General features: G+C 60.4%; 58 protein-coding genes and 1 tRNA gene (2 of these 59 only partly in view). 28 read left to right on the top strand and 31 right to left on the bottom strand.

The genetic code is table 11. The annotated features are described in order from the left end of the window. From plsX to AC1D35_RS03780, 4 genes are all read left to right on the top strand, one after another. Positions 1–18 carry the end of a phosphate acyltransferase PlsX gene (gene plsX / locus AC1D35_RS03795; protein WP_113295306.1) on the top strand. It extends 1,029 nt beyond the left edge of the window, so 18 of the gene's 1,047 nt are visible here — the last part of the coding sequence; its start codon lies beyond the left edge, outside the window; its stop codon occupies positions 16–18. 19 nt (positions 19–37) lie between these two features. Next, positions 38–1,009, top strand: a complete 972-nt coding sequence (locus AC1D35_RS03790) for a beta-ketoacyl-ACP synthase III (protein ID WP_113295307.1) — start codon at positions 38–40, stop codon at positions 1,007–1,009. A gap of 106 nt (positions 1,010–1,115) precedes the next feature. Continuing rightward, positions 1,116–1,454 (top strand): integration host factor subunit alpha, encoded by a 339-nt coding sequence (locus AC1D35_RS03785; protein ID WP_007819963.1) that lies wholly within the window; start codon positions 1,116–1,118, stop codon positions 1,452–1,454. A gap of 148 nt (positions 1,455–1,602) precedes the next feature. Then, entirely contained in the window at positions 1,603–2,145 is a 543-nt protein-coding gene (locus AC1D35_RS03780) for a MerR family transcriptional regulator (RefSeq protein WP_113295308.1), read from the top strand. Between the two features lie 43 nt (positions 2,146–2,188). Here AC1D35_RS03780 and AC1D35_RS03775 read toward each other — a convergent pair whose 3' ends face one another. Beyond that, entirely contained in the window at positions 2,189–2,530 is a 342-nt protein-coding gene (locus AC1D35_RS03775; protein ID WP_113295309.1) for a response regulator, read from the bottom strand. Positions 2,531–2,723: 193 nt separating this feature from the next. On the opposite strand from AC1D35_RS03775, the gene AC1D35_RS03770 reads away from it, so the two are divergent. Continuing rightward, entirely contained in the window at positions 2,724–4,361 is a 1,638-nt protein-coding gene (locus AC1D35_RS03770; protein ID WP_113308441.1) for a response regulator, read from the top strand. Between the two features lie 33 nt (positions 4,362–4,394). On the opposite strand, the gene AC1D35_RS03765 is transcribed toward AC1D35_RS03770, so the two are convergent. Beyond that, positions 4,395–4,715 (bottom strand): DUF1236 domain-containing protein, encoded by a 321-nt coding sequence (locus AC1D35_RS03765; protein WP_113308442.1) that lies wholly within the window; start codon positions 4,713–4,715, stop codon positions 4,395–4,397. A 286-nt stretch (positions 4,716–5,001) separates the two neighbouring features. On the opposite strand from AC1D35_RS03765, the gene bcsN reads away from it, so the two are divergent. The 6 genes from bcsN (at position 5,002) to AC1D35_RS03735 (ending at position 14,905) form a co-directional block, all read left to right on the top strand. Continuing rightward, the gene (bcsN, locus tag AC1D35_RS03760) at positions 5,002–5,985 is read left to right on the top strand and encodes a cellulose biosynthesis protein BcsN (protein WP_113308443.1); all 984 of its coding nucleotides are present in this window, start codon (positions 5,002–5,004) and stop codon (positions 5,983–5,985) included. 54 nt (positions 5,986–6,039) lie between these two features. Next, positions 6,040–8,238: a UDP-forming cellulose synthase catalytic subunit gene (bcsA, locus tag AC1D35_RS03755; protein WP_113295313.1), complete on the top strand. Its 2,199-nt coding sequence runs from the start codon at positions 6,040–6,042 to the stop codon at positions 8,236–8,238. Further along, positions 8,235–10,655, top strand: coding sequence for a cellulose biosynthesis cyclic di-GMP-binding regulatory protein BcsB (locus tag AC1D35_RS03750; RefSeq protein ID WP_113308444.1), 2,421 nt, complete (start codon positions 8,235–8,237; stop codon positions 10,653–10,655). Before bcsA ends, AC1D35_RS03750 begins: the two co-directional genes overlap by 4 nt. Further along, the gene (locus AC1D35_RS03745; protein ID WP_113308445.1) at positions 10,652–11,698 is read left to right on the top strand and encodes a glycosyl hydrolase family 8; all 1,047 of its coding nucleotides are present in this window, start codon (positions 10,652–10,654) and stop codon (positions 11,696–11,698) included. Before AC1D35_RS03750 ends, AC1D35_RS03745 begins: the two co-directional genes overlap by 4 nt. Further along, complete coding sequence (locus tag AC1D35_RS03740; protein ID WP_113308446.1) at positions 11,695–14,061, top strand: cellulose synthase; 2,367 nt, start codon at positions 11,695–11,697, stop codon at positions 14,059–14,061. Before AC1D35_RS03745 ends, AC1D35_RS03740 begins: the two co-directional genes overlap by 4 nt. Positions 14,062–14,236: 175 nt before the next feature. Then, a complete protein-coding gene (locus AC1D35_RS03735; protein ID WP_477832779.1) occupies positions 14,237–14,905 on the top strand; it encodes an HAD family hydrolase in 669 nt (222 codons plus the stop codon). A 35-nt stretch (positions 14,906–14,940) separates the two neighbouring features. On the opposite strand, the gene AC1D35_RS03730 is transcribed toward AC1D35_RS03735, so the two are convergent. Together AC1D35_RS03730 and AC1D35_RS03725 are read right to left on the bottom strand one after the other, a co-directional pair. Next, positions 14,941–15,573: an outer membrane protein gene (locus AC1D35_RS03730; RefSeq protein WP_113295317.1), complete on the bottom strand. Its 633-nt coding sequence runs from the start codon at positions 15,571–15,573 to the stop codon at positions 14,941–14,943. Between the two features lie 215 nt (positions 15,574–15,788). Further along, positions 15,789–16,100 (bottom strand): hypothetical protein, encoded by a 312-nt coding sequence (locus AC1D35_RS03725; protein WP_113295318.1) that lies wholly within the window; start codon positions 16,098–16,100, stop codon positions 15,789–15,791. Positions 16,101–16,146: 46 nt separating this feature from the next. Between AC1D35_RS03725 and AC1D35_RS03720 the strand changes: the two genes are divergently transcribed. Continuing rightward, the gene (locus AC1D35_RS03720) at positions 16,147–16,389 is read left to right on the top strand and encodes a hypothetical protein (protein WP_113295319.1); all 243 of its coding nucleotides are present in this window, start codon (positions 16,147–16,149) and stop codon (positions 16,387–16,389) included. Between the two features lie 162 nt (positions 16,390–16,551). Here the strand turns inward: AC1D35_RS03720 and AC1D35_RS03715 are convergent. Further along, positions 16,552–16,628, bottom strand: a tRNA-Pro gene (locus AC1D35_RS03715). 520 nt (positions 16,629–17,148) lie between these two features. On the opposite strand from AC1D35_RS03715, the gene AC1D35_RS03710 reads away from it, so the two are divergent. After that, on the top strand, positions 17,149–17,370 hold the full coding sequence (locus AC1D35_RS03710; protein ID WP_113308447.1) for a hypothetical protein: 222 nt from the start codon (positions 17,149–17,151) through the stop codon (positions 17,368–17,370). Positions 17,371–17,397: 27 nt separating this feature from the next. Here AC1D35_RS03710 and AC1D35_RS03705 read toward each other — a convergent pair whose 3' ends face one another. Next, positions 17,398–17,631, bottom strand: a complete 234-nt coding sequence (locus AC1D35_RS03705; protein ID WP_113308448.1) for a DUF982 domain-containing protein — start codon at positions 17,629–17,631, stop codon at positions 17,398–17,400. Between the two features lie 182 nt (positions 17,632–17,813). Between AC1D35_RS03705 and AC1D35_RS03700 the strand changes: the two genes are divergently transcribed. Beyond that, entirely contained in the window at positions 17,814–18,026 is a 213-nt protein-coding gene (locus tag AC1D35_RS03700) for a hypothetical protein (protein ID WP_113301191.1), read from the top strand. Positions 18,027–18,029: 3 nt separating this feature from the next. On the opposite strand, the gene AC1D35_RS03695 is transcribed toward AC1D35_RS03700, so the two are convergent. From AC1D35_RS03695 to AC1D35_RS03670, 6 genes are all read right to left on the bottom strand, one after another. Beyond that, positions 18,030–18,179 carry a hypothetical protein gene (locus tag AC1D35_RS03695; protein WP_477851808.1) on the bottom strand — a complete coding sequence of 50 codons (150 nt, stop codon included), beginning with the start codon at positions 18,177–18,179 and terminating at the stop codon, positions 18,030–18,032. 61 nt (positions 18,180–18,240) lie between these two features. Further along, complete coding sequence (locus tag AC1D35_RS03690; RefSeq protein ID WP_113301192.1) at positions 18,241–18,534, bottom strand: DNA-binding protein; 294 nt, start codon at positions 18,532–18,534, stop codon at positions 18,241–18,243. Then, positions 18,531–19,805 (bottom strand): O-antigen ligase family protein, encoded by a 1,275-nt coding sequence (locus AC1D35_RS03685; protein WP_113308449.1) that lies wholly within the window; start codon positions 19,803–19,805, stop codon positions 18,531–18,533. Before AC1D35_RS03685 ends, AC1D35_RS03690 begins: the two co-directional genes overlap by 4 nt. After that, positions 19,802–21,364, bottom strand: a complete 1,563-nt coding sequence (locus AC1D35_RS03680; RefSeq protein WP_113308450.1) for an undecaprenyl-phosphate glucose phosphotransferase — start codon at positions 21,362–21,364, stop codon at positions 19,802–19,804. The genes AC1D35_RS03685 and AC1D35_RS03680 overlap by 4 nt, the downstream gene beginning before the upstream one ends. A gap of 55 nt (positions 21,365–21,419) precedes the next feature. Continuing rightward, positions 21,420–22,589 (bottom strand): glycosyltransferase family 4 protein, encoded by a 1,170-nt coding sequence (locus tag AC1D35_RS03675; protein WP_113308451.1) that lies wholly within the window; start codon positions 22,587–22,589, stop codon positions 21,420–21,422. Positions 22,590–22,592: 3 nt separating this feature from the next. Continuing rightward, a complete protein-coding gene (locus tag AC1D35_RS03670; RefSeq protein WP_113308452.1) occupies positions 22,593–23,168 on the bottom strand; it encodes a polysaccharide biosynthesis/export family protein in 576 nt (191 codons plus the stop codon). Positions 23,169–23,355: 187 nt separating this feature from the next. Here AC1D35_RS03670 and AC1D35_RS03665 point away from each other — a divergent pair, with 187 nt between their 5' ends. After that, positions 23,356–25,533: a GumC family protein gene (locus tag AC1D35_RS03665; protein ID WP_477851807.1), complete on the top strand. Its 2,178-nt coding sequence runs from the start codon at positions 23,356–23,358 to the stop codon at positions 25,531–25,533. An 80-nt stretch (positions 25,534–25,613) separates the two neighbouring features. On the opposite strand, the gene AC1D35_RS03660 is transcribed toward AC1D35_RS03665, so the two are convergent. Further along, positions 25,614–26,849, bottom strand: coding sequence for a GNAT family N-acetyltransferase (locus tag AC1D35_RS03660; protein WP_113308454.1), 1,236 nt, complete (start codon positions 26,847–26,849; stop codon positions 25,614–25,616). 124 nt (positions 26,850–26,973) lie between these two features. Continuing rightward, positions 26,974–27,183 (bottom strand): DUF2842 domain-containing protein, encoded by a 210-nt coding sequence (locus AC1D35_RS03655; RefSeq protein WP_029616260.1) that lies wholly within the window; start codon positions 27,181–27,183, stop codon positions 26,974–26,976. A 115-nt stretch (positions 27,184–27,298) separates the two neighbouring features. On the opposite strand from AC1D35_RS03655, the gene AC1D35_RS03650 reads away from it, so the two are divergent. Next, positions 27,299–28,402 carry a COX15/CtaA family protein gene (locus AC1D35_RS03650; protein ID WP_113308455.1) on the top strand — a complete coding sequence of 368 codons (1,104 nt, stop codon included), beginning with the start codon at positions 27,299–27,301 and terminating at the stop codon, positions 28,400–28,402. A 324-nt stretch (positions 28,403–28,726) separates the two neighbouring features. On the opposite strand, the gene ubiA is transcribed toward AC1D35_RS03650, so the two are convergent. From ubiA to cml, 9 genes are all read right to left on the bottom strand, one after another. After that, positions 28,727–29,641: a 4-hydroxybenzoate octaprenyltransferase gene (gene ubiA, locus AC1D35_RS03645; RefSeq protein ID WP_113308456.1), complete on the bottom strand. Its 915-nt coding sequence runs from the start codon at positions 29,639–29,641 to the stop codon at positions 28,727–28,729. 111 nt (positions 29,642–29,752) lie between these two features. Next, positions 29,753–30,106 carry a VOC family protein gene (locus tag AC1D35_RS03640; RefSeq protein ID WP_113308457.1) on the bottom strand — a complete coding sequence of 118 codons (354 nt, stop codon included), beginning with the start codon at positions 30,104–30,106 and terminating at the stop codon, positions 29,753–29,755. A gap of 206 nt (positions 30,107–30,312) precedes the next feature. After that, positions 30,313–32,133: an ABC transporter ATP-binding protein gene (locus AC1D35_RS03635; protein WP_477938223.1), complete on the bottom strand. Its 1,821-nt coding sequence runs from the start codon at positions 32,131–32,133 to the stop codon at positions 30,313–30,315. A 221-nt stretch (positions 32,134–32,354) separates the two neighbouring features. Then, complete coding sequence (locus AC1D35_RS03630) at positions 32,355–33,119, bottom strand: bestrophin-like domain (protein WP_113308459.1); 765 nt, start codon at positions 33,117–33,119, stop codon at positions 32,355–32,357. A gap of 62 nt (positions 33,120–33,181) precedes the next feature. Next, positions 33,182–33,973 carry a sulfite exporter TauE/SafE family protein gene (locus AC1D35_RS03625; RefSeq protein WP_113308460.1) on the bottom strand — a complete coding sequence of 264 codons (792 nt, stop codon included), beginning with the start codon at positions 33,971–33,973 and terminating at the stop codon, positions 33,182–33,184. Positions 33,974–34,056: 83 nt separating this feature from the next. Further along, positions 34,057–34,980: an N-acetyl-gamma-glutamyl-phosphate reductase gene (gene argC / locus AC1D35_RS03620; protein WP_113308461.1), complete on the bottom strand. Its 924-nt coding sequence runs from the start codon at positions 34,978–34,980 to the stop codon at positions 34,057–34,059. An 80-nt stretch (positions 34,981–35,060) separates the two neighbouring features. Beyond that, positions 35,061–36,014 (bottom strand): agmatinase, encoded by a 954-nt coding sequence (gene speB, locus AC1D35_RS03615; RefSeq protein WP_113308462.1) that lies wholly within the window; start codon positions 36,012–36,014, stop codon positions 35,061–35,063. Then, positions 36,004–36,372, bottom strand: coding sequence for an antibiotic biosynthesis monooxygenase family protein (locus AC1D35_RS03610; protein WP_113301207.1), 369 nt, complete (start codon positions 36,370–36,372; stop codon positions 36,004–36,006). The genes speB and AC1D35_RS03610 overlap by 11 nt, the downstream gene beginning before the upstream one ends. Positions 36,373–36,478: 106 nt before the next feature. Beyond that, a complete protein-coding gene (gene cml, locus AC1D35_RS03605) occupies positions 36,479–37,666 on the bottom strand; it encodes a CmlA/FloR family chloramphenicol efflux MFS transporter (RefSeq protein WP_477851805.1) in 1,188 nt (395 codons plus the stop codon). 278 nt (positions 37,667–37,944) lie between these two features. On the opposite strand from cml, the gene AC1D35_RS03600 reads away from it, so the two are divergent. Then, the gene (locus tag AC1D35_RS03600; RefSeq protein ID WP_113301279.1) at positions 37,945–38,322 is read left to right on the top strand and encodes a VOC family protein; all 378 of its coding nucleotides are present in this window, start codon (positions 37,945–37,947) and stop codon (positions 38,320–38,322) included. Between the two features lie 55 nt (positions 38,323–38,377). Here AC1D35_RS03600 and rpsI read toward each other — a convergent pair whose 3' ends face one another. After that, the gene (gene rpsI, locus AC1D35_RS03595) at positions 38,378–38,851 is read right to left on the bottom strand and encodes a 30S ribosomal protein S9 (RefSeq protein WP_113308464.1); all 474 of its coding nucleotides are present in this window, start codon (positions 38,849–38,851) and stop codon (positions 38,378–38,380) included. A 2-nt stretch (positions 38,852–38,853) separates the two neighbouring features. Next, complete coding sequence (gene rplM, locus AC1D35_RS03590; RefSeq protein WP_113301210.1) at positions 38,854–39,318, bottom strand: 50S ribosomal protein L13; 465 nt, start codon at positions 39,316–39,318, stop codon at positions 38,854–38,856. Positions 39,319–39,668: 350 nt separating this feature from the next. Here rplM and AC1D35_RS03585 point away from each other — a divergent pair, with 350 nt between their 5' ends. Next, positions 39,669–40,502: an enoyl-CoA hydratase gene (locus tag AC1D35_RS03585; protein WP_477851803.1), complete on the top strand. Its 834-nt coding sequence runs from the start codon at positions 39,669–39,671 to the stop codon at positions 40,500–40,502. Here AC1D35_RS03585 and AC1D35_RS03580 read toward each other — a convergent pair whose 3' ends face one another. Continuing rightward, complete coding sequence (locus AC1D35_RS03580) at positions 40,503–41,339, bottom strand: EamA family transporter (RefSeq protein WP_477851802.1); 837 nt, start codon at positions 41,337–41,339, stop codon at positions 40,503–40,505. Positions 41,340–41,818: 479 nt separating this feature from the next. Continuing rightward, positions 41,819–42,142 (bottom strand): hypothetical protein, encoded by a 324-nt coding sequence (locus tag AC1D35_RS03575; RefSeq protein ID WP_113308466.1) that lies wholly within the window; start codon positions 42,140–42,142, stop codon positions 41,819–41,821. Between the two features lie 116 nt (positions 42,143–42,258). On the opposite strand from AC1D35_RS03575, the gene AC1D35_RS03570 reads away from it, so the two are divergent. After that, entirely contained in the window at positions 42,259–42,687 is a 429-nt protein-coding gene (locus AC1D35_RS03570) for a CoA-binding protein (protein WP_113510530.1), read from the top strand. Positions 42,688–42,804: 117 nt separating this feature from the next. Further along, positions 42,805–44,088 carry an O-acetylhomoserine aminocarboxypropyltransferase gene (locus AC1D35_RS03565; protein ID WP_113301215.1) on the top strand — a complete coding sequence of 428 codons (1,284 nt, stop codon included), beginning with the start codon at positions 42,805–42,807 and terminating at the stop codon, positions 44,086–44,088. A 43-nt stretch (positions 44,089–44,131) separates the two neighbouring features. Here AC1D35_RS03565 and AC1D35_RS03560 read toward each other — a convergent pair whose 3' ends face one another. Continuing rightward, positions 44,132–45,028 carry an alanine--tRNA ligase-related protein gene (locus tag AC1D35_RS03560; RefSeq protein WP_477851800.1) on the bottom strand — a complete coding sequence of 299 codons (897 nt, stop codon included), beginning with the start codon at positions 45,026–45,028 and terminating at the stop codon, positions 44,132–44,134. 487 nt (positions 45,029–45,515) lie between these two features. Between AC1D35_RS03560 and AC1D35_RS03555 the strand changes: the two genes are divergently transcribed. Together AC1D35_RS03555 and AC1D35_RS03550 are read left to right on the top strand one after the other, a co-directional pair. After that, positions 45,516–46,133 (top strand): LysE family transporter, encoded by a 618-nt coding sequence (locus tag AC1D35_RS03555; RefSeq protein ID WP_477851799.1) that lies wholly within the window; start codon positions 45,516–45,518, stop codon positions 46,131–46,133. Between the two features lie 2 nt (positions 46,134–46,135). Further along, on the top strand, positions 46,136–46,480 hold the full coding sequence (locus AC1D35_RS03550) for a cupin domain-containing protein (protein WP_477851797.1): 345 nt from the start codon (positions 46,136–46,138) through the stop codon (positions 46,478–46,480). A 9-nt stretch (positions 46,481–46,489) separates the two neighbouring features. Here the strand turns inward: AC1D35_RS03550 and AC1D35_RS03545 are convergent, their stop codons facing one another. Beyond that, a complete protein-coding gene (locus AC1D35_RS03545) occupies positions 46,490–46,966 on the bottom strand; it encodes a MarR family winged helix-turn-helix transcriptional regulator (protein ID WP_477938222.1) in 477 nt (158 codons plus the stop codon). 151 nt (positions 46,967–47,117) lie between these two features. Between AC1D35_RS03545 and AC1D35_RS03540 the strand changes: the two genes are divergently transcribed. The 5 genes from AC1D35_RS03540 to pstB all read left to right on the top strand — a co-directional run bounded on the left by AC1D35_RS03540 (position 47,118) and on the right by pstB (position 51,972). Further along, positions 47,118–47,921: an SDR family NAD(P)-dependent oxidoreductase gene (locus AC1D35_RS03540; RefSeq protein ID WP_477851795.1), complete on the top strand. Its 804-nt coding sequence runs from the start codon at positions 47,118–47,120 to the stop codon at positions 47,919–47,921. 293 nt (positions 47,922–48,214) lie between these two features. Further along, positions 48,215–49,237: a phosphate ABC transporter substrate-binding protein PstS gene (gene pstS, locus AC1D35_RS03535; protein WP_113301219.1), complete on the top strand. Its 1,023-nt coding sequence runs from the start codon at positions 48,215–48,217 to the stop codon at positions 49,235–49,237. 88 nt (positions 49,238–49,325) lie between these two features. After that, positions 49,326–50,303: a phosphate ABC transporter permease subunit PstC gene (gene pstC / locus AC1D35_RS03530; RefSeq protein ID WP_113308473.1), complete on the top strand. Its 978-nt coding sequence runs from the start codon at positions 49,326–49,328 to the stop codon at positions 50,301–50,303. 2 nt (positions 50,304–50,305) lie between these two features. Continuing rightward, positions 50,306–51,163 carry a phosphate ABC transporter permease PstA gene (gene pstA, locus AC1D35_RS03525; protein ID WP_477851793.1) on the top strand — a complete coding sequence of 286 codons (858 nt, stop codon included), beginning with the start codon at positions 50,306–50,308 and terminating at the stop codon, positions 51,161–51,163. Positions 51,164–51,213: 50 nt separating this feature from the next. Continuing rightward, positions 51,214–51,972, top strand: coding sequence for a phosphate ABC transporter ATP-binding protein PstB (gene pstB, locus AC1D35_RS03520; RefSeq protein ID WP_477851857.1), 759 nt, complete (start codon positions 51,214–51,216; stop codon positions 51,970–51,972). Between the two features lie 83 nt (positions 51,973–52,055). Here the strand turns inward: pstB and AC1D35_RS03515 are convergent, their stop codons facing one another. Next, positions 52,056–53,300: a cytochrome P450 gene (locus AC1D35_RS03515; RefSeq protein ID WP_477851791.1), complete on the bottom strand. Its 1,245-nt coding sequence runs from the start codon at positions 53,298–53,300 to the stop codon at positions 52,056–52,058. A 145-nt stretch (positions 53,301–53,445) separates the two neighbouring features. After that, a complete protein-coding gene (locus AC1D35_RS03510; RefSeq protein ID WP_113301222.1) occupies positions 53,446–54,699 on the bottom strand; it encodes a GGDEF domain-containing protein in 1,254 nt (417 codons plus the stop codon). A 382-nt stretch (positions 54,700–55,081) separates the two neighbouring features. Between AC1D35_RS03510 and clpP the strand changes: the two genes are divergently transcribed. Further along, a protein-coding gene (gene clpP / locus AC1D35_RS03505; RefSeq protein ID WP_113301223.1) for an ATP-dependent Clp endopeptidase proteolytic subunit ClpP crosses the window boundary here: on the top strand, positions 55,082–55,493 show its 5' portion. 218 nt of this gene lie beyond the right edge of the window; the window shows 412 of its 630 coding nt (coding positions 1–412); its start codon is at positions 55,082–55,084; its stop codon lies off the right edge, out of view.

Below are 55,493 nucleotides of genomic sequence, written 5' to 3'. Positions count from 1 at the left end.
GGGCCGGAAGCCGCGTGAGCGACGGGGTTCAAGCAATATGATCCGATCAGTGGTTCGTGGCTTCGGAGCTGCACTGCCGAAACGCGTGATGACCAATCGCGAAATGGAAGGTGTCGTCGACACGTCGGACGAATGGATCGTCCAGCGTACCGGCATCCGGCAGCGTTACATTGCCGGAGATGACGAAACGACGGCGTCGCTCGGCGAGGCGGCAGCGCGTGCCGCGCTCGCAAATGGCGGGCTGACGCCTGGTGATATCGATATGATCATCTGTGCCACCTCGACGCCTGATAACACCTTCCCGGCGACATCAGTCAACATCCAGAATCGTCTCGGCATGGCGCATGGCTTTGCCTTCGACGTTCAGGCCGTCTGCACGGGTTTCGTCTATGCGGTGACGACGGCCGACGCCTATATCCGTGGCGGTCTTGCCAAGCGCGTACTCGTCATCGGTGCTGAGACCTTCTCCCGCATCCTCGACTGGAATGACCGCACGACATGCGTGCTTTTCGGAGACGGCGCAGGCGCGATCGTGCTGGAAGCAGCCGAAGGCGAGGGGACGACGGCAGACCGCGGCGTGCTGACCGCGCATCTGCGCTCCGACGGTTCGCATAAGGAAAAACTCTACGTCGATGGCGGTCCTTCCTCGACGGGTACGGTCGGCAAGCTGCGCATGGAGGGCCGCGAGGTCTTCAAATATGCCGTGGGCATGATTACCGACGTCATCCAGGCGGCCTTCGATTCGACCGGAACGACCTCTGATGATCTCGACTGGCTGGTCCCCCACCAGGCCAATCGCCGCATCATCGACGGTTCGGCGAAGAAGCTGAACATTGCCCCGGAAAAGGTTGTCATTACCGTCGATCTTCACGGCAATACGTCCGCTGCCTCCATTCCGCTGGCGCTTGCGACGGCTGCAGGCGACGGACGCATCAAGAAGGGCGACCTCGTGATGCTGGAAGCCATGGGCGGCGGTTTCACCTGGGGCGCCGTTTTGCTGCGCTGGTAGGCACAAATCCTAAAAAACTGGCGGCGAACAAGAGCTTGACCGTAAGGCGCAAGACAAATACTCTTTGCTCGCTTTCACAAAATAATTTCTATTGGGCGGGGAAACCATGACCGGAAAGACAGTGACGCGAGCAGACCTGGCGGAATCCGTTTTTCGCAAGGTCGGTCTCTCCCGGACAGAATCTGCTGAGCTGGTCGAAACGGTTATCGACGAGATTTGCAACGCCATCGTGCGCGGCGAAACCGTCAAACTTTCCTCCTTCGCGACCTTCCAGGTGCGTGACAAGAACGAGCGTATCGGGCGCAACCCGAAGACCGGCGAGGAAGTTCCGATTTCGCCCCGCCGCGTCATGACCTTCAAGGCTTCGAATGTGCTTAAGACGCGCATTCTCAAGTCCCATGTTGCCCGGAAGGGCAAAACCAAGCCGCAGAACCCGGCTGCCTGATCATCTTTTCCCGCCGAACGGAACCTTTTTTTGCCGCGTAGCTCCTCCTGCTGTGCGCAACGCGAAGACGTGACTTGAATTCTCGGCTCCAAACCGTTGAAATGTGATGAGTCGCCGTTTGGATCGATCCGCGAGGTCGCGTAGCAGTATGACGTTGGACAAGAGCCCGGATGCCTTTCGCACCATCAGCGAAGTTGCTGATGATCTCGACTTGCCGCAGCATGTGCTGCGCTTTTGGGAAACCCGCTTTCCACAGATAAAGCCGATGAAGCGTGGCGGTGGCCGGCGTTATTACCGGCCGGAGGATGTCGATCTTTTGAAAGGCATCCGCCATCTGCTCTACGATCACGGTTATACGATCAAGGGTGTACAGAAGCTCTTAAAGACCAACGGCAACAAGTTTGTCGTTGCGGTCGGTCACGGCGATCTTGCAAGCGTCGAATCACTCTCGGCCGGCGTGAACGATACCGCCGCAGGGGAACCGCGCATCGCCATGGCGGAAGAGGACCAGATCGTTGGCCGCGCCAAGCCGCCGATCACGCGCCGCTTCTTCAATTTCGTCAGCGGCGAGGACGATCAGCCGGAAATCTCGGTCGGCAAGTCGAGTGTCGGCAAGGAGGATCGTGCGCTTCTCCAGGAGGCGCTTTACGATCTTCTGGAATGCAAGCGTCTGCTCGATCAGGTGCGTTAGAGCCTTTCCTGGTCAGAATGCTTGAGGCTGGCTCTGGCAGCCGCTAGGCCTGCATGCCTTTCAGCGCTTTTTCGAGATCGGAGAGCCGGAACGGTTTTTGCAGGACAGGCTGGCTTGAATTGCTGCCTTCGGGCGCGCTGCCATATCCCGTCGCAAAGACATAGGGCTTGCCGAGCGCCTCAAGCAGCTTTGCGATCGGTAGCGAGCTCTTTCCAGCCAACGAGACGTCGAGGATAGCCGCGTCGAATTCCTTGTTCTGGACCGCATCGAGCGCCTGCTCCAGATCCGGAACGCTGGCGCTGACGCGGTAGCCGAGATCCTCAAGCATCTCCTCAAGCAGCATGGCGATCAGCGCGTCGTCTTCGACGATGAATATGTCTTTCATGGTCCCGTCCACCCTTTACCCTTGCGTAGGCCCGTGTCAGGCCCCTTGCGGGGGATCACGGCTTATCTGTCCCGAGCCGGCTGCTCGTCAAGGCTGGGGAGCCAGCGATGCGAGAAACAGCGTATTGCCCGGCCGGATTCGATATGCAAAAGCTGGAGTACCGTTTTCGTAACGGAGGGGAAGAGGCTGGAAAATGGATTTGTTGAGCACCACGGACTGGCTGCGTCAAAGGCCGGGCTTGACCTATCCGCTCGCCGTCGCCGTTGTCGCGCTCACCTTCCTGACGCGTCTTGCCGCCGGCGATTATCTCTCCGGCTTTCCCTTTCTAAGCTTCCTGCCGGCCGTCCTGATCGCAAGCTTCATCGGCGGCGCCGGGCCAGGTGCGGTTGCTGCTGTCCTGGCGGGCTTCCTTGTCCAGCAGTTCTTCGTCGTGCCGCATAACGTCTTCTGGCCCGTCACCTTTGGCCAATGGATCGGTCTGTCCACCTTCATCGTCAACGCATTCATCATCGTCGGACTGATGCAGGCGATCATCGTCTCGCATGGCCGGCAGGGGCATCTGCGGGAAGCGCTCAACAATTTCAATACAAGGCTGGAAGAGACAGTCACTCAGCGCACCGCCGAACTCAAGCGCGAGATGGAGGAGCATGCCGCTGCCCAGGCGCAAGTGCGCCAGTTGCAGAAGATGGAAACTATCGGCCAGCTGACCGGCGGCGTTGCCCACGATTTCAACAACATGCTGGCGATCATCATCGGCAGCCTCGATCTTGCTCAGCGCCGGTTGAACGGCAAGGAGGATCCACGCCTCCTGAATTCGATCCAGAGTGCCAGGGACGGCGCGCAGCGGGCGGCGGTGCTGACCGCGCGCCTGCTCGCCTTTTCGCGCCGGCAGCCGCTGGCCCCCGAGGTGACAGACGCCAATAAGCTGGTCGGTGGCATGTCGGAACTGCTGCGCCCGACGCTGGGCGAGCAGATCAGGATTGAGACGGTTCTAGCCGGTGGCCTCTGGCCGACATTTGCGGATTTGAGCCAGCTCGAAAACGCCATCCTCACTCTCTCGGTCAATGCCCGCGACGCCATGTCTGATGGCGGACATCTGACGATCGAAACGGCCAATACCGAACTGGACGACCGCTACGCCCGTACGCACCACGAGGTCGAGGCCGGCCAATATGTGATGATCAGCATCACCGATACCGGCACCGGCATGTCGCCCGAGGTCCTGGAACGCGCCTTCGATCCCTTCTACACGACGAAAGGTCCGGGAAAAGGGACTGGGCTCGGCCTCAGCCAAGTCTATGGCTACGTCAAGCAGAGCAAGGGACACATCAAGATCTATTCCGAGATCGATCGCGGCACGACGGTGAAGATCTATCTCCCGCGCTATGTCGGTTCCGGTGACGCACGTTTTGCGGCGACATCGATGGCGCCGATCCCGCAGGGAAGCGTCGAGGATACCGTCCTTGTCGTGGAGGATGACGAGAGCGTGCGGGAGATGACGGCCGAAAGCCTGCGCGAGCTCGGTTATAGCGTGCTGCAGGCTGCCGGCGGCCCCGAGGCGTTGGAGATTCTGGAGACCGAGCGCGTCGATCTCATCTTCACCGATATCGTGATGCCGCAGATGAACGGCCGCCAGCTTGCCGATACCGTCATGGAAAAGTGGCCGGATATCCGGATACTCTACACGACCGGCTATACCCGCAACGCCATTGTTCATAATGGTGTACTGGACCATGGCGTCTCGCTGCTTGCCAAACCCTTCAGCCTGGAGCAGCTCGCGCACAAGGTACGCGAGGTGCTGAACAGCAAGCCTCCCGCAGAACAGGCGTGAGGCCCGGGAAGAACCTCACGCCTTGCCGATAGCCTATTCCAGAACCTGAATGATACGGTGTGTCTGCGGCTCGACGATCACCCGGCGTTCGTTGATGACGGTATAGCCATAGCCGTCGATATTCGGCACGGTGTGGACTTCCACGGTGTTGGGAAGCGTCGCGCCGACGGCTATGTCGCCGTCATAGACGACGGAGGGAGCGCTCTGTTCCATCACATAGGTGCGTACTTCGCCCGGAAGAACGACGGTCGAACCGGTCGGCGCCGGATCGGTTACGATGACGCTGCTCTGCGCGAAGGCGGCAGAGCTTACGGTTAGCATGAGGGCGGCCGCGGCCAGCGTGGTTTTGCGCATGGATATTCTCCTTTTCCTACCCAGACATCGGAGAGAACGCCTACCATGCTTCATGGTTCCGACCGCGAAACGCGGCGCGTAGAGGCGGGGCAAGGTCGAAGTTACGCTCGCAGAGGTAGAGTTTTCGTAAGCTCTACCCGACAAAACTGTTGGCGAGCTGTTGACCATTTGTTAACCATAAGCATCGTTTATTCCTAATGAACGACATAGGGGTTGTTGATTCGCAAATTCGTCGCGCTTTGTCCCTTCAGACAAAGATTAAAAATACGATAGCAACGGCCAGGACATGCATTTTCCGAAGACGATATCGGTGGTGGCCATTGCGGCCATGATAGCCGGCTGCACGTCGACAGGTGGAGTGCGTCGGCCGGCCGGGCCTGAGACCGTGGAGCCGGAAAAGGCACTTGTCCTGCCGCCTCCTGGCGGTCCGTCGATCGTCAGCGTCGTTGAGCGAAAGCGCGGAAATGGCGTGGAGCAGACGATATCGCTCTTCACCTCGTCGTCGGTTCAGGGCCAGAATTTCCTGAAAGCGCAGTTTCTCGGCGCGTCCGGCGCCAATCCCGGCGTCAGCAGCGATTCCTACCGGATGATCCGGGAGGGGGATATCGCCCGTGAGACGGCGCGCTCGGTTCCCGGCGTTCCGATGGCAACGTCAGCCACCTTCCTGCAGAACAGCTACGGCCCCTTCGGTTACGCCTCTGGTCAGAGTCGCGGCGGCGATACCTGCATTTACGCCTGGCAGCAGATCCGCTCAAGCCAGGCGGCGCACACGCAGGCGCGCAACTTCGGCATGATCCAGCTCCGCCTGCGACTTTGTGATGCGCGCGCCACCGAGCGCCAGCTTCTCGCAATCGTCTACGGCTACACCGTTACCGGCACTTTCGATGGTGATATCTGGAATCCCTACGGCGCTCCGCCGCCGGCCAATCCGGCACTCGGTCAGACCGGCGCGCCGATCTATCCGGACGAGGGTGGTTATCGCCCGAACTCCATGCCGATCGGCTACGAGCCCGCTCCGGCCGCGATCCGCCAGCCACGGGCCGTAACCGTACGCCGCGTGCAGGGCCAGCCATCACATGCCGCCCCGGTTCTGCAGCCGCCCGTTGGTCCCCGCGTGCCGCTGCCGACTGACGACACGCAAACGAATGCGATAGAGCCGCCGGCAGAGGCGCCGGCACCGATCGAACAAACGGCAAGGCCGATCGGTGTGACCGTGCCTTCGCCTGATTGTATAGGCGATGCGGCCATGACGGTCGCCTGCCGGAAATAGCAACATGCCCGATGCGCCGATGCGCAGCGGTCGTGTCATTTCGAAGGAACGTCCATGCGTAAGGCTGGCAGTATTGTCATATGGGCTGTGGTGTCGCTTTGTGTGATCGCCTTGGTCACATTGCCCGTCAATCTGCAGACCCAGCTCATCGCCAGCATCACCGTCGTCACGGTCATGGCGCTCATCAAGGTGTTGAAGGGGGAGGGCACATGGCGCCTCGTGGCGCTTGCCTTCGGTACGTCCATCGTGCTGCGCTATGTCTACTGGCGCACGACCAATACGCTGCCGCCGGTCAACCAGCTCGCAAACTTCATTCCCGGTCTGCTGCTCTATCTCGCTGAAATGTACAGCGTGATGATGTTGGCGCTGTCGCTCTTCATTGTCGCGACCCCGCTGCCGTCGCGTCCCTCGCGCGCCGGCAAGCTCGAGCGCTTCCCCCATGTCGATGTCTTCGTACCGTCCTATAACGAGGATGCCGGCCTGCTTGCCAATACACTTGCCGCCGCCAAGGCGATGGATTATCCGGCCGATAAGCTGCACGTCTGGTTGCTGGACGACGGCGGCACACTGCAGAAGCGCAATTCCGGCAAGCTGATCGAAGCCCAGGCCGCTGCGGCCCGCCATTCCGAGCTCAAGCAGCTCTGCATCGATCTCGACGTCAATTACCTGACGCGCGACCGCAACGAACACGCCAAGGCCGGCAACCTCAACAACGGCATGCAGCATTCGAACGGCGAGCTGATCGCCGTTTTCGACGCCGACCATGCGCCGGCGCGCGACTTCCTGCTGGAGACGGTCGGCTATTTCGACGACGACCCGAAGCTTTTCCTCGTCCAGACGCCGCACTTCTTCATCAATCCGGACCCGCTGGAACGCAATCTGCGCACCTTCGACAAGATGCCGAGCGAGAATGAGATGTTCTACGGCATCATCCAGCGCGGCCTCGACAAATGGAACGCCGCCTTCTTCTGCGGCTCGGCAGCGGTATTGAGCCGCCGCGCACTGCAATCCACCAACGGCTTCAGCGGCATCAGCATCACCGAGGATTGCGAAACAGCACTTGCCCTTCACGGCGCCGGCTGGAACAGCATCTATCTCGACAAGCCGCTGATCGCCGGCCTGCAGCCGGCAACCTTCGCAAGCTTCATCGGCCAGCGCAGTCGCTGGGCGCAGGGCATGATGCAGATCCTGCGCTTCCGCTTCCCGCTGCTCAAGCGCGGTCTCACCCTGCCGCAGCGCTTCTGCTACATGTCCTCGTCGCTGTTCTGGCTGTTCCCGTTCCCGCGCACGATCTTCCTCTTCGCGCCGCTCTTCTATCTCTTCTTCGACCTGGAAATCTTCACGGCTTCCGGTGGCGAGTTCCTGGCCTATACGCTCGCTTACATGATCGTGAACCTGATGATGCAGAACTATCTTTATGGATCGTTCCGCTGGCCGTGGATTTCCGAACTCTACGAATATGTGCAGACGGTGCACCTGTTGCCGGCCGTCGTCTCGGTCATGCTCAATCCGCGCAAGCCCACTTTCAAGGTTACCGCCAAGGACGAATCCATCGCCGTCAGCCGCCTGTCGGAAATCAGCAGGCCCTTCTTCGTCATCTTTGCAGTGCAGATCATCGCCGTCGCGATCACCATCTACAAGATCTATGCCGAGCCCTATAAGGCGGACGTCACCCTCGTCGTCGGCGGCTGGAACATCATCAACCTCATCCTTGCCGGCTGCGCGCTCGGTGTGGTCTCGGAGCGCGGGGAGAGGGCATCTTCCCGTCGCGTGCGCGTCAATCGCCGCTGCGAATTCGGCGTCAACGACCAGTGGTACCCGGCCTCCATCGAGGACGTCTCTGTCCATGGCGCGCGCCTGCACATCTTCAACAAGCATTTCGATGCGGTGCAGGTCGGTGCGCTTGGCGAGATCCGCTTCCGGCCCTATAGCGGTGCCGATCTCGAAACCCTGCCGCTCATCGTGCGCAACATCGAACCGTCGGGCGATATCACCAATCTCGGCTGTCAGTACCAGCCGAAGAGCGCGCTGGATCACCGCCTGATCGCAGACCTGATCTTCGCCAACTCCGATCAGTGGACGCAGTTCCAGGCTTCTCGCCGTCGCAATCCCGGCCTCATCAGGGGCACCATCTGGTTCCTCGGCCTCTCGCTCTACCAGACGAGCCGTGGTCTGGTTTATTTCTTCCGAAGCATGCGGCCGGAGCGTGAAGAGCATCGACAGCAGCAGGCGGCAAAGGTGAACGCCGGATGAGAAAGCTCCTCGCCGCTTCCTTTCTTCTGGTCGGCACGTCTGTTCTCGCCTATGCGCAGACCGCGCCCTTCGATATGTCCGGCGAGCGTCCGGCGGGCACGGCGCCGGTCGTTCCGCGCCTGACCCTGCCTGCTCATCCTGTTCAACCGGCGCCGCCTCCCGCGCAGACGCAGCCACCTGCGCCGGCAACGCCTTCCGTCCCGGCGCAGGCCCAGCCGCAACCCTCCACGCCGCCTGCCGTCCGTCCCGTCGCGGCGGCTCCGCAGACCGGCGATTTCAAGCGCTATATCGTGCCCTTCTCCGAACTCGGCCTGAGTGGGGAATACGACCGCAGATCGTGGTCGATCTATCTGACGACGGAGGAGGCGGCGGCGAAAGCGCGGTTCACCTTCACCTATCAGAATGCCATCGTCGTCGCTCCCGAGGCGTCGCAGCTGACCGTGTTCATCAATAACCGTGCCATCGGCCAGCAGCAGGTTGGTTCGCCCGATAGCCCGTCGGCCGTCAGCTTCGAGGTTCCTGCGGACCTGCTGCAGCCCGGCGCCAACCTCATCACCTTCGAGGCCAACCAGCGCCACCGCACGGATTGCAGCGTCGATTCCACCTATGAGCTCTGGTCGAACATCGATCCGGCCGGCACCTATCTGAGCTTTGCCGGCCGCGATGCCAGCCAGCTTTCCGGCACCGATGCTATCCGCGCCATCGGCGTCGATGGCACCGGGAAGACGCAATTCGATCTGGTGGTTCCGGCGATGGAACAGCCCGGTACCACCAAACCGCTTCTGCGTCTGGCGCAGGGCCTGTCGCTTCTGAGCGGCATGCCGAATCAGATCTTTGCCTTCAGCACCGGTGCGCTGCCGGCAGGCGGTCCCGGCAAAATGTCGGTGCTCGTCGGCACCGCGGCGGAGCTGCGGCCGATCTTCCCCGGCCTTCCCCAGAGCGCTGAAAGCGCGCCATTTGCCGCCTTTGTGACCGACCCGGGCAGTGGTTCGCCTGTCCTGCTGATCAGCGGTCCATCCTGGCAGGCGGTTTCGACAGCGATCGATACCATCGTTTCTCCAACCGACCGTGCCCCTGAAATACGCCGCGACGTGCTGACCACGCAGCGCTGGACGGCGCCCGACGCGCCGCTGCTCTTTGCCGACACGCGCATTCCGCTTTCGCAGCTTGGAATACGCACCGTCGACTTTTCCGGCCGCCGCTTCCGCACCGGCTTCAATATCGCCGTGCCGGCCGATTTCTATGCCAATGCCTATGGCGAGGCGAAAATCCTGCTCGATGCCGCCTATTCCAGCAAAGTGCTCCCCGGCAGCCATATCGACATCTATGTGAACGGCAACATCGCCTCCACCGTGCCGATCGCCACGACCAACGGCGGCATTTTCCGCCAGCTTCCGATCCGCGTAACCATGCGGCACTTCAAGCCTGGCCTGAATTCCATCGCCATCGAGGCAGTTTTGATGACCGAGGACGATGCCGCCTGCGTCCCCGGCGCGACGGCCTCGCAGGCGCCGCGCTTTGCACTTTTTGACACGTCCGAATTTCATATGCCGGATTTCGCCCGCGTCGGGCAGCGTCCGAATCTGGCGGCCATGACCGGCACCTCCTATCCCTACGGGCGCAATCCCGATCCGACGCCACTGTTTATCGACCGTACCGATGCCGACACGCTCTCGGCCGCGGCGACCCTGCTTGGTCAGCTCGCCATCATGGCCGGCCACCCGATCGCAATCGAAACCGTCGCCTCGCCGAGCGTGATCGGCGATCGCAACGCCATTTTCATCGGCTCGATTTCGCAGATGCCGGCAACGGCGCTCACGCAGGTCAATGTCGCAACGGCCAGCCAGGCTTCGTGGCGGCCGGTCACCGACCCGCAGCCGACCGAAATCGATAACGGCACGGCGCTGGAGGAATGGCGCTCACGCATCACCGGCGGCGCGCTGCAGGGCCACATAGAGGCGTTCCGCGAATGGCTGCGCCGCAACTTCGACATCACTGGCAGCTCACTGCAATTCATCCCAAATGCCGAACAGGTATTCACGCCGTCGGATGCGGCTACCTTGATGATCGCCCAGGGCAAGAGCCCGGACGGCGGCGGCGCCTGGACCGTCGTCACGGCGCCCTCGGCCAAAGATCTGCGCGAGGGGCTGAATGCGCTCACCGCCCAGATAAACTGGCCGCAGATATCGGGCCATATCACCACTTATTCCAGCCGCACCGGCAAGATCGAGAGCGTGCCGGTTACGCGCTTCGATTTCGTACCCACTGGGGGTTTGTCGATCGCCAACTATCGCCTGATCGCTGCCAACTGGTTGTCGACGAACATTCTTTCCTATTCCTTCCTGCTGGTGGTCCTGTCGCTTCTGATCGGCCTGGTCACATCAAGAATGCTCTTCAGGCTCGGCAGGTCGAAATGAGGGGCTGGGTCGTCACATTGCTGGCAGGCACGATGATGCTGGCGCTCGCCGGTGAACGGGCCTTTGCCCAGCAGCCGCGGATCAGCGGTGAGGCGTGGGCCGCCTACAAGGCGAAGTTCCTCGATCCGAGCGGCCGCATCGTCGATAACGGCAACGGCAATATCAGCCATAGTGAAGGGCAGGGCTACGGCCTGCTGCTTGCCTATCTGGCCGGTAGCCCCGCCGATTTCGAGCAGATCTGGTACTTCACCCGTACCGAGCTGCTGCTGCGCGATGACGGCCTTGCCGTGTGGAAATGGGATCCGTCCGCCACGCCGCACGTGACAGACACCAACAATGCTTCTGATGGCGACATATTGATCGCCTATGCGCTTGCGCTGGCGGGTTCGGCCTGGAACCGGAGCGATTATATCACTGCCGCTACCCGTATGGCACAATCGACGCTATCAGAAACCGTGGTCGATTTTGCCGGTCGCACGCTGCTGATGCCCGGTGCGGAAGGCTTCTCCGGCGCGGATCGCGACGACGGCCCCGTCATCAATCCGTCCTATTGGGTCTATGAAGCACTTCCCGTCATGGCAGCGCTTGCGCCGTCCGATCAATGGCAGAAACTCGCGGATGATGGCCTCTCGCTGCTCAAGTCCATGCAGTTTGGCCCGCGCAAGCTGCCCGCCGAATGGGTGAGCCTGAAGCGCCAGCCGCAGCCGGCCGAAGGTTTCGACGCCGATTTCGGCTACAACGCGATCCGCATCCCGCTCTATCTCGCACGAGGCGGCGTGACGGACAGGGCGCTGCTGACGCGCCTCAAAGAAGGCATTACCGTAAACGGTGTGCCCGCCACTATCGACCTGACCACCGGGCGGCCGAAGACGTCGCTCTCTGATCCTGGTTATGAAATTGTTAACCACGTTGTGGCCTGTGTATTAGACGGAACGAAACTTCCTGCCGAAGCGCTGCAGTTTGCGCCCGCCTATTATTATCCATCAACGCTTCAGCTTCTGGGGCTGGCCTATGTCGGGGAGAAGCATCCAGAGTGTCTGTGAAATCTTCTCTCGTAGCGATCACGGCAGCAGCTTTGGTAGCGACACTGATCGCGGGGCTGAAAGACCGCGAAGCATTGCAGGAGCGTTTCGGCTTCGGTGGCAAAACCCCCCAACTCATGATGATGGGTCGCATCAAAGGGCCGGATACCCCCTCCAATCCTCCGATCGACGTGCAGACCGTGGCGGAGCGAATCCAGGCCGCGACACAGGATAATTCCGCCGATCAGCCCCAGAGCTCATCCCAGACAAACCTGGCCCAAACGGCTCCGTCGCAGACAGCCCCGGCCCAGCAGCCGGCTCCGGTTCCGGTGGTCCCGCAGACCGCACCACCCGCAGCCCCTGCCAGTGCCACACCGGCCAATCCGCCGCCGACAGGCACGGCAGCAAGCCAGCAGCCGGTCGTCGATGAAAGCGCCCTTCGTTATTTTGCAAGCCGCGGCGACAAGGTTCGCCTGCAGGCGGAAATCTCCCGCCTTCAGGCGCTCTATCCGAACTGGGTGCCGCCCGCCGATCCGCTCGCCATTCCGCAAAATGGCGACCGGCAGCTCGAAAATATGTGGCAGCTCTATTCGGAAGGCCGCTACGCCGAGCTGCGCAGGGCGATTGCCGATCGTCAGACCACCGAAAGCGGCTGGCAGCCGCCCGCCGACCTGCTTGACCGCCTCGATGTCGCCGAATCCCGCGCCCGGCTGGTCAATGCCTCCGATCTCAAACAATATGCGACGGTCATCGATATCGCTGCCCAAACGCCGAGCCTGCTGACCTGCGCCGAGATAGACATGCTCTGGCGCGTTGCCGAAGCGTTCGTTGAGACAAACAGGCAGCAGCGTGGGCAGGATGCCTATACCTACATCCTGAAGAACTGCACCGACCCGGCCGAACGTGTGGCGACTATCCAGAAGGCTGCCGCTCTTTTGCCATACGGTTCGATGCAGGCGCTGCTTTCCCTCGAAAAACCTGCGGATGCCAATGGTGTCAGAGAATTCGACAGCCTGCGTGACGATCTTGCCCGCCGCTTTGTTGCCGATGGCAACGACGATGCCAAGCTGGAAGTCGCTGCCGATTATGTCTCCCGCGTCGAGAAGCTTGCCGGGCAACAAGGGCTGGCCTCGGACGCACTGCTGCTCGGCTGGTATCACCTTCGCCGTAACAATGAGGCGGATGCCGAAAAATGGTTCCGCATGGCCCATGATAAACAGGATTCGGCCGTCGCTTCGCAGGGTCTGGCGCTGGCGCTCATCGCCCGCAAGTCACCGCAGGAAGCCGAGGACGTCATGTACAAATGGCGTGACGATTCCAAGGATGCGACCGCCACTTATCTAGCCGCAACCGCCAACCTGATGGCTTTGCAGCCGCCGGCCGATCTGAGCGAGGACGTGCTCGGCCGTATCGCTGCTGCGATCATCGAGCAGAAATATGTGCCGACGGCACAGCAGTTCGGCTGGTATGCCCGCTCTCTGAACCAGTTCCAGACGGCCGCTCGCTGGTTCGAGACGGGGCTGCGCTGGAAGCCGGATGACGAACCCTCAGCCTACGGCCTTGCCGTTACCCGCCAGCAGTTGAACGATCGTGCCGGCGTTGCCGAGATCCAGCGTCTCTGGGCCGGTCGTTCGACCCGTATCGCCACGCTGAACGATACGTCTGACGTCCCCCGTAGCAACGCTCCGTTACCGGCTCCTGGCTCTGCGACCGAGCCGGCGCCTGCAGTTCTGCCTGCTGCACCGCAGGTCCAGTCCGCGCCGAGCGAACGCAACATGGCCCTCCAGCCGCAGACCGTTGCGCCGGCAAGGTCGACGCGAGTCATGCAGACGGTAGCGGTTGAGCGTGGTCCTCGCCAGCTACGCGGTTGCTCCACGACCATTGATCCGACCCGCCTCAGCCCCGGCGACGCGCTGACACGCGGCTGGTGCCTGATGGACATCAACAGGCCGATGGAAGCGGTGAAGGCTTTCGAAGCAGCGCTGGCAAGCCCTGTGCGCAAGGAGCGTGAGGATGCCGCTTACGGCCAGAGCCTTGCCTATCTGCGCGCCGGCCTTTCCAACAGTGCTGCAGTCGCGGCGACCAAGGCGCCGCAGAACCGCGACCGCGCTTCCGAACTGCAGGTGGCGATCCTTGCCGATCGCGCGCTTGCGGCCTTCGAAGGCCGCCGCTATCGCGAAGCGCTCATTTTTCTCGACCAGCGCGCCCAGTTGCAGCAGGAGCGCGTCGATCTCATGGTACTGCGTGGCTACAGCTACATGAACCTGAAGATGTATGGTGACGCCACGCGGATTTTCGAGGCTGCGGCTGCCACCGGCAATCGCGATGCCACACGCGGCCTTGCGGATGTGAGGAGCATTACCCATCCCGAAGTCAACGACTAAGGCGCGTCACGACCTTTTTCGATTCGCTTGCCCCGCTTTACGTCCTTGTTTTCCGCATGTCGTTGTCGCAAAACCGCTGCATACTTTTGCGCGGCATGCTTTAGGTTGACGCCGCTCCTGCGCTCGGCTAGTCGCGGGGCAACCGACGGCTTTCCGCATCGCAAGGAAACTTCCTTTGTCCACTTCCCATCGCGTTCTCGACAAGACCTACGATGCCTTCCTCTTCGATATGGACGGCACGGTGCTGAACTCCATCGCGGTCGTCGAGCGCGTCTGGAGCGAGTGGGCTCTCCGCCACGGCTTTGAGCCCGAAGTCCTCCTCAAGACCATCCACGGTGTTCGGGCATCCGACGCCATCCGCCAGCTCGGCCTTCCCGGTGTCGATCCTGTTGCTGAGGCCAAGCAGCTTCTGAAGGAGGAGATGGAGGATTTCGGGGGCATCGTCGAGATCCCGGGCTCCATCCGTTTCCTGAATGCACTGCCTGGGGATCGTTGGGGGATCGTCACCTCGGCGCCGATCGAGCTTGCTCGCCGCCGCATGGCAGCTGCAGGCATTCCCATGCCGAAAATGATCGTCAGCGGCGAGGAAGTCTCGTCAGGCAAGCCGAGCCCGGAATGCTATCTGCTCGGCGCAAGTCGCCTCGGCGTCGATCCCGCCCGCTGCCTGGTATTTGAGGATGCCGTGGCAGGCATTCTCGCCGGCGAGGGCGCCGGAGCCGATGTCACTGTTATCACCGAAACCCATGCGACGCCCTTCGAGACACCGCACCTCACCATCGCCAACTATGCCGCGTGGCAGCCGCGTGTGACGGCGGACGACAAGCTCGCGCTCTCGGCCATATAGTCTTGCAGTCTGAATAGTCTTGAAGGCAGAGGGCTTCAGAATTTGTAGCCCACGCCGATCATCACGACATGCTGGTCGATGTCGCCGTCGAGTCCGAGAAGATCGGCGCTACCGTAGTCATTGTAGCGATATTCCAGCCGGCCGAAGACATTTTTGGTGAAGGCGTAGTCGACACCTGCGCCGATCGTCCAGCCTGACAGCGTATCGCTGTCGTCGCCTGCAGGACCGTCGATATGGGCCTGCGCACCCGTCCAGCCTGCTGCGCCATAGATCAGCGCACGATCGATTGCATAGCCGAGCCGGGCGCGGACGGAGCCGGCGGTCTCGAGGCCGACTTCAAACGGACCGACATCGGCCTTGTCCCAGTTATAGGAAACGTCGCCTTCGATACCGAAGACGAAATTATTGTCGAGCTGCCAGTTGTAGCCGACGAAGCCGGTGATCAGGCCGCCATTCATGTCTTCGGAAAAGACGTCAAAATCGCCATTGGCCCAGGTCGGCCCGCCGCCGAGACCGGCATAGAAGCCCGTCCATGTGAAGACCGGAGCGATCTCGGCTGCCGGTGCAGCCGGAACCTCATCGACGGCGTCAGCCGCCATGGCTGAGCCGGCGACAAGGCCGGCAATAATGAAGGTGGCGGCTCTGGCGGATACGAAACGAAGTTTCATGACTTCCCTTTGCCGAAAAGCCCGGCCAAAGCTCGTTTAAGATCCGACTGCTTCGGACTGAAACCGCATCGGCACACAGCACATCGCAGCTGCGGGCGAGCGACCCGCAAATCACGCTTTTCTAACGCCGCTTCGGGGGGAAGGTTCCGTGGGGAGAAATCGCAGCCAGACCGGATGGAATCCGGCCGCCCGGTAGGACCAGAGGCAGGCGAGGCTCAGAGCCTGATGCGATTGCCCTTGTTGTCGATCATCTGCAGCACATCGCCATCCGTCTTGATCGAGATGCAGTCCGTCTGCTTGTTGGGGAAAAGAACGCAGATCTGGCCGTCTGAAATCTTGTAGCCGTTCTGATTGCCCTTACGGTATTCGTAACCATTCGGGGCCTTCCGCAAATCGCCGGCGCCCTTCAGAAGCTGCCGGATTTCTTTTTCCTTGGCGTTCCGGAACTGGACGTTTTCTGCCAATGCGATATGCGAGGAGGCCAGCGTCACGATCACGCCGATGAGAAGTGAGCGGCTTGGCAGCATGTGATAAACTCCAGGCAATGGTCTGCAGGAAAATGAAGAGAGTGAAATGATCAGGATCGTTCTTGCCTTAGCTTTAGCAATGCTTGCCGGTAATGCAATGGCTGTCGATCCGAGAAATCCGCGCGTCGACCGGCAAACCTACCAGGATTGCCGCCGCTTTCCCGAGCGTTGCGCCGGCGACGACCGCAACCGCAATCGCCGCGACTATTACCGTGACAATACCCGCCAAGGCTCGGGCCAGTACATCTACCGCGGCCAGCGCCGCATATGGACGGATCAATCGCGCTAGAGCGCCGTGCGTCCATTCGGACGTACAAAGGACGCTCTAACTCTTTGAATCTACGCATCAGGCTTGCCGAAAGTTGATTCCGATTTTCGCGCCGATGCTGTAGGCACGCGCCGCGCCCTCACTCTTGTGAGTGTGAAAAGACTGAGATTTCAAGGGATTAAATGGTCGGGGCGACTGGACTCGAACCAGCGACCCCTTGACCCCCAGTCAAGTGCGCTACCGGGCTGCGCTACGCCCCGACCTGCCGAAACGGCTTGCTCCTGTTAGACTTTTCGGTTTTTGGACGCAAGGGAAAAATGCCGCCACGATCATAAAACGGAACTTGTCCAAGGGAATGTCTGCCGGGGAGCTTCTGGCCCGCCTCTTCAGCACCGCCTGGAGGCCTCTCAACCTGCCGATGAATGCCGAAAAAAGTCTGCGCAAAGCAGCAAAAATCCTTACATATGCCTGTGTGGCATGGAAATCCTCCCGCCCGTGAGCAATATCGTACCAAGCTGGTCCGGGACTTTATCGAAATAATATACAGTTTCGGTTGTATTTTTTTGGCACTAAATTTTCAGTAAAATATTTCATCAATATTTCTGTCAATATCCCCGCTTAGGAGATGTAATTTATTTTGCGTTCAGCTGAATATGCCTGTGATCGAAGCTGATATGTGCGCTCTTTCCAATTTTTGATTGTTTGAAATTGAAATTTATTCGCAATTTTGCTGCTAAGCGTGTAAAGAAGAGAAATCGTGGAAAAGCATAGTTTGGGCTTATGACGATCGACAATAACAGGCAGGATTGCCGGCAGACCCTCGCCGCCGCATTTAAGGCCCTTTCCGATGACGCTGTGAAAGCCGGCTGGTCGGAGTGCGACGTTGCCCTTGCGCTTGCGGAGCTTGCCGAAGCGCACGTGGCCGAGGTCGGCGCCAAGGTGATCGTCGAAGGCTTTAGCCAGTCGCAGCTTTATGCAGCGAGCGCCCGGCTGAAATTCTGAGCTGAAAGTCTGACTGGCCCTCAATCCTCATATCAATAGCCCGGCTGTCCTGGCAGCCATTACGAAAGATGCCTGCGCTGCGCGCGGGCTTCTCAGCCCATCCATTGCATCAAGGCAGTGCTGGAGCGCGACACGGTATTCGCGTCCCGGTTTCGCCGGCCAGCGTTTGAGATATTCCACGGCTTCCCAGACGGTTGCGACAATGAAGCTGCTGCTTGGAGACTTGACCCTTACAGACGAGGGGAAGCGTTTTTCGCTCACGGCTCTCTCATTCCAATGTTCCAAACGGCCCCGTAACGCACGAGACACGACATTGTTCCCGAGATTTTGATTGCACGGTTGCTAAAATTTTGGGCTACGCGCATAATGCGAATAAAGCTGGCAGGGAGGGCGTCGGCTGCGCAGCGATGATGCGTTGTGCCCTCTAAGGGAAATGTGGCGCGATGTTGAAATCGTCAGTTCACCCCCAGGATTTACCGCTCTTTTCGGAAGATATCGACTTGTTGTCGCAGGTTCTGAGCCAGGTTTGCGATGACAGCGGCATCGCTCCTCGCACGCCGGAGGCAGACCGCATCGGGGCGGCCCTCATCCAGCTTTACAGGCAGGGCGTGAAGGACAGCGGCAAGCTGACCGTTCTCGCAAAGACCTATCTCTGAAACTCAGTTCTCCTCGATCGAGACACCGTTCTTGCCGATGCTCATCTCGATGCCTTCGGGTTTGCTTTCCTCATGGAAGATATACGCGCCGAGGCCGATGACCACGACGACAAGCGCACCGATGACAAGATAAAGACCGTTGTTCCGATTCAAGACAGGCCACCCCAACACGTTGACAGGACAGCCGAAACGCCTGGGGCGACGCTTGGTTCCGTCAATCGTCGTTGGCGGCGTTGAGGTTTTCCGGCCTGATGCCGTCATCGCTGGAACTGCGGGCGCGCAAGCGTATGCCAGGGCCGCCTTCATCCTGATTGCCGCTGGCGATGAAGATGATGCCGTGGGCTTCCAGCGTGTTGCGCACGTCGATCGTGGCTCGCGTCTCGCCCGCCCATTCACCGTTTTCCAGCGCCTGGACTGTTTCGATGGAAAGCCCTGCATGAGCGGCGAGGTCCTCGATGCTCATGCCGATCATGGCGCGTGCGCCGCGTATCTGTGTCCCTGTAATCATGCCGGAAATCTAACGCTTTTGTCGAACTTCTCAAGTGTTTGTGAGCGGACTGAACGCTTGTGGCGAACTTCAAGCGCCGCGCAGCCCCAGACGATGCCGAACAACAGGTAAACGTGCCGCCAATGGTCGATGTCGATCACGTTGCCGATCGCTGCATGGCCGAGAACGGAGATCCAGGCGACCATGAGGAAAGGCTGCCATGGCCGGTCGAGCAGCATGTTTCGGAAGCCGAGATAGAGTGTCCAGCACAGCATGCCGATGTAGCTGATGAAGCCCAGCCAGCCGTAGGTGGTCAGCGATTTCAGCCAGATATTGTGCTCGTCTTCCGGAAACATGGTGCCGAAGACCAGCGGCCCTATGCCGAGCGGCCTTTCCATCATCATCTGGAAGCCGATGCGATGGCGGTCGAAACGGCCGAGATGCTCGCCGTCATATTGTTGCACGAGCTGGGCGCGGGCGGAAAAGAGCTGGCTGACCTTGGGAACCTGCAGCGCGACCAGCAGCGAGGCCGCCATCAGGATGACAGCGCCCAGCGAGAGGATCAGCACCCGCAGCCGGAAGGCGCCGCTTCGTTCCTTCAGCAGCATGACGAAGATCAACACCGCCACGGCAAAGGCGAAGAGACCCCAAGCCGCGCGCGAGAAGGAGAGGAAGATGCCGAGCGCCAGGCTGAGCAGCGCTCCCGCCTTGATCGGCGAGCTTCTGAGATTCCCGGCGAGAATGCCGTGGACGAGGTAAAGCGCCGGCGGCACGAGGAAGGGGCCGAAAACGTTCGGATCCTGGAAGGCGCCCTTGGCGCGGTCGTAAAGCGTGAAGACTTCAGAGCCCGGAAAGGCATGGAAATAGCCGAGAATGCCGAGCAGGGACGTGATAACAGCCGCAAAGCTCCAGGCATTGAAGATCAGCGGCAGCCGCTTGTGGCTGTCTTCGATGATCGCGGCATAGAAGATGGAGGTCAGCGCCAGGAAAGTGGAGACGGCAACATACATTGGACCGGTTGCCAGGTCCCGCATCTGGGTGAGCGACAGCATTCCGCCGATGTTGAAGGTCAGGAGCAATGCCATCAGCGGCGCGGTGGTGCGGGATATTTTCAGGCCGAGGATGAACCAGAGGCCGATCAGCCCTGCCATCCACAATTCATAAGGCGCAGGCTCGTCGATGACGAAGCCGGAGAGAAAGACCCCGAATGCGACCGCCGCCGAGCCGATGAGGCGCAGCGTCAGCCGTTGCGGCTGGGCCACGCGCACACGGGTGGCGTCGATCGCGCTCAATAGGCGTTTTCCGTGTTGAGCAGCCGGACCGGCGTCAGGAACAGGATCTTGAGGTCGAACCAGAGCGACCAGTTCTCAATGTAATAGAGGTCGTAGGCCGTGCGGAACTTGATCTTCTCATCATTGTCCACTTCGCCGCGCCAGCCATTGATCTGCGCCCATCCGGTGACGCCGGGCTTGACGCGGTGGCGTGCGAAATAGCCATCGACAATATCGGCAAAAGCGCGGTCGTGCGCCTGGGCAAGCACGGCGTGCGGACGCGGGCCGACCAGCGAAAGCTCGCCCTTCAGCACGTTGAAGAGCTGTGGCAACTCGTCGATCGAGGTCTTGCGGATGAAACGGCCGACGCGGGTGACGCGCGGATCGCCCTTGGTGACGGCTGCCTTTGCCGTCGGATCACTCATGTTGGTGTACATGGAGCGGAACTTGAAGACATTGATGACTTCATTGTTGAAGCCGTGACGCTTCTGCTTGAAGAAGACCGGTCCTTCCGAAGTCGCCTTCACGGCAATCGCTGTCGCCACCATGACAGGCCAGAGCAGGCAGAGCGCGACGATGGTGAAGAAGATATCGAACACGCGCTTGGCGACGGAATCCCAGTCGCGGATCGGCTTCTTGAAGATGTCGAGCATCGGTACCGAGCCGACATGTGAATAGGCACGCGGGCGAAAACGCAGGCGATTGGCATGTGCGGCAAGGCGGATGTCGACCGGCAGCACCCAGAGCTTCTTCAAAAGCGCGAAGATGCGCGCTTCGGCAGAGAGCGGCAGTGCGATGATCAGCATGTCGATGCGCGTCATCCGCACGAATTCCACGAGTTCGCTCACCGTGCCGAGCTTCGGATAGCCGGCGACCATGATCGGCGAGCGCTTCTCGCCACGGTCGTCGAAGATGCCGCAGATACGGATGTCGTTATCCGCCTGCTGCTCCAGCATCCGGATAAGTTCCTTGGCCGGCTCGCCGCCGCCGACGATGACGGCGCGGCGCTCCATGATGCCGTTGCGTGCCCAGTTGCGCACGCCCTGCGCCACGAGGAAACGCTCGATGACCAGGAAGAGCGCGCCCACAATAAACCAGATGCCGTAGGATTCCGCGGTCGCGGCGCTCAGACCGCGCAAGAGCGAGCAAGCGCCTGTTATCAGCACGAAGACGATGGCGAATGCTGCGAAGGCGCGCGGCAAATACCGCACGCGGGCTCTGAGAGCCGGAATGGAGTAGGTATCGGCCACCTGAAGCGCTACCACGGTCAATGCCGAAATGATCGCCGCCATGACAGCCCGCATCAGGATACTGTCGCTGCCGTCGCCGGGTGCGAAATAAAAGGCGACAAGGCCGATGACGAACTGTGTCAGGAATTCCAGCAGCCGCAACTGGCCGATGATGATGACAGGCGAATAGGTTCCATCACGGAACTGCTCTGCGATCTGACGGGCATAGGAATTGATGGGCGGCGTCTCGCCGTCCGCATGCGTAGAGGCGTCGCCGCGCGTCTCCGTATCAGAGACCTGCTTGCGCAGGGCTTCCACGTCGAACTGTCCGCTCTTTTCCAGCTTGTTCATGGGGCTTCATCGCTCGTTGATGTGAGCGGGATAACAGAAAGCCCCTAAGAAACTTTTACGAGGCGGCCTTAATTGCCTGTCCCGCAGCGGGATTGACGAGCTCGCTATAGAGTTTCAGCACCTCATGGGCCATGACCGGTGCGGAAAAGACGGACTTGACCGTGTCGGGAGAAGGCATGACCTTGTCGTGCCAGTCGGGCACTGTCAGTGCTTCCGCCATCACCCGCGCCAGATCGTCGGAATCTCCGGGTGTAACCAGTGCGGGACTGTCTGCGCCAAGCACCTCTGGAATGCCGCCGACGCGCGAGGCGATGACCGTCTTGCCGGCGCCGAGCCCTTCCAGAACGATGTAGGGCATGGCTTCGGCGCGGGAGGGAACGACGAGATTCTGCGCCATGGAGAAGGCGTCCTTGACGCGCATCGCCGGCAGCATGCCGATGCGCTTGCCGAGGCCACGCTCCACCATCATCTCGCGGTAGCGGTCGCGCTCCGGCCCGTCGCCGATCATCAGCGCCGAAAGTGGCCGGCCGAGCAGGCGCTCGGTCTTGGCGAAGGCATCGATGAAGAGATCCGGACCTTTGAGGTCGCGCAGCATGCCGACATAGATGAAGTGAACCGCATCGGAGCGGGTCGGAATGTCGGAAAAATCCCGCACGCCGATGCCGTTGTAGATCAGCCGGTTCTTGACTCTCGGCCGACCCACCTTGCTCGCATAGGTTTGCCGCTCGTATTCGCAGATGAAGACCAGCGCATCGGTGAAATATTCCTGCAGCCGCTCCATGCGCAGCACGAACTGGCCGAGCAGGGAGGCGCGGGAATAATGCAGGCTTCCGCCATGCGCGGTATAGAGGCGGGCTACGCGATACCTGTTGACCCGCAGGGCTGAGCCGGCAAGCCGCGCGAGCACACCGCCCTTGGCGCCGTGCCCGTGCAGCACATCCGGCCGCAAGCTCCTGATTTCCTTGAATGTGTTCCAGAGCACCATGGCATCGGACGGGCTGATGGAGCGCCGTATCGGAACGCGCGTCAGACCGAGCGAAAGATAAGGACGGATATCGTCGAAGAGACGGTCCTCATATTCGCCGCCGGTCGAGCTGTCGCAGATGATGCCGATTTCGTGACCCGCCCGGCTATGTTCCTCCACGAGATCGCGGACATGACGGAAAATTCCGCCGACTGGCGATCTGAAGCAATGGAGGATACGGAGAGGCCTCTGCTCTGCCATCGACTAGAAGAGCCGTTCGCGGACATAGATCGTGTCGCCAGCGATGATCGGGCCTGAAATATTGACGCGGCCCGTCAGCACCTGCCCGTTGATCTTGCGCGTAACGTCGACCATGCTCTGGTTAGCGCGGTTGGTAAAGCCGCCGGCGACTGCGATGGCGTTCTGCACGGTCATGCCGGGCACATAGGCATACTGGCCGGGCTGGCCGACTTCGCCCATGATGAAGACGGAGCGATAGCGGTCGACATCGATGGTGACATCAGGGTCGCGAAGATAGCCCTGCTGCAGCTTCTGCGCGATCTGGCCGGAGAGCTGTTGCAGGGTGCGGCCGCGGGCAGGGACCTGGCCGATAAGGGGGAATGCGATATAGCCGGCCTGATCCACCGTATAGGTATTGGTCAGGGTTGCCTGATCGAAGACGGTGATGCGCAACCGGTCGCCACTGTCGAGCGAATAGGGCTGGATCGTCGCTTGGTTGAAGGCCTTTGGCGCCGGCCGATAGGTGGTGCAGCCCGCCAACGCAGCCATCACGGCGGCGAGGCTCATAGCCATCAAGGTCTTGGGCTGGACGAAGGGCATCCGCTCGCTCACAGGAAGATAATTCGGTCGAGCCGTTATCGATCTATTAGGGTTAATGCCCGGTAAAAAAACCGCCGATTTCCGCAATTCCTTTGTCAGGAGCGTGTTGTTTGCGCGGGAATTGCCATTAACCGTTGAGTTACCATGGTCGTTTACGCTTGGGGCAGTTCGTATTGGAGTAATGAGTATGTCCCGCGTAGCGAGTGATCAGGATGTGGACATCGACCTCGGCCAGCTTGTGCGCGCGGTCTGGGCCCGTCGTCTGAGAATATTGACGATCACCGCATTGGGTGCGGCTGTAGCTTTTGCCGGCGCCAAGATGGTTTCGCCGCAATATCGCAGCGAGACGCGCGTCCTCATCGAACCTCGCGCTCCGGCCTTTGCCAGCACCCAGACGAACGACGCCAGTGCCGGGCCGCTGCTCGACGAGCTGAATATCGCCAGCCAGGTGCAGATCCTGCAGTCGGCGGATCTCATCAAACAGGTCATCAACAATCTGAAGCTCTACAATCTGCCGGAATTCGATGCAGCCGCGAACGGCTCCGCGCTCACCGATATTCTGGTGTCGCTGCATCTGAAGAAGAATCCGCTGGAAAATCCGCCGGAAGAGCGTGTCATCGACGCCTTCACCCAGCGCCTGCAGGTTTACCAGGTGCCGGGCTCGCGCGTTATCGGCATTACCTTTACCTCCAAGGATCCGAAGCTCGCTGCCAGCATTCCGAACGCCATGGCGCAAGTCTATCTGGCGATCCAGAGCGGCGCCAAGCTCGACTCCAACACGGAAGCCACGCGCTGGCTCGAGCCGGAGATCGACAGCCTGCGCGAGAAGGTGAGCGAGGCCGAGAGGAAGGTCGCCGATTACCGCACCACCCATGGCCTGCTGCAGACCAACGGCACGACGACCTTCACTGCGCAGCAACTCAACGACATCTCCGTCGAGCTGACCCGCGTGCGCACGGACAAGGCGAATGCCGAGGCGAGAGCGCAGGCCGTGCGCAACGCGCTCTCTTCCGGCGAAGCCTCCGACACGCTGAGCGATATTATGTCGTCGCAGTCGATCCAGCGGCTGAAGGCGACGGAGTCCGGCCTCCAATCGCAGATATCAGACCTGCAGACGAGCCTGCTCAACAACCATCCGAGGCTGAAGAGCCTGCGCGCTCAGCTTGCCGATATCCGCACGCAAATCCGCCAGGAAACGCAGAAGATTCTCGCCAGCATCGAGAACGAGACGAAGGTTGCCGATCTGCGCGAACAGGAATTGGAACAGCAGTCCGATCAGCTGCAGGCCAACAGTGCGAAGGCGGGCGAGGACGGAGTGGGTCTCAACGCATTGGAGCGGGAGGCGAACGCCCAGCGCCAGCTTCTGGAGACCTACCTCGTTCGCTACCGCGAAGCCGCTTCCCGTGCCGACCGGAATTCCAGCCCCGCGGATGCCCGCATTGTTTCGAAAGCGATCGAGCAGGTCGATCCCTATTTCCCGAAAGTCGTGCCGATTGTCATCGTTGCCGCGGTCGCAATACTCATCATGAGCGCGATCGTCATCATGCTCTCCGAACTCTTCAGCGGCCGCGCGCTGCGCCCGGTCGAATCTGTGGGTGCCGAACCCCGCATCATCGAAGACAGGGCCGAGGAGGGGGGGCCGGATGAAGGGCAGGACGAAGTGCGGCCCATTTCCCCGGCGAAGATTGCCAGGCCCAGCATGCTGACGGCAGCCGTCGAAGACGACGAGGAGCCAGAAGCCGAGCCTGTCACGGAAGCACCCGCCGACGACAATGAATTCTCCGTATCGTCAGTCGCGAGCTATCTCATCGACTGCCGCGCACCGCTTGCCGTTTCGATATCTCCGACCGGTGACAATGGCTCCGCCGCAACCGTTGCCCTGGCGCGCAGACTGGCCGACGACGGACGCCGCGTGATCGTGATCGACATGACAGGCTCGGGCTATCCGACCGAACTGATGGCCGAAAACCCCGAGGCATTGGGCGTTACCGACCTTCTCTGCGGCGAGGCTGCCTTTGGCGAAACGATCCACGGCGACCGGATGTCAGATGCGCATCTGATCCCGCAGGGTGCGAGCGATGTGCGCCGCGCCATGCGGGGCGTCGACAGGCTTTCGCTGCTGCTCGATGCCCTGTCATCGGCCTATGATATCGTCCTGGTGGAATGCGGCGCAGCCGATGTCGCCGGCGTTTCGCGGCTGACGCGCAGCAAGGAAATCGAGATTATCTTGTCGCTGCCGGAGATAGATGAGGCTGCTTTCGTCGGCCTGATGCAGGATTTCCAGAGCGCCGGCTATGAGCGCGTCGTCCTGATGTCGGGCGGCGAAGAGGCTGCCATGTACACCCCCGCGCGGCACGCGGCCTGATCTTTAAAGCGTGTCACTTTAAATCTTTGTTTTACGCATGTCGCTGTCGCAAAACCGCTGGGCACTTTTGCGCGACATGCTTACCCAATCTTGGCCCGAATGCTCTGGGCGAATTTATACAGACCGGGGCGGGCCTTGATGAAGGCCTTGCCGCGGGTGATCGCCCGATGCGCCGTGCCGGCCGCGATGCCGATGCCGGAGATCGGCAGAACCACATCATAATGGTCCGTTTCGACGGGCGCCCAGGAGCGCTTGTAGGTCTGGTCGCCGAGACCGAAATCGAAGAGAGCGACTCCCTTGCCGTGCAGACCCGATATCATCTGCCAGAAGAGGAATTCACCGGGGCTTGCATCCGCAATGAGATCCTCGTCGATCGCGCCGAACTGGCAGATGACGTGGTCACCCTTGCGGGAAATGCCTGATAGGGCAGCGATGCGCCCGTCATATTCGCCCTTCAGGCGCAGGCCCCGCATCTGCAGGCAGAAGCTGTCGCCACTCCGCCTGTCGATCAGCCCGTGCAGGAACGTTTTGGTCTCGGTATCCGCGAAGACATCGGGCAGGCCCAGCGAGGCGAAACGCGCGCTTTTCAAGCGGAAGAAAGTGTCGAGCAGTTCGTGCTGTTCGGTCAGGTCGTCCGGCGCGATATAGTCGAAACCACCAACCGCCTCCAGCCGCCGGCTCTGCACACGGAATTTCTTGCGCCGGTTCTTGGCATTCAACTGCTGCAGCGTCTTGTCGAATGTATCGAAGAGCGGAAGCTGATAGGCGTGGTTCTGGTTCTGGACCATGGGCAGGCCGGCAAGCATGCTGCGGCGGCTGCGCCATTCCAGCGGGATATTCTGCAAGAGAAGCAGATCGGCCTTGCCGGCGAGCGCTGCACGAAGGCGAGCGGCAAGGTGATGGCTATCAACCGTATCGCTGTCTTCGGCAAAAGCCGGCGAAAACAGGCCGGTATTGATGTTGCTGTGGTCGGCGCCGATGAATTTGGCGATCCGCATGCCGCGCGAGGCGAAGATTTCCACCGGCAGGATGAAGGCGGTATGGCCACCACTCCTGCCACGCAGGATGGCGAGCGGCCGGCGAAAGGCCGTTACCCAGGCCGCGCACCAATCGTAGCTCTGATGCAGCGAGGAAAGGTTATCGCGCTCCAGCGCGCGCCATTCCTCCTCCAAAGGCTCCATCCTGTCGAAAAGCTGGATGTCGAGTTCGGCCATTGCGAGTTTCACGCTGAGCTGCCGCAGCCGGGAAATGCCGGCATCGGCTTGCGCCGCAGCGTCGAACTTTTGTTCAGGAACATCGAGCCTCTGCGTCTGCACTTTCTTTCTCCGGTCGAGAGATCGCTGCAGAGGAAGGTAGAGCGGGCAGACGTATATTTGGTTTAACCGCCGCGCCGGAGCGAGGTTTTCCGCAGATCAGGGTTATCCCGCCGTTAATCGGGCCCTACTGCTGTTTCGGACCGGCCATCCACTTGATGATCACCATCGCCGGCAGCACCCAGAGCAGGCCGGTGAGCGCGAAGTAAAGCAGGTGTCCCCACCAGGGCGCATTGCCGAGCGTCGCGACCGCGATCGTATTCGCCACAATCGCATAGAAAAGCACGAGGATGATGATCAGGATCGTGCCGATGAATTTGCGAAGGCGGATGGGCATCGTATAACTTTCGAACGGATGGGACTGAGCCGGCGCGACGGCATGCCGCAAAGGTTCGGGGCTTGTTTTGCATCAGCCGGTGGGGCAAATCAACTGCCGGATAAAAGGAGAGATCATGGCCGTCGCGAACCTGAACCCGGAGCAGGCGATCCGCACCGAAGTACGCAGGCAGGACAACAACCGCCGCGCCGTGCGTATCTGGCTGGGTTTCGTGTTGCTGGCGCTCTTCTGTCTTGTGCTCGTCGGCGGCGCGACGCGGCTCACCAATTCCGGCCTCTCCATCACCGAATGGAAACCGATCCATGGCGTCATCCCGCCACTGAATGCCGCCGAGTGGGAAGAGGAATTCAAGCTCTACCAGCGCATTCCCGAGTTCCAGCAATTGAACAGCGACATGACGGTCGATCAGTTCAAGGGCATCTTCTGGTGGGAATGGGCGCACCGGCTGATCGCGCGCGGCATCGGCGTGATCTTCGCGCTGCCGCTCATCTTTTTCTGGGCGACGGGCAGGATCGAGAAGCGCCTGCGCTGGCCACTTGCCGGCATCCTGGCGCTGGGCGGCCTGCAGGGCTTCATCGGCTGGTGGATGGTCTCCTCCGGCCTGTCTGCGCGCACGGATGTCAGCCAGTACCGACTTGCCACCCATCTCGTCATGGCCTGTCTGATCTTCGCCTCCTGCATGTGGATCATGCGCGGGCTCTCGCCGCATTCCGAGGATGCGGCTCCGACGAGGAATTCCCACCGCTGGGCGGCGGTGATCGCCATCTTCTCGCTCTTCCAGATCTATCTCGGCGCGCTGGTCGCCGGCCTCGATGCCGGCTTCACCTATAATACCTGGCCGCTGATGGATGGCGCCGTCGTGCCCTCCGACCTCTTCATTCAGCAGCCCTTCTGGATCAATCTCTTCGAAAACCCGAAGACGGTGCAGTTCATCCACCGCTTCGGCGCCTACACGCTCTTCGCTCTGGCGCTCGTCAATATGGTGATCGCATTGCGCGCCGCATCCTGGACCACCCATGCGCGCCGGGCCGTGGTACTCTTCGCCCTCATCACGATCCAGGCGGCAATCGGCATCACCACGCTCTTGCTTGAAGTGCCGCTGCACTGGGGCCTGCTGCATCAGGCAGGTGCGTTGGTGGTATTCGGTTTCGCCGTCGCCAACTGGCGCGGCTATTACGGCGAATATCCCCGCGCAACTGTTATCGCCGAACGCGATTGAGCAGTGTAGCGACGTCTTTCTCCCCCTAGCTCGCGGAAGAGTGAATGGGATCAATGCGATAAGTCCTCGCATGGATTTGCCGTGACATGCTAGATTGTCAGCTTGGCGTTTGGGCGATCCTATGAAGGGGGATGTTCACATGAACAGATTTCGCACATTCGTGATGGCCGGCGCTCTGATCACGCTTTCGGCGATCGCTTCGGGCTGTACATCGACGGGGAGATACGACTATGGCGAGGATACATCCCTGAATCCGGCCTGTGCCGGCGGTTTCCGTCCCAGCGATAATCGGCCCTGCTCTTATTGAGCCAAAGCCAATAGGGCTCACCAAGTTCCGGTAAGCGCAGAGGCCGCAAGCAATAGCCCGGTCAGAATATTTGCCAGGAACAGACGATAATTCACCTCCGGACGAGAAAGGTCGATCCGCCGGGTTTGCCAGGCAAGGTGCGCGGCTATAGCGAGCATTCCAAACGCATAGGGCAGAGACATGCCCAACAGCCAGCCTCCGACAGACCACGCAACGATCGTCAAGGCGTAAAACAGGCCGATGATCAGCTTGCCATGCCGGCCGAACAGGATTGCCGTCGATTTCAGGCCGAGGCTTCTGTCGTCTTTCGCATCGACATAGGCATAGACGGTATCGTAGCCGATCTGCCAGGAGATGGCTCCCGCCCACATGAGGACGGCACCGGCAGGAATATGGCCGGCTATTTCGGCCCAGGCCATGAGCATGCCCCAGTTGAAGGCCGCGCCCAGCACCGCCTGCGGCCAATGGGTGAAGCGTTTGCAGAGCGGATAGATGAACACAAGGGGCAGGACGCATAGGGCGACGAGCCGCGTGTAGGGCGTCAGAAACAACAGGAGAGACGCCGCCAGGGCGAGTTCGATGCCCAGAAAGGTCAACGCCTGGCCTACGCCGATCTGCCCGCTCGCCAGAGGCCGAAAACGGGTTCGCTCGACATGGCCGTCAAATTTCCGGTCCGCGATATCGTTGATCGTGGAACCGGCGCTTCTCATCAGCAGGGCGCCGAGCGTGAAGACGACCATTTGTTTGATATCGGGCAGGCCATGAGACGCCTGAAACAGCGCCGCCCAGCATGGAAAAAGCGTCAGCCATATTCCGACAGGACGATCCAGCCGTGCTAGCCTCGTGTAAGGCCGCCACGTGATTGGCAACCAACGATCCACCCAGTCACCCCGGTGAATATCGCTCAAATCCGGGCGGCTTAACGCGCTCATGGCATGATCCAAAATTCTTAATGAAAGCAGTTATTTCGTATCTGGGATTAGCGGCTGCAGAATAGGGGCTTTCGCAGTCATTGCAATGATCGCCCTGCGCCAATGACCCATTCAGCCTGTGTGGGAGAGAACATTCAGCAGCTTTCCGCTGGGGTCGCGAATATAGAAGCGACGAACGCCCCAAGGCTCGTCTGCTGGCCCATAGAGGATCGCATGACCGACCTTCGTCACGCGTCGATAGACCTCGTCCACATCGTCGACCTCGATCGAAATGTCAGGCACTGCGGTTCCCGAACCGCCTTCCGTCGCAATCCCGATCTGAGTGATTACTCGCCTGTCGGAGGCAAGGGTGACGATCCAGCCATGGTCCATGACGACATCAAGGTCGAACAGCTCGGAATAGAAGTTTCGCACCTCTTCAATGGAAGGGGTGGCGATATTCGGGACGATGCGCAGCACTGTCATGGTGTTCCTCCCTGCAGCATCGGCCCGAACACCGAAATCGATTTTCGGAAAGCCTGACGCGTAGAGTTAAAGAGTTAGAGCATCCTTTGTGCGTCCGAATGGACACACGGCGCTCTTCGCGTGAAAGGGAAATAGCATTTGGTCGATCAGCGGAACAGTTCAGGCTCTGTCTGCCGAACTGTTCCGCATGTCGTCGTCAGCGGACCTCAGATGCTCGCCTGCAGTCCATAGAGATTGGCATAGATGCCACCGCTTGCCGTCAGCCTGTCATGATTGCCTTCTTCGACGATGCCGTCGCCGGTGAGCACCAGAATGCGGTCGGCATGGCGGATCGTCGAAAGGCGATGGGCGATGACGAGCGTCGTACGCCCCCTGGCAAGTGTCAGGAAGGCCTGCTGCACGGCCCGCTCGCTTTCATTGTCGAGCGCGCTCGTCGCCTCATCGAAGATGAGGATGGCAGGGTTCTTGAGGAAAGCGCGAGCGATCGTCAGCCGCTGGCGCTGTCCGCCCGACAGTTTTACGCCGCGCTGGCCGATGTCGGTCTGATAGCCCTGCGGCAATGCCATGATGAAATCATGCGCATGGGCAGCGCGTGCGGCGGCTTCCACCTCCTCGTCTGTCGCATCCGGGCGACCGTAACGCAGGTTGTCCGCCACGGTGCCGGCGAAGAGATAGACATCCTGCTGCACGACGCCGAGATGCCGGCGCAGCGAGGCGAGCGTCACATCGCGGATATCGGTGCCATCGATTTCGATCGATCCATCCGTGACATCATAGAAACGGGGAAGCAGCGCGCAGAGCGTGCTTTTCCCCACGCCGGATGGGCCGACGAGCGCCACGAATTCTCCAGGCTGGATGGTGAGCGACAGGTTGCTGAGCACGTCCGTCCCGTCGTCATAGCTGAAATCGACATTCGAAAGCCGGATCTCACCCTTCGGGGTGCTCAACGCACGGGCCGAGGGGCGATCCACAACGTCGGGGTCGATCTCCAATATCTCCATCGCCCGCACGAAGCCCGTATAACCCTCCTGCCAAAGCCGGGCGAGGTTCGCCATCCGCTTGACCGGATCAACGAGTACCCCGACGCACAGCAGGAAGGTCAGGAGATCGGCAATGGTGAGTTCCGCCGCAAGGATGCGCAATCCGCCGAGGATGACGACCAGAAGCGTAATGATCTGGGCGAATGTCTCGGCACCGGCGGAAAACCAGGCCTCGCTGCGATATCCATCGGCGCGGCTTTCGAGGAAGCGTCTGTTCAGCGCCGCAAAGCGTTTCCGCTCCAGGTCTTCATTGGCAAAGGACTGGACGACCCGAATGCCCGCCAACGCGTCTTCCACCCTTTCGTTGACGGCGGCGATCTCCTGCTTGCTCGCCTCAAGCGCACGGTTCATACGCCGGTTGAAGTGCAGCGCGTAAGCTACTGCAAACGGTGTCAGAAAAAGGATCAGAAAGGCTAGCTGCGGATCGATGAAGAACAGCACTGCCATCGCCCCGCTATATTTGAGGATGGCGATCAGCAGGTCTTCCGGACCGTGATGGAAAAGTTCACCCAGCCAGAAGGAGTCGCCGACGATGCGGCTCATCAACTGGCCGGTGCGGTGCCGGTCGTAGAAGCCGAAGGATAGCTTCTGGCAGTGATCGAACAATTCCTGCCGGATATGCGCCTCGATATGCGCGCCCATCATGTGGCCGCGATAATCGACGAAGAAGATGGCAGCCGTCTCGACCGCCACGATCGCCAACATGACGCCGCCAATGCCGAGAATCTGCCAATAGGCCGAAGCCGTGTCGGTGAGCTCGATGAGATGGTTCATGACGATGTTGGCGCAGAGCGGAAGGGCTACTGCGGCGGCAGCGACGACGACTGCACAGGCGATGTCCGCCATGAGCAGGGGAAGATGCGGCCGGAAATAGGACAGGAACTTGCGCAGGCGCATCTGGCGCCAGTCGCGGGTTTTCGATGCGGTTGAGAAGGTGCGATTATGACGCTGCGGTTTTTTCTCCGCGCGTGGAAGCAAACTGGACATGAAGACGGATATCCTGAGTGTTGATCTTGTTGTTCTGGTTGATCAGGATCGTTTTCATAGGTGCCTCCCATCGGCGTGAAACAGGGGCTGCGCACCTTTCAGGCAGCGCGGCCTTGCTGATAGCGTGCCGCTTTTAACGCAAAACGCCGCGAAAGGCGACTGTCTTTTGCTTTGGCGCATGACGGCGGCAGGTTTGTGCAGGAGCTCCGGACCATTTCCGCTTACGGATCCGGCCCGCTGATCTCTTCCTGCAAGCGCTCGAAAGCCGTTGGAAACAACGTGGCAGGTGGGCTGTAAGGATTGGAGAAGGCGTAGATGAAGAAGAGAATGATGCCGGTAAAAACGCCGAAGATCGACAGCAGCAGCAAGTTGCGGCCGTCAGGCGGGTAGGGGTAATAACCGATGGCGGTAAAGATAACGCCGGAAACCGCGGCAAACCAGAAGATCAGGCTGATGGAGTCGGTGCCGCTGTTTTCCCTCCGGTCGCGGGATTCCGAAATCATATGGATTTCTTCGAGCATGTGGCCGCGCAGGCTCTCCTGCTTGGCATTGACGGGAGCCAGTTCGAGAATTCTGAGATAAGCGTTGTTCCATTGATCCCAGGCCGCCGAAGAGAGTTCGCCGGTGCGCCCGAGTTCGCCCCATTCCTGCTCGATGACGATGCGGACATAATCTTTCAGCGCCTTCTGGATTGGCGCCTGTGCTTCCGGGCCATAGCGTTCAGCATCATAGAAGACATCGCCGACCGCATTGCTTTCCACTGTGCTTTCCGTTCGCAGCGCTTGGTATTCGATCATTTCCTGCGCAAAAACGAGGGCGAGGATGAGAGCATGCAGGCTGGCGATGCGAGTGATGACTGAACTTGCCAGTTCCCTGTCGCGCCCGCCCGGGTCACCGCCCATAAGCAGATGCATGAAATAATAGGCCGCAAGCACCGTTGCGGTCGTGCCTCCAATGATGGCAATGCCGATCAGAACCGACGCCATTTAGCTCCCCTCACATGGGAGAGTGTAAGGCTTTCATAGCAGGCGGGCAATCGTATTGGGTACTAACGAAGCAGACTGTCGAAGACAGGCATGCCGCCGATCGCCGAGGCTGCGATCAGAATGTAGCAGGTCATGCGGAAGGTGCTTTCCTTGGCGAACCCGAACAGCTTCGAGCCACCGTAGAGGCCGAGCGCATAGGCGGGCAGCGTGACGATGGTGAGCGCAAAGACCGTGGAGACGAACAGCCCACCGAAATAATAGCTGACGAAGCTGAAGACCGTGGAGATCGAAAAGTACAGGATGACGTTCGAGCGCACACGCGTGAAGTTACTGCTGCCGCCTAGCCAGTAGGCGACAACAGGCGGCCCGCCGAGTTGTGCCGCGCCGCTGAAGAGACCGGCAATAAGGCCGATCGCCGCGCTGAGCGGAGCGACCGGCTTGCCATGATAGCGCCAGCCGGAGACAAGCAGCGCCAGCAGGCAGATGGCGATCGCCGAGATGATCCAGCGCAGCAAAAGCGGGTCCATGAGCGCCAAAACCGCCGTTCCGGCTGGAACACCGAGGGCGGCACCTGCTGCCATCGTGAAGACCTCGCGCCTGTCCGCCCCGCGCCATGCGGCCGGGATCATGCCGAGCGTCGCGAGCCCGTCGATGACGAGCAGTACAGGCGAGGTGAGCTTCGGCCCGATGACGGCGCCGGCAAGCGGGATGAAGATGAGCGCTGCGCCGAAACCGGAAAAGCCGCGGGCAAGCCCGGCGACCAAGGCAAAGACGATAAGCGCGTAAATGCCGTGATCGGGCAGCGCGGCATCAAACCAGGCCCGCAGGCCGGTCACCAGCGCTTCCAGCGTCATCGATCAGGCTCCATAATTTGGATTGGGAGACAGGGCGGAGGCCCTGTCGTCGCACTCATCTGACAACAGGCAAATGCCCGATGTCACGCGCCCAGCATCAGATCCATGTTCTGGACAGCGGCACCCGATGCGCCCTTGCCGAGATTGTCGTAGACGGCGACGAGAAGCGCCTGGGCCGTATCGTCATTGGCAAAGACGTGCAGGCGCATACGGTTGGTGTCGTTGTAGATTTCGGGGTTGAGCTCCGCAGTGCGCTCTGTCGTCTCGAAGGCAGCGACTTCGACGAAGCCCCTGATACCGGCATAATAGTCGGCGATCGCGGCATGCAGCTCGGCACCCTTCGGCACCTTGGGCAGATGCGAGAGCTGAAGCGGTACGGTCACGACCATGCCCTGCGCGAAATTGCCCACCACCGGCTGGAAAAACGGCACGCCCGAGAGCTTGGCGTAGCGCTGCAGTTCCGGCAGGTGCTTGTGCTTGAAGCTCAGGCCGTAGGGCATGTACTCAGGCGCATCCTCGCCCCTGGCGACATAATCCTCGATCATGGAGCGGCCGCCGCCGGTATAACCGGAGATGCCGTTGACCGTGACCGGGAAATCGGCCGGGACGAGGCCTGCCTCGATCAACGGGCGTAGCGTGGCGATCGGTCCCTGCGGCCAGCAGCCGGGATTGGCGACACGCTTTGCCGAGGCGATGATGCCGGCCTGCTCCTTGCTCATTTCCGGGAAACCATAGGCCCAGCCTTCGGCGACGCGATGCGCCGTCGAAGCGTCGATCACCTTGGTGCGGTCGTTCTCGATCAGGCTGACGCTTTCCTTGGCGGCATCGTCGGGCAGGCACAGGATGGCGATATCGGCCTCGTTGAGGAGGGCGGCGCGCACCGACTTGTCCTTGCGGCTCTCGGTCGGGATGGACAGCAGTTCAATATCGCGGCGCTCGGCCAGACGTTCGCGGATCTGCAGACCCGTCGTTCCAGCCTCGCCATCGATGAAGATCTTTGCTGCCATGATTATCCTGCACTTTCAGTGGTTTGTAATTGCTTCCGGAATCAGTTTGCCATGAAGTTGATTCAGTTTGATAACGGCATTCATCCTGCCGTCGCGCGCCGTTCGGCGTGGAGGCCCAGCATATACATCGCGACCGTCGCCCCCGCAATGGCGGTGATATCGGCGTGGTCATAGGCCGGAGAGACTTCGACGACGTCGGCGCCTCTGACATCGAGCTGCTTCAGCCGCTGCAGCACGGAGAGGATCTTCGCGCTGGAGGGGCCGCCCGCAACCGGCGTCCCGGTGCCCGGCGCAAAGGCCGGGTCCAGGCAGTCGATATCGAAGGTGAGATAAACGGGCGAACCTTTCGTATGGCTGATGATCGCGGAAGCGACTTCCGTCGCGCTCATCTCCTCGACCTGATGGCCGTAGAGCAGATGGATGCCGAAATCGTCAGGCGCATGCGTGCGGATGCCGATCTGGATCGAGCGATCAGGATCGATGAGGCCGGCCCGGACTGCGCGCGCCACGAAGGAGCCGTGGTCGATGCGGCGCTCGTCGTCCAACCAGGTGTCCTGATGCGCGTCGAACTGCACGAGCGCCAGCGGGCCATGACGTTCGACATGCGCCTTCAGCAATGGCCAGGTGACATAGTGGTCACCGCCGAGGGTCAGCAGGAAGGCGCCGCTGTCGAGGATGGCGCTTGCCTGCCGCTCGATGGCTGCGGGCGTGTCCTGATGATTGCCGTAGTCGAGCAGGCAGTCGCCATAGTCGATGACGGCCATTTCGGCGAAGAGATCGCGCTGGAATGGATATTGCGGATCATTGTCGAAGATCGCCGATGCGCGGCGGATCGCCTGTGGCCCGAAGCGCGTACCCGGCCGGTTGGAGGTCGCAGCATCGAAGGGAATGCCCCAGACGACGGCATCGGCTCCGGTCAGATCCTTGGTGAAGCGGCGGCGCATGAAGGAAAGCGCGCCGGCAAAGGTCGGGTCGGAGGCAGCCGATGTCAGGCTCTGTGCCGTGAAGGCATGGTCGATGGTTCTATTCGCCATGGGAGGCTCCTTCCTCGGCGGTAAAGTCATAGGCGCGTTCTACCCGCGCAATGCGAACCTTATATTGCTTGTACCAGCGCTTACGGCCGAGGTGCTGGGCGGCGAGATGGTTTGCCACCTGTTTCCATGCCTTCAGGCTGTCTTCGTCGGCCCAGTAGGAATTGGTGATGCCGAAGCCATCGGCATCCCGCGCGCTTTCGGCCCCAAGACAGCCCGGCTGCTGCAGCGCCAGTTCCGCCATTCGGTCTGCCATCGCGCCGTAACCATCGTCGCCGTCGGTACGAACAGAGGAGAAGGTCACGACGTAATAGGGCGGCTCGGGCGTGGTGGCGAAGGGTGAGGGCTGGGTGGAGGACATGATCGGGTTCCTTGTCTCTAAAGGAAGGGGTAGGCGAGCTTCCGCCAGATTTCAAGGAAACCCATTTCAAGCTAGGGGGCGGATCTTGTCCGCCGCCCCTTTGATCTTAGCCGCGAGCGCGGATATGGCGCAGCGCAAGCAGGGTGATGATACCCATCACCGTGCAATAGCCGGCGAGCGGCCATGCCGTATTGCCGTCCAGCAGCAGCACGAAGAGCGTGCCGATGCAGCCGACAACAAGGCTTTCGACGCAGAAATAGAGCGCAACCGCCGTTCCGGCTGTTTGGCCAAAGGCCGCCAGCGCACCGTTCGCTGTGACGGCGGTCGTCAGCACGATACCGACGGCAATCACCCACATCGGCAGGACGAAGCTGGCGAATGAGGGGGCAAACAACACCTCGCCCACGCCGAGGAGCAATGCGCCCACAAGAAGCAGGCCCATACCGCGGGCAAGGCTGCCGGCCATTCCCCATCGCACGACGAAACGGCCGGCGAAGCGTGCGGATATGATCATCACCGCTGCCGCCGTCGCGAAGGAAAGGCTGAATGCGAAGCCCGAAAAGCCTGCATGATCGATCAGAACACGAGGTGCGGTGGAAAAGAATACGAAGAAGGCTCCCATCGCCGCGCTGAAGCCCATCGTGTAGGTCCAGAAATGCGCATTCGCTAGGATTGCGCGCATGCTGATCGTTGTATTGGCTGATGCCGCAGGTCTCGTTTCGTGCCAGCCCCGCAGCGCATTGAGGATCGCCGCAATCATCAGTCCGCCGAGCAGCAGGAAGATGGCACGCCATCCGGCATGATCGGCCATCAGTGTGCCGGCGATCGGTCCGAGCGCCGGCACGAAGGAGAGGATCGCGCCAAGCAGGCTGTAGATGACTGCGCCTTCCGGCCTCACGGCATAAACATCGCGCACCGTTGCAAACGTCGCCACAAGTGCCGCCGACGCGCCGGCCGCCTGGAGCAGACGCAGCACGACGAACAATGTGGCCGATGAAGTGGCTGCGAGCAGCAGCGAAGAGGCCGCAAACAGCAGCGCGCCGCCAAGCAGCACCGGGCGCCGGCCGATCCGGTCCGACAGAGGGCCGAAGAGCATCTGTCCGGCGCCGAGTATCAGCATATAGAGGCTCAGCGTCAGTTGAACGACTGTCGCCGATGTGCCGAGGGCTTCAGGCATCGTCGGAACGACGGGGAGGTAGATGTCCATGGCAAGCGAGGCCAGGATATCGAAGGGTGCCAGAAGCAGCATCGCTGCCGGCAGGGAGCAAGTCCAGTTCCTGTTTTGGGAAGGCATAGGTATTCATCCGCTCGAATGAGTTCATCCGGTGGCGATCTGCCTTCTCATCGCAGTCTGGATTGATCGGACAGATGCCGCAACAACATCAAAAGGTTGCTGCGGCCTATCTGTCTGCGGACGGGGTGGCTCCCATGTCAGGTCCTGTCTTGTCCGGTTTGAAACCTGGCGTCGATTTAGCAGCCGGGTTCTGCGCCGGCAATAGATGAATGCTGCGCGTTGACTTCACAAATCGCTTCCAAGAAGCTGCGGCACCAAACAGCAAGGAGCTACATCCAATGTTCGATCACGTATCAATCGGCGTCAAAAGCCTGGACAGATCACGCCAGTTTTACGATGCGGCGCTGGCGCCGCTGGGTTACGAGCGGCTGTCGAATTTCGACGGGACGATGGGGTATGGCGCCGAACGCCCTGCTTTTTGGGTCAGCGAAGTTGAGCGGCCGGTGCCCGCCGATCGCGGGTCGGGGCTGCATTTCTGCTTCGTCGCCACGAGCGAAGAAGCCGTCGATGCCTTCTATGCTGCCGCTTTGGCCAATGGCGGCGAGGATAATGGTCCGCCCGGCATCCGTCCGGATTACAGCCAGTTCTATTATGCCGCCTTCATCATCGATCCTGATGGATATCGGCTGGAAGCCTTCTTCAACAAGCCCGAATAAACGAAAAGGCCGGGCGCGAGCCCGGCCTTTCCATGAAAGCATATCCAGAAAGCGATTAGCGCTTCGAGAACTGGAACGAACGGCGGGCCTTGGCCTTACCGTACTTCTTACGTTCGACGACGCGGCTGTCGCGGGTCAGGAAGCCACCCTTCTTCAGGACCGGGCGCAGGCCCGGTTCGAAGTAGGTGAGGGCCTTCGACAGACCGTGGCGAACGGCACCGGCCTGGCCGGAAAGACCGCCGCCGGCAACCGTAGCGATGATGTCGAACTGGCCGTCGCGGGCAACAGCTACGATCGGCTGGCGCAGGATCATCTGCAGAACCGGACGTGCGAAATATTCCGCGAATTCCTTGCCGTTGACGATGATCTTGCCGGAGCCCGGCTTGACCCACACGCGGGCAACAGCGTTCTTGCGCTTGCCGGTCGCGTAGGAACGGCCAAGCGAGTCGACCTTGCGGACGTGAGCGGGAGCAGCAGCGGCTACTTCCGACGACGTGCCGAGATCCTTCAGGGAAGAGAGGTCAGCCACTATCAGGCGCTCCTTACGTTCTTCTTGTTCAGCGAGGCGACGTCGAGGACGGACGGCTGCTGGGCTTCATGGGGATGGTTCGGGCCGGAATAGACGCGCAGGTTCTTCATCTGGCGACGGCCGAGCGGCCCGCGCGGAACCATGCGCTCAACAGCCTTCTCGAGGACGCGCTCCGGGAAGCGGCCTTCGATGATCTGGCGAGCGGTACGCTCCTTGATGCCGCCGGCATAACCGGTGTGCCAGTAGTAAACCTTGTCGGAATACTTCTTGCCGGTGAAAACGACCTTGTCAGCATTGATGACGATGACATTGTCGCCGTCGTCAACGTGAGGCGTAAAGGTTGCCTTGTGCTTGCCGCGCAGGCGCATGGCGATGACGGAAGCGAGACGGCCAACGACGAGCCCTTCGGCGTCGATGACAACCCACTTCTTCTCCACCTCTGCAGGCTTCTGGGAGAAGGTTACCATAATTGTTACTCTCTCTTGGATCCCCGTGCCCGAAGGCGAGGGGCGTTTCTTGTTGCTTGGTTTGGCTGGCTGAAAGACAGGCCAAAAAGAAAACGGCCCCGAAAGGCTGCATTTCCGGCGCGGCTTATAGCGGCAATCGAATAGCCGGTCAATATAAGCCGTTCCGAGCGCTGGAAAAATAAGGAAATGAAAACAACGGTTTATCTGTGTGGTATATAAATACCTCACATTAACAGGTCTGGAAAGGCCGAAGTTTTGCACTTTGGCCCGTGGCGGCGCCGTATTCGGCTCGAAATTGCCCCACCCTTGTGGCAAAAGGGCAGGACATAGACAGCACACAGGAATATCCCATGGCCGAGATCGTATCCTTCCGCAAGGACAACAACAATTCGGGCGATGGCGCCCTTGTGCTCCGCCAGCTGTCCGGCGGGATATTGCGCCTGACGCTCAACAACCCGCCGGCCAATGCCCTGTCGATATCGACAATGGAAACGCTGATGGGCGAGCTGCAGGGGGCGGCCGACGACGAGGACGTGCGCATCGTCGTCATCGCTTCGAACGGCAATGTCTTTTCCGCCGGTCACGACCTCAAGGAACTGACCGCTCATCGCGCCGACGAGGACGATGGCGTCGCCTTCTTCGAGGAGACCTTTGCGCTGGCCGCCGACCTGATGCTGGAGATCACGCGCCTTCCGAAACCAGTCATCGCCGAGATCGACGGGCTCGCGACCGCAGCGGGCTGCCAGCTCGTCGCAAGCTGCGATCTTGCTATCTGTACGGATACGTCCACCTTCTGTACGCCGGGCGTCAATATCGGCCTTTTCTGCTCGACACCGGCTGTCGCCGTCTCCCGCGCCGCCCACCGCAAGCAGGCAATGGAAATGCTGCTGACGGGCGAGACGATCGACGCCTCGACTGCCAAGGATTTCGGCCTGATCAACCGTATCGTACCGAAACAATACCTCACGCAGGTCGTCAGCAAATACGCTTCCGTCATCGCCTCGAAGTCGCCTCAGGCATTGAAGATCGGCAAGGAAGCCTTCTACCGGCAATTGGAGATGCCCATTGTGGAAGCCTACGACTATGCCGCAAACGTGATGGTCGACAGCATGCTGACCGGCGATGCGCACGAGGGCATCGGCGCCTTCCTCGGCAAACGCACGCCCGAATGGAAGGGCGAGTGATCAGGCGAGCTTCAGGATCAGGCCGCCGAGCGCGATGATGATGCCGGCGAGGTAACGCCAGACGCTGGCCTTTTCCTTCAGCACCACAACCGAGATGACAAGCGCAAACAGGATGGCGGTTTCCCGTAGTGCTGCCACCGTCGCAACCGGCGCCTTCGTCATCGCCCAGAGCGCCAGCCCGTAGGAGGCGATCGAACCGGCGCCGCCGATCAGCCCGCGCGCCCAGTTGCGCTTGACGTGAGTGGCGACAGCCACCAGACCGCGCTGCGACAGCGCCCAGGCGAAGAGCAGAACCGGCGGCAGAAGCGACATCCACAAAGTGTAGGAAACCGCATTGCCGGAAAGCCGGGCGCCGATGCCGTCCACATAGGTATAGGTGGCGATGACGCAGGCGTTGATGAGCGCCAGCATGATCGCGCGGCGGCTTCCGTGGCGGGCTTCGAAGGCGAGCGTAAGGATACCAGCGCAGATCGTCATAGTGCCGGCAAGCGCCCCGCCCGTCAGGTTCTCTCCCAGGATGAAGCCGCTGGTGGCGACGATGAGCAGGGGGGCGGCGCCACGCATCAACGGATAGACCAGACCGATATCGCCGGCCCTATAGGCGGCGGCGACCAGCTGGAAATAGGCAAATTGCAGGATGGCGGAGGCCCCGATGAAGGGCCAGGCCTGCGGCTGCGGCAGGGGAAGCAGGGGAAGGAAGGGCAGTGAGGCGACCGCGCCGCCGGCAGAGATCAGCGCCGCATCGAGCGACTTATCCGTGCCGGCTTTGATGATGGCATTCCATGTCGCATGCAGAAGAGCACCGAAAAGGACGAGGAGAACGACGTCGAGGGGCAAGATGGCTGATCCGGGAGCAGTGCAACAAAATATGGGAAAACGTCACAGCTTTCCCGTTTAAACCTGCTGTGAAATAACAACCTGCGTTTGTTCTATTTGATCTGAAGGTGTGTTCCGCATGTCCGAATTTTCAATAGCATGGATTGACCAGCTGAACAATTGCCCACCGTTGTAGCAATTTTTGCGTGCGCTCGAAATACGTTCAATTATGCTCACCTTACTCAACTATGAGATGTTCCTAATGGACGCGTGAACATATAGTGATCAAATTATGCATGAAAGGTGAAGCTCTTCCGAAGCAGGAGATTGTCGACAATCCTATGATGCTGAAATGTAGATATTATTCTATAACTTTGAAATGATTATAAATTTGCAACTTAAGAAAATAAGCCTGGAATTTTTGTATCCTTGAATTGAACATCGATCCTTTCGCGCATGCGAAAGGATCGATAATATTCAAAATTCCGAATGAACGCGGGTTAGAGACTATAGTGTGGGATGAAGAGCATCCCGTCCTGGTTGTCTATGTTCTGGCAGTTCAGCACCTTGCACTTGGGGTTGTCCTTGGAGGGAATGCTCGTCCATTCCGCATAATCGGTCGCATCGCAGTAGTTGCTGTTGCGGACATAGCGGTCGTAGAGGGGAAGACCGCGCGGCGAGGTGTAGCGAAAGATGACGGCGCCTTCACTGTGGATCGCCGCCCGCACGCTCTGGCAGGTCATGGCAAGCGGATTGTAGCGCGAGATCGCAAGCGCCGGCGAGGCGGTCAGCACGAGCGCGAGGGCAAGGGCGATTTTTTTCATGGCACAATTTCTCCCTGATATTCCGGCACCTATATATACGTCCAAAACTGGCCGACGGTTTCAATGAATCGCGACTGTGAAATCCGCCCCTGGTGACACCAGACTGGAGAACCCTGATGAACTATGATTCCTATGCCGACGACTATCTCTCCGGCATTCTGAAATCCGTGAGAACCATCGCTCTGACAGGGGCTTCGCCCAATCCGGCCCGACCGAGCAATGGTGTCATGGGCTACCTCCTGTCGCGTGGCTATAAGGTCATTCCCGTCAATCCGGGGCAGGCGGGCAAGCAGATCCATGGGCAGACCGTTTATGCCCGCCTTGCCGACATTCCCGAACCGGTCGACATGGTCGATGTGTTCCGCGCATCCGAATATCTTGATGGAGTGGTGGATGAGGCCCTGGCACTCGATCCCCGCCCGCAGGTTGTGTGGGCGCAACTCGGCGTCAGCGACGATGCGGCCGCCGCCAAGGCAGAGGCCGGCGGCATCAAGGTCGTCATGAACCGATGCCCGGCGATCGAATATCCGCGTCTTTTCGGCTGACGCCATCAGGCAGGACGGATTTTCCCCGGAACGTGCTGCGGTTGAAAAAGATCGCGGTTAACTTTCGCAGTCGAGCGGCTATGATCGCGCCCGTCAACAACAGTACGGGAGGACGAAATGGCCAAAAACGATCCGGGATTCAACACGCTGGCGATCCATGCGGGCGCTCAGCCCGATCCGGCGACCGGCGCGCGGATAACACCGATCTACCAGACGACGGCCTTCGTCTTCAACGATTCCGATCATGCCGCAGCCCTGTTTGGCCTGCAGCAGTTCGGCAATATCTACTCGCGCATCATGAACCCTACCCAGGCGGTTCTGGAGGAGCGTGTCGCGGCGCTTGAGGGCGGCACGGCAGCACTCGCCGTCGCCTCCGGCCATGCGGCGCAGATGATCGTCTTCCACACGCTGATGCGCCCCGGCGAGAATTTCGTCGCCGCCCGCCGCCTCTACGGTGGTTCGATCAACCAGTTCGGCCATGCTTTCGAGAATTTCGGCTGGCAGGTGCGCTGGGCCGATTCCGACGACCCGGATGATTTCGAGAGCAAGATCGATGACAAGACGCGGGCGATCTTCATCGAGAGTCTTGCCAATCCCGGCGGTACCTTTGTCGATATTGCCGCGATCGCCGAAATCGCCCATCGCCACGATCTGCCGCTGATCGTCGACAACACCATGGCAACACCCTATCTCATCCGGCCGATTGAGCACGGCGCCGATATCGTCGTCCACTCGCTGACCAAGTTCCTCGGCGGTCATGGCAATTCCATGGGCGGCATCATCGTCGATGGCGGCACATTCGACTGGTCGAAGACCGGCAACTATCCGATGCTGTCCAGCCCGCGGCCGGAATATAATGGCGTCGTCCTGCACCAGACCTTCGGTAATTTCGCCTTCGCCATCGCCTGCCGCGTGCTCGGCCTGCGCGACCTCGGCCCGGCAATCTCGCCCTTCAATTCCTTCCTGATCCTGACCGGCATCGAGACGCTGCCGCTGCGCATGCAGCGCCATAGTGACAATGCGCTCGCCGTTGCCAAATGGTTGAAGGCTCATTCCAAGATCGCCTGGGTGAACTATGCCGGCCTGGAGGATGACCCCAACTACGCCTTGCAGCAGCGGTATTCTCCGAAGGGGGCGGGCTCCGTCTTCACCTTCGGTGTCAAAGGCGGCTATGAGGCGGGCAAGGCGCTGGTCGAAGGACTGGAACTCTTTTCGCATCTCGCCAATATCGGCGATACGCGCTCGCTGGTGATCCATCCGGCTTCTACCACGCACCGGCAGCTGACCGACGAGCAGAGGGTCGCAGCAGGCGCTGGACCTGACGTGGTGCGCCTCTCCGTTGGCATCGAGGATGTGAAGGACATCATCGCCGATCTCGAACAGTCGCTGTCGAAGATCTGATGCAGTTCGGGAAAGACAGGGGCTCTTTCGAGCCCCTGTAACCTCATGACGACGCATTGCCACAAAGGTCAATGTCGATGCCATGGGTGTCGAACCACCATTCTTTCGATTTGTCCGGATGCTTGTGGCGGAGGCGTTCGAACTTTTCGGCAATCCGCTTCTGTCGATCGGCTTCCTCGGCAAAGAAATGATGATCCACCTTGCCGCCCATAATCTGGATGCGTCTCAGCAATTTGCGCAGGACGTAACCCTGTTCCTTGTTGCCCGGAACATAGCCAGAGCGGATGATCATCATCGCCGTCGAAACCAGCGTTTCAAGCGCGGACTCCGGTGGCGTTCCATTGATCAACATGTCGAGGCGTTCGAGGCCAAACCCCACGTCGATACAAGTCCCGAGCGGGTTGACGATGTTCCCGATCTCGATTCCGTCCCTGTAGAATTCGGTACAGTATCCCGTCACATTGCCGTCGCTCCAGGTGCATTCCGGGTCAGAGATGATCGGTACCCGTCCGCTATAGAGCGGGGACCACTCGTCGACCTTGTCGGGATGAATGGTGGCGTGATCCGGCGTCAGGCCGAGCGATCCGAGAAAGCCCAGCCAAAAGTCGATAGCCTCGCCGACCGTCATCTCGCGAAACGAGAACAGCCCAAGCATGGTGAAGTAGAGGAAGTGCGTCCCGTCTCCGATCTCTTCCAAGTCGCCCATGCGCAGGCAAGCCTGGCTGTTTGCGACGGTTCCCATGTGGGATGGACTGGAGAAGAGGGGCTTGTACTGCTGCATTCCAGCGCTGCAGAAGAGCGTGGTATCGTCGTGCGGCCGTACGGATTCAATGCGTGAGAATGCAATGCCTCTGGAGAGGCAGTAGTTCTGGTATTCCTGGTTCAGGCGTCCCGCTGTGACATAGGCAACCTCCTTTGCTGTTGTTTGCCTGCGATTCATATACGGTCATGTGCAGCGTCAAACAATATGCGGCTGCCAGAGACCGGCCAGTTCATTGCGCAGATGCGCGGTGCGTGCCACCTTCGGATCATGGAAAACGAACAACATGATCCGCCCCATGGAGCGGAAATCCACCTCTCTCCCAATGAAGCGCTGGTTCTTTTCGAACTTTTGTCACGCTGGTGCGAACAGAGCAGTGCTGCGACTCCCAACGCGGAGTGCTTCGAAAGCACCGCTGAGGGGGCGGTGCTGCACAGGCTGTTGGCAGACCTTGAAAAGCAATTGGTATCGCCATTCAGGGCGGACTATGTTGCTCTCCTAAAAGAAGCTCGCGGCCGTCTGGCTGGAGGGTGGGATTATCCTACTCTCAGGGGGTGATTGCCCCAGTGTCGGATGTCTGCTTAGACGTCGGCGCTGCCGTGTGAAAAGGCGGACGATTTTATTGCGGTTCGTGCAGAGGTTTGCTGCAAAGAATAGAAAGGCTTTCATGTTCCTGCTTTCCGTTGCAGCCATCTGGGCGGTGGCCGCCATTACGCCGGGTCCGAACTTTTTCATTGTCGTCAGAACGGCGCTGGAGGGGTCGCGAAGCGCGGCGGTTGCCGTCATCGCCGGTGTCATCCTCGGTACTTTCTGCTGGGGGCTGGCCGGCTGGCTCGGCATCAGCGCGCTCTTTGCCGCTGTGCCCTTCGCCTATCTGTTCCTGAAGGTCGCAGGCGGGCTTTATCTTTGCTTCCTCGGCGCGAAGCTCGTCTGGAACAGCTGGCGCAAGGTAAGCGGCAGTGAGCCGAATGCCGCGCCGGCAGGGATTGGTCCGAAGCAGGCCTTCTATTCGGGGCTCGCGACCAATCTCGCCAATCCGAAATCGGCCTTTTTCGTCGCCTCCCTCTTTGCAGCGACACTTCCGGTCGAGCACAGCTGGATACAGGGTGCTTCGGCTGTCGCCACGATGGTTCTGGTCTCCTCGCTCTGGTACTCCTTCGTGTTGACGGTGCTGCGCAATCCGGCCGTTGCCGGCGCCTATGCGCGCGGCCGCAAGACACTCGATGCCGCGGCCGGCGTCATCTTCATGGGCTTCGGCCTGAAACTTCTGACCTCGGCGCGGTGACCATGGCAAACGTTATCCCCTTCGATATCGACAGCATCGAACCGGAAGTCGGCGCTCCCGCCGCCGAACGCATTATCTCCGGCGATCCGCAATTCCGCACCTGGAACCTGGAGGAGGCCGAGGGCGGCCTTTATGCCGGCATCTGGGAGGCGACGCCAGGCAAGTGGCGTATCGTCTATGAGGAATGGGAATATTTCAGCATCCTCTCCGGCCATTCCATCGTGACCGAAGACGGCGGCGAGGCCATTCACCTCAAAGCCGGCGACCGCCTCATCCTCAGACCGGGCTTCAACGGAACCTGGGAAGTGATTGAAACGACTCGCAAGGATTATGTGATCCGCCTCTGACGTCGCGGATCAGCCTTTGTTTTCGCCAGCCCGGAAGCGGCTGGCGAAATCCTTCGAGGCAATCAGGTTCAGCGTGTCGCGCAGGGCCTTTGCCTGTTCTTGGCCCAAGAGATGCTCGAAGCGTTGATGCGCTTCCCGCCAGAGTCGGGTCGCTTCCTGCCATTTGTCGATGCCGGCTTCCGTCAGCCTGGTGCGCTTGACGCGGCGGTCCTTCTCGTCGGGCACGAGTTCCACCAGCCCGTCCCGGATCAGCGGCTTGAGCGTGTGGCCGAGCGCTGAAAGATCCATCACCATGTTTTCGGCCAGAACCTTCAGCGATGAGCCGGAATTCATATGGATCTGCGTCATCAGCGTATATTGCGTGCCTCTGAGGCCGCTCGCATCGATGACGTCATCATAGAGCTGGCCGAGCTGGCGAGTCGCTCTCTTCAGCGCGCTGTTGCTGCAGATCTGCCAGCCCTCGAAGAGCTTCGCCCGTTCATTCATCATCATTCTCCTGCGGCGGATGTCTCTAGCATATTGATGACGCGCCAAACGCCGCTACGTTTATTTTTCGTCGCGCCCCTTGCGTAAATTCGGGTTCGCTCCTCATATGGTGGCATATACCTCTAATTTCCAATCACGAAAGGATGGAACCATGTCTGCCTCCACTCTCGGAACTGCTCTCGTCACCGGCGCCTCTTCGGGCATCGGCGCAACCTATGCCGACCGGCTTGCCAAGCGCGGCTACGATCTTCTGCTCGTCGCCCGTGACGCCAGTCGCCTGAATGCGCTCTCGGAAAAGCTCTCGGCAGAGCAGGGCATCAAGGTGGACGTGCTGCCCGCTGACCTCACCAAGCGCGAGGACGTGCGCAAGGTCGAGCAGCGCCTGCGCGACGACAAGGCCATCACGCTCCTCGTCAACAATGCCGGCATCGGCCCGAAGGGCACGCTGCTCGAAGATGACATCGACTATCTCGAAACCATGATCGAACTGAACGTCGTCGCAGCAAACCGGCTTGCCGTTGCCGCCGCCCAGACTTTCGCCGAACGCGGCAAGGGCGCAGTCATCAACATCGCCTCCGTCGTCGCCTTCATCCCCGAGCGTTTCAACGGCACTTACAGCGCCACCAAGGCTTTCGTGTTGAACCTCACCCATGCGCTGAATGCCGAAGCCGGTCCGAAGGGCGTCAAGATCCAGGCTGTGTTGCCGGGCCTGACCCGCACCGAGATCTTCGAGCGTGTCGGCGGTTCCTTCGACAGCTTCCCACCATCCATGGTGATGGACGTGGCCGACATGGTGGATGCCGCTCTCGCGGGTTTCGATCAGGGCGAGGTGATCACCATCCCTTCGCTGCCTGATATCACCGATTTTGACGCCTATACGGCCGCTCGTCATGGGCTTGGCCCGAACCTTTCTCTCGACAGGCCTGCCGCGCGCTACGGGATTTCCAAGGTCTGATTGCGACATTTTCGAACTGGGCTGCGGCAATCGACCGCAGCCCTGCGGCAATAGGGCCGCACCTCCTTCGCTAGGGCTTTGTTGATGCGCGATTTATTAGGAAAGTCAGTGGCTTCAGTGGCTTATGCACAGCTTTGCATTTCATGTCACCCGTCACAAACTGTCATCAAACTGTAATAATAGACGCCTAGCCGCCTTCCCGTGACGAGGAAATTCAGCGCCCCTGACAGTGGACACCCCCTCCATGGCGCCGAGCCTCGTCGTCCTCTAGTTCCATCAGGGAAGAGTCGCAAATGCTCACCAAGAAACTCCTTTCGGCCTGCCTCGGCGCCGGCCTGGTTGCCGCTCTGGCAGTCTCGGCTTCCGCTGCCGACATTACCGGCGCTGGCTCCACCTTCGTCTACCCGGTTCTTTCGAAGTGGTCGGCAGACTACAACAAGGAAACCGGCGACAAGCTGAATTACCAGTCGATCGGTTCGGGCGGTGGTATCGCCCAGATCAAGGCTGCAACGGTTGACTTCGGCGCTTCTGACGCCCCGCTCAAGCCGGAAGATCTGACGGCTGGCGGCTTTGGCCAGTTTCCGCTCGTTGTCGGCGGCATCGTTCCCGTCATCAACGTCAAGGGCATCAAATCAGGCGAACTGAAGCTCTCGGGCAAGGTTCTCGCCGACATCTACCTCGGCAACGTCACCAAGTGGAACGACAAGGCCATCGCCGATCTGAACCCGGGCCTGAAGCTGCCCGACAGCCAGATCGCCGTCGTTCACCGTTCGGACGGTTCGGGCACCTCTTTCAACTGGACGAACTTCTTCTCCAAGGTAAACCCGGACTGGAAGTCGAAGGTCGGTGAAGGCACTGCCGTCAATTGGCCGGTCGGCATCGGCGGCAAAGGCAACGAAGGCGTTGCTGCTTACGTCACCCGCGTCAAGGACTCGATCGGCTACGTCGAATACGCCTACGCCCTGCAGAACAAGCTGCCCTACGTTCTCATCCAGAACGCTTCCGGCCAGTATCCGAAGCCGAATGCTGAAAGCTTCTCGGCTGCCGCTGCAAGCGCAGAATGGGGCAAGGCTCAGGACTTCTACCTGATCATGACCAACGCTCCGGGCGAAAAGGCCTGGCCGATCACGGCGACCACCTGGGCAATCATGTACAAGGAGCCAAAGGACGCTGCTCGCTCCAAGGCTGCTTTTGCCTTCTTCAAGTGGGCTCTCGAAAAGGGCCAGAAGGAAGCTTCCTCGCTCGACTACGTTCCGCTTCCGGACACGCTCGTGAAGCAGATCGAAGGTTACTGGACGGCCTCCTTCAAGGGCTGATCCTGACGAAACTGCAGTCGGGGCGGAAAGCCAAGCTTTCCGCCCCTGATACCTTTGATACCCCCTCAAAGCAGCAGAGCGTACGGATATGAGCGAAGCATTGGCATCGCTGCCCGCCGACACCGCGGGCGTGAAGCGCCGCGACGGCGCCGCAGGCGATCGTATTTTTTACTGGATAGTTTTGGGCTGTGGCCTGTTCGTTCTCGCCGCCCTGCTGGCCGCGGCGATCTCCATGGCCCTGAGCGGGCTTCTCGCGTTCCGGACCTTCGGCTTCGGCTTCCTGACCGGCACGGAATGGGATCCGGTTGCCGAGAAATTCGCAGGCCTTGTGCCGATCTACGGTACGCTGGTCACCTCGGCGCTCGCCATGATCATCGGCGTTCCCGTCAGCCTCGGTATTGCGGTTTTCATCACCGAAGTTGCGCCGCGCTCCATTCGCGGGCCGATCGGCGGCGCAGTCGAGCTTCTCGCCGGCATCCCCTCGATCATTTACGGCATGTGGGGTCTCTTTACGTTTGCTCCCTTCATGTCGGATTACATCCAGCCGGTTCTGATCGACTGGCTCGGCCCGATCCCGGTGATCGGCGCGCTGTTCTCGGGCGCTCCGCTCGGCATCGGCATGCTGACGTCAGGCATCGTGCTGGCGATCATGATCATCCCTTTCATCTCCTCGGTCATGCGCGACGTCTTCTTGGTCGTCCCTGCGCAGCTCAAGGAATCGGCCTATGCGCTGGGTTCGACCAAGTGGGAAGTGGTGCGTGACATCGTCATCCCGCACACGCGCACTGCTGTCGTCGGCGGCATCTTCCTGGGTCTCGGCCGTGCGCTCGGTGAGACCATGGCGGTGACATTCGTCCTCGGCAACACCCACAATATCGCGGTGTCGCTGATGGAGCCCGGCACTTCGATCGCGGCGACCCTCGCCAACGAGTTTGCCGAGGCTTCGGACGACCTCTACAGGTCGTCGCTCGCAGCCCTCGGCCTCATCCTCTTCGTCGTCACCTTCATCGTTCTGGCCGCCGCCAAGCTCATGCTCGCGCGCATGGCAAAGCAGAGGGGAGAGTAATCGTGGCTACCTATTCGGGTTCCCTCTACCGCCGTCGCCAGATCGGCAGCACGATCGCGCTGACGCTTTGCGGCCTCGCGACCATGCTCGGCCTGTTCTTCCTGGTGTGGATCCTCTGGACGACGCTGATCCACGGCTTGTCCGCGCTCAGCCCCAGCCTTCTTACGGAAATGACGCCGCCGCCCGGCGAAGACGGAGGCGGTCTCGCCAATGCCTTCATGGGCAGCCTGCTGATGGTCGTTCTGGCCGTTATCATCGGCACGCCGATCGGCGTGCTGGCCGGCACCTACCTGTCGGAATTCGCGCGCGGCAAGAAACTCGGCGAGGCCATCCGATTCGTCAACGACATCCTGCTCTCGGCGCCGTCAATCATCATCGGTCTGTTCGTCTATGAAGTGGTCGTCCGCCCGACGTCACGCTTCTCGGGTTTCGCAGGCGGCATCGCGCTCGCCTTCATCTTCCTGCCGGTCGTGGTTCGCACGACCGACGAGATGCTGCGGCTGGTTCCCGATGTCATGCGTGAGGCAGCCCTTTCGCTCGGCATCCCGCGCTGGAAGGTCACGGTCAATGTCCTCTATCGCGCCGCCTCCACGGGCATCCTCACCGGTATCCTGCTCGCCATCGCCCGCATTTCGGGCGAAACCGCGCCGCTCCTCTTCACCGCTCTGAACAACCAGTATTGGAGCTTGAACATGTCCCAGCCGATGGCGAACATTCCGGTCGTCATCTTCCAGTTCGCCATGAGCCCCTATGAGCAATGGCAGAATCTTGCATGGGCCGGTGCCTTCGTGATGACGGCCTTCGTTCTAATCCTGAGCGTCGTATCGCGCTCCGTCCTGAACCGAAAAGGTGGGAAATGATGCTTCAGTCCCCAGACACTTTCGACACCACCAGCACGTCGCGAAAGCCGATGGCCAAAGACAAGATCTCCCTCGAGAAAGTCAATTTCTATTATGGCGATTCTCATGCGATCAAGGATGTGAGCCTGAGCTTCCCGGAACGTCAGGTCTCCGCCCTGATCGGTCCCTCCGGCTGCGGCAAGTCCACGCTGCTGCGCATCCTGAACCGCATCTACATGCTGTATCCGAAGATGCGCGCCAGCGGCTCGATCAAGCTTGACGGGAAGAACATTCTCGACCCGAGCTTCTCGATGAACGAGCTGCGCGCCCGAGTCGGCATGGTGTTCCAAAAGCCGGTGCCGTTCCCGATGTCGATCTATGACAACATTGCCTACGGCATTCGCCACCATGAGCGCCTCAACAAGGCCGACATGGATGTCCGCGTCGAGCAGGCGCTCCGGCAGGCTGCCCTCTGGGATGAGGTCAAGGACAAGCTGAAGGGCAGCGGCCTTGGCCTTTCCGGCGGCCAGCAGCAGCGTCTCTGCATCGCCCGCGGCGTGGCGCTGCGCCCGGAAGTCCTGCTTCTCGATGAGCCGACCTCGGCCCTTGACCCGATCTCGACCGCCAAGGTCGAAGAACTGATCTCGCAGTTGAAGGGCGAGTTCACGATCGTCATCGTCACCCACAACATGCAGCAGGCAAGCCGCATCTCCGACAACACCGCCTTCATGTATCTCGGTGAGCTGATCGAATACGGCCCGACCGCGCAGATCTTCCAGTCGCCGAAGGTCAAGCGCACGGAAGACTACATCACCGGCCGTTACGGCTGATACGACATTCTTTTGCTGAAAAGGACGGCCGGCGTGCGATGAGCATGCCGGCCGTTTTCGGTTCCGGATTTCGGAAAGATGGCTTAGCAGACGAGATCCAGGCGATCGAGGCCGTGGAAGTGGTAGACGTCCTTGACGACGGGCGTCTTCGCAAGCTTGAGCCCCGGCAGGCGTCTGAAAAGGATCGGAAGCACGACATTGAGCTCCAGCCGCGCCAGCGGTGCGCCGATGCAGAAATGGATGCCGGCGCCGAAGGAGAGATTGGGCGCCTCGTTGCGGTCGGGCTTGAAGGTGAGGGGATCGGAAAACTTCGCCGGATCGAGATTGGCGGCGGCGAGGAGCATGCTGACCTTGTCGCCGCGCTTGAACTCTACGCCGTCGATCTCGGCGGGCTCGAGCGCCCAGCGCTGGAAGATGTGGACGGGCGCGCAGATGCGCAGCGTCTCCTCGACCGTCCGCTCGGTGGCGGTCTCGTCGCGGAAGAGATCGGCGGGATCGTAGCCGCTATCCAGAATGATGCGCACCGAATTGCCGATCTGGTGGACCGTCGCCTCATGGCCGGCATTGAGCAGCACGATGGTCGTCGAAACGAGCTCATCTTCCGTCAGGTACTGGCCCTTGTGTTCGGTATGGATCATGTGCGTCAGCAGGTCGTCACGCGGCTCTGCCCGGCGCTCGGTAATGACTGTTTTCACGTAATCGGAAAATTCCCTGGCAGCCTGCTCGGCGGCATCCTCGTCCGCACGGGTGCGGCCGAACATATACATGCGCACATAGGCATGCGACCATTTCAGCAGCTGCGGCCCCATCTCCTCGGGAATGCCGATCATGCGGGCGATCATCGTCACCGGGATGACATCGGCAAAGGCCGAAAGAAGCTCGACTTCGCCCTTGTCGGCAAAGCCGTCGATCAGTCTATTTGCGAGCTCTTCCAGCTCCGGCTTCATCTTCTCGACATGGCGAGACACGAAGGCGCGGTTGACGAGGGTACGCAGCCGCGTGTGTTCCGGCGGCTCCAACTCCAGCAGCGAATAGCGTTCGGCGAGATCGAAGGCGGCGATATGCGGCTCCGGTTCGGGCAGGCCAAGCTCCTCGCGGCTGGCAATATGCAGGATCTGCCGGCCGAAGCGGCGGTCGCGCAGCAGTCCGTTCACATGATCATAGCCGGTGACGAACCACTGCTTCTGCTGTTCCCAATAGAAGGTGGGACAATGGGCATGAAGCGCGGCATAGACCGCGTTCGGATCGCCGTAGAAGGCCGGGTCGCTGCCATCGAGCGACACGCGGCGGGTTGCTGGATCGATCTTGAGGAAGGGCGGTATCATCATGGGCAGAGGCTTAGCGGATTTGCCAAGCCTCGAAAAGATGGTCGCTTGAAGCAGTTCGAGCAAAACTGTGCAGCGGTTTTGCGTCCGGAATTGCGTAAAAACAAAAGGCTAGAGCTTTTCCGTTGCTTGAAGAAGCGGAAATGCTCTAGCCGGCGCGAGAGAGCACACCCATGCGGCGCAGTGCTTCCACCTGATCGTCGACGGTCGGCACGAGTTCGCCTGCATTGGTGTTCGGTTCGCCAGGCGCTGGTGCTGCAGCCTCCTCCTCGCCGAAGACGACCGTGCAGTTGCGGCCGGCAGCCTTCGCCGAATAGAGCGCCCGGTCGGCGGCCGACACCAGCCGGTCGATATTGGCCTCGATCGCCGAGGATAGTGCGATGCCGACGCTGACGGTGGCGGGAACCAGTGCCTCGCCTGTGTTGACCGGCAGGCGGCAGAATTCGGCGCGGATCGATTCCGCCAGCGCTTCTGCTTCGGTCTGGTCTCGGACGGTGACGAAGGCTGCGAATTCCTCGCCGCCCATGCGGCCGAAGATATTGTTCGGGATATATTGGCGGGCGAGGCGGGCAAAGGCGGTCAGGACCGCATCGCCAGACTGATGGCCGAAGCGGTCGTTGACGCGCTTGAAATGGTCGAGGTCGAAGAGGATGACGCCGACCTGATGCTGATCGTCATGCGCTTTCTCTTGGATCTTGCCGAAATAGCCGAGCAGGCCGCGGCGGTTCAGCACGCCCGTCAGCGAATCCGTGAGCGTCAGGAGGCGCAGATGGCGTTCCGATCGCTCCATGATGAGGCGGCAGGTGAGCGCGAAGGCGATGGTGAGCAGGAAGGCGCTGGCCATGGCGGCCGCTCCGCTGAAATTCGTCGCTTCCCCATCCGAAGGCAGAATAAGCGCCATTGCCAGCGCCACGCCGAAGCAGAGGAAGGCCTGCAGCACGAAGATCGCCATCAGCTTGATGCGGGTACGCTCGCGATGGATGTCGCCGGCGGCGACCGCCATGGCAAGCGCAGTGGCGCCAGTCGCAGAGGAGAGATTGTAGAGAATGACGCGGTTGGAATAATCCTCGTTGATCCATGGAAGGAAAACGCCCGCAAGCCAGATTGCCGGCGGCAGCAGCGCCCACCATTCCATCTTCTTGCGGTCGAGCGCCAGGAAGCCGGCGACCCAGGCGCTCTGGCCGAGCAGGGCAATGGCATTGCCGATTTCGATGGAAAGCAGGTCGGGGATTCCGCCGCGGGCCGCAACGAGCGCAAAGCCGATGCCACTGAACAGGAAGCCGAGCGCCCAATAAAGGTAGGCGCCGCTCTTCTGGTTGTGGCGCCAGGCCACGCACAGAACCAGAGCGAGCGTAAGGGCTTCGGAGCACCAGATGGACAGACCTGTAGTGACATTGAACACGGCATCAACCCCTTGAGTGTTGGCCGCATCCTTGCCGAAGAAGCTCGCTGTTTGATTAATGGCACAAATCTGGGACCGGCAATTTCGGCGATATCTGCCGATAAGCTTTCCGCCCGGTAAATACCCGTGAGATCCGTCGAGCCCGGTAAGCCTTCCTTCATCTTGTCACAGAGAAAAACTGTGAGAGGCAAAGGTAAGGCCTCGCCGTTAACAGGCGTTTGGGAGAAACGGAATAGTGAAATGCCAAAGTCATATGCCGCGCACCCTTCTTAACGTTATCCTTATGCGTGTCTTGAAGAGGGGGGCGGGGACACTCTATGTAGGGACAAGGCATTTTTCTTTGATTCCCGGCTTTCGCCGGAAAGACGTTAAAAGGACGCACATGAGAAACCCAGTCGATACCGCTATGGCACTCGTGCCGATGGTTGTGGAACAGACCAATCGCGGTGAACGCTCCTACGACATCTATTCCCGCCTGCTCAAGGAACGCATCATCTTCCTGACAGGCCCTGTCGAGGATCATATGGCGACGCTCGTCTGCGCCCAGCTTCTCTTCCTCGAGGCGGAAAACCCGAAGAAGGAAATCGCGCTCTATATCAATTCGCCGGGCGGCGTCGTCACTGCCGGCATGGCGATCTACGACACCATGCAGTTCATCAAGCCGGCTGTCTCGACGCTTTGCATCGGCCAGGCCGCTTCCATGGGCTCGCTGCTCCTGGCTGCCGGTCACAAGGACATGCGTTTCGCCACGCCGAATTCCCGCATCATGGTTCATCAGCCCTCGGGCGGTTTCC

Source organism: Rhizobium sp. P1_E6 (assembly GCF_056405875.1).
Note: the sequence above shows the minus strand (reverse complement) of the source record. Positions and strands in the feature narration are given on the sequence as shown.

Bases quoted from the DNA above. Each gene is read 5' to 3' on its own strand.
- AC1D35_RS03790 (WP_113295307.1), top strand. From the start codon at position 38: ATGATCCGATCAGTGGTTCGTGGCTTCGGAGCTGCACTGCCGAAACGC.
- AC1D35_RS03785 (WP_007819963.1), top strand. From the start codon at position 1,116: ATGACCGGAAAGACAGTGACGCGAGCAGACCTGGCGGAATCCGTTTTT.
- AC1D35_RS03780 (WP_113295308.1), top strand. From the start codon at position 1,603: ATGACGTTGGACAAGAGCCCGGATGCCTTTCGCACCATCAGCGAAGTT.
- AC1D35_RS03775 (WP_113295309.1), bottom strand. From the start codon at position 2,530: ATGAAAGACATATTCATCGTCGAAGACGACGCGCTGATCGCCATGCTG.
- AC1D35_RS03770 (WP_113308441.1), top strand. From the start codon at position 2,724: ATGGATTTGTTGAGCACCACGGACTGGCTGCGTCAAAGGCCGGGCTTG.
- AC1D35_RS03765 (WP_113308442.1), bottom strand. From the start codon at position 4,715: ATGCGCAAAACCACGCTGGCCGCGGCCGCCCTCATGCTAACCGTAAGC.
- bcsN (WP_113308443.1), top strand. From the start codon at position 5,002: ATGCATTTTCCGAAGACGATATCGGTGGTGGCCATTGCGGCCATGATA.
- bcsA (WP_113295313.1), top strand. From the start codon at position 6,040: ATGCGTAAGGCTGGCAGTATTGTCATATGGGCTGTGGTGTCGCTTTGT.
- AC1D35_RS03750 (WP_113308444.1), top strand. From the start codon at position 8,235: ATGAGAAAGCTCCTCGCCGCTTCCTTTCTTCTGGTCGGCACGTCTGTT.
- AC1D35_RS03745 (WP_113308445.1), top strand. From the start codon at position 10,652: ATGAGGGGCTGGGTCGTCACATTGCTGGCAGGCACGATGATGCTGGCG.
- AC1D35_RS03730 (WP_113295317.1), bottom strand. From the start codon at position 15,573: ATGAAACTTCGTTTCGTATCCGCCAGAGCCGCCACCTTCATTATTGCC.
- AC1D35_RS03725 (WP_113295318.1), bottom strand. From the start codon at position 16,100: ATGCTGCCAAGCCGCTCACTTCTCATCGGCGTGATCGTGACGCTGGCC.
- AC1D35_RS03720 (WP_113295319.1), top strand. From the start codon at position 16,147: ATGATCAGGATCGTTCTTGCCTTAGCTTTAGCAATGCTTGCCGGTAAT.
- AC1D35_RS03710 (WP_113308447.1), top strand. From the start codon at position 17,149: ATGACGATCGACAATAACAGGCAGGATTGCCGGCAGACCCTCGCCGCC.
- AC1D35_RS03700 (WP_113301191.1), top strand. From the start codon at position 17,814: ATGTTGAAATCGTCAGTTCACCCCCAGGATTTACCGCTCTTTTCGGAA.
- AC1D35_RS03690 (WP_113301192.1), bottom strand. From the start codon at position 18,534: ATGATTACAGGGACACAGATACGCGGCGCACGCGCCATGATCGGCATG.
- AC1D35_RS03680 (WP_113308450.1), bottom strand. From the start codon at position 21,364: ATGAACAAGCTGGAAAAGAGCGGACAGTTCGACGTGGAAGCCCTGCGC.
- AC1D35_RS03675 (WP_113308451.1), bottom strand. From the start codon at position 22,589: ATGGCAGAGCAGAGGCCTCTCCGTATCCTCCATTGCTTCAGATCGCCA.
- AC1D35_RS03670 (WP_113308452.1), bottom strand. From the start codon at position 23,168: ATGCCCTTCGTCCAGCCCAAGACCTTGATGGCTATGAGCCTCGCCGCC.
- AC1D35_RS03665 (WP_477851807.1), top strand. From the start codon at position 23,356: ATGTCCCGCGTAGCGAGTGATCAGGATGTGGACATCGACCTCGGCCAG.
- AC1D35_RS03655 (WP_029616260.1), bottom strand. From the start codon at position 27,183: ATGCCCATCCGCCTTCGCAAATTCATCGGCACGATCCTGATCATCATC.
- AC1D35_RS03650 (WP_113308455.1), top strand. From the start codon at position 27,299: ATGGCCGTCGCGAACCTGAACCCGGAGCAGGCGATCCGCACCGAAGTA.
- ubiA (WP_113308456.1), bottom strand. From the start codon at position 29,641: ATGAGCGCGTTAAGCCGCCCGGATTTGAGCGATATTCACCGGGGTGAC.
- AC1D35_RS03640 (WP_113308457.1), bottom strand. From the start codon at position 30,106: ATGACAGTGCTGCGCATCGTCCCGAATATCGCCACCCCTTCCATTGAA.
- AC1D35_RS03635 (WP_477938223.1), bottom strand. From the start codon at position 32,133: ATGTCCAGTTTGCTTCCACGCGCGGAGAAAAAACCGCAGCGTCATAAT.
- AC1D35_RS03630 (WP_113308459.1), bottom strand. From the start codon at position 33,119: ATGGCGTCGGTTCTGATCGGCATTGCCATCATTGGAGGCACGACCGCA.
- AC1D35_RS03625 (WP_113308460.1), bottom strand. From the start codon at position 33,973: ATGACGCTGGAAGCGCTGGTGACCGGCCTGCGGGCCTGGTTTGATGCC.
- argC (WP_113308461.1), bottom strand. From the start codon at position 34,980: ATGGCAGCAAAGATCTTCATCGATGGCGAGGCTGGAACGACGGGTCTG.
- speB (WP_113308462.1), bottom strand. From the start codon at position 36,014: ATGGCGAATAGAACCATCGACCATGCCTTCACGGCACAGAGCCTGACA.
- AC1D35_RS03610 (WP_113301207.1), bottom strand. From the start codon at position 36,372: ATGTCCTCCACCCAGCCCTCACCCTTCGCCACCACGCCCGAGCCGCCC.
- cml (WP_477851805.1), bottom strand. From the start codon at position 37,666: ATGCCTTCCCAAAACAGGAACTGGACTTGCTCCCTGCCGGCAGCGATG.
- AC1D35_RS03600 (WP_113301279.1), top strand. From the start codon at position 37,945: ATGTTCGATCACGTATCAATCGGCGTCAAAAGCCTGGACAGATCACGC.
- rplM (WP_113301210.1), bottom strand. From the start codon at position 39,318: ATGGTAACCTTCTCCCAGAAGCCTGCAGAGGTGGAGAAGAAGTGGGTT.
- AC1D35_RS03585 (WP_477851803.1), top strand. From the start codon at position 39,669: ATGGCCGAGATCGTATCCTTCCGCAAGGACAACAACAATTCGGGCGAT.
- AC1D35_RS03575 (WP_113308466.1), bottom strand. From the start codon at position 42,142: ATGAAAAAAATCGCCCTTGCCCTCGCGCTCGTGCTGACCGCCTCGCCG.
- AC1D35_RS03570 (WP_113510530.1), top strand. From the start codon at position 42,259: ATGAACTATGATTCCTATGCCGACGACTATCTCTCCGGCATTCTGAAA.
- AC1D35_RS03565 (WP_113301215.1), top strand. From the start codon at position 42,805: ATGGCCAAAAACGATCCGGGATTCAACACGCTGGCGATCCATGCGGGC.
- AC1D35_RS03560 (WP_477851800.1), bottom strand. From the start codon at position 45,028: ATGAATCGCAGGCAAACAACAGCAAAGGAGGTTGCCTATGTCACAGCG.
- AC1D35_RS03555 (WP_477851799.1), top strand. From the start codon at position 45,516: ATGTTCCTGCTTTCCGTTGCAGCCATCTGGGCGGTGGCCGCCATTACG.
- AC1D35_RS03550 (WP_477851797.1), top strand. From the start codon at position 46,136: ATGGCAAACGTTATCCCCTTCGATATCGACAGCATCGAACCGGAAGTC.
- AC1D35_RS03545 (WP_477938222.1), bottom strand. From the start codon at position 46,966: ATGAATGAACGGGCGAAGCTCTTCGAGGGCTGGCAGATCTGCAGCAAC.
- AC1D35_RS03540 (WP_477851795.1), top strand. From the start codon at position 47,118: ATGTCTGCCTCCACTCTCGGAACTGCTCTCGTCACCGGCGCCTCTTCG.
- pstS (WP_113301219.1), top strand. From the start codon at position 48,215: ATGCTCACCAAGAAACTCCTTTCGGCCTGCCTCGGCGCCGGCCTGGTT.
- pstC (WP_113308473.1), top strand. From the start codon at position 49,326: ATGAGCGAAGCATTGGCATCGCTGCCCGCCGACACCGCGGGCGTGAAG.
- pstB (WP_477851857.1), top strand. From the start codon at position 51,214: ATGGCCAAAGACAAGATCTCCCTCGAGAAAGTCAATTTCTATTATGGC.
- AC1D35_RS03515 (WP_477851791.1), bottom strand. From the start codon at position 53,300: ATGATGATACCGCCCTTCCTCAAGATCGATCCAGCAACCCGCCGCGTG.